Origin of the sequence: Shinella sumterensis (assembly GCF_004514425.2) — a bacterium.
GTDB lineage: Bacteria > Pseudomonadota > Alphaproteobacteria > Rhizobiales > Rhizobiaceae > Shinella > Shinella sumterensis.
Map to the genome: position 1 here is coordinate 1 of NZ_MYFN02000021.1, position 45,642 is coordinate 45,642.

Here is a 45,642-nt window from a genome sequence, read left to right on the forward strand (position 1 = left end):
TCACGCCGGTCGCCAGTCCCCAGTCGAACGGAATGTCAGAGGCATTCGTCAAAACCCTGAAACGGGATTACGTGCGCATATCAGCTCTGCCAGACGCCGAAACGGCGCTCCGGCTCATCGACGGATGGATCGAAGACTACAACGAAATCCATCCCCATTCCGCACTCAAGATGGCTTCCCCTCGGCAGTTCATCAGGGCTAAATCAAACTAGCCGATCTGTCCGGTGAAATGGGGAGCACTCCAGTCGGCGCTTACCCGTGATACTCACATGCGTAGTGCGCAAAGAAATTGGAATTTAAATATGCCGTCGATTGTAATCCTACTTTGCCTTTCCGTGACGATCACAGCTGCTCAAGTCGTCATGAAGTTCGCGGCGCAAGCTTCCAATGAACTCGGAGGCTTCATGCATTTTCGGGTATTGTCGTTGGTGGCTGTTAGCTTTGTTATGTCGTGTCTTGGGCAACTTGTCTGGCTATACGTGCTCAAGGTCTCCACGCTGGGAAGCAGCTATCTGTTCCTATCCTTGGTTTTCGTCTTGGTACCCTTGTGCAGTATATTTTTTTTCGGAGAGCGTATGACCGTGCTGCAATCCGTCGGGATATCTTTCATCCTCATTGGTATTGCCATTCAGGGATATGCTGGCCAGCGTTGAAGTGAGGCTCGGCGAGGAACGACCGAACATGACCGCAGCAGCCGCCGTTACGAATGAAAATAAACCCGCGCTCACTCTTTTTGGGCTTTTGGCAGCCTGCTTCGGATTGTTTTATGTCCTGAACGTCATCGGGAAAATCGGCGCTCCGTTGTCGCCCCAAAGCCTTGTGCTATTGGTCGCAGTCGCCTTACCCGCCATTCGACTGCGAGCCAGAGACCTCCCGTCGCAATTCGTAGTGATCGCCTATGCGATCAACGGATGCTGTGTCTTTTATCTGATCGGGATGCATCGCACCTATGATCTCGGTTTACCCTCGCTCTTCAACAGTGTCTGGGCGCCTGTTTTCGTCGGGATGCTCGCATTCAGGTGGCCTGCACTTATAGCCTTCCCGGCATTGGCAGCGCGTTGGGCTAAACTTCATACACAGTTCGAAACCGGCCTCGGCGCACCAAACAGCGCTGATTTCGTCATTATTCCGGATCTCGCCCTCTTCCTATCGATCGCCGTAAGCATCTATGCCGTCTACCGAATTTTAGAAGATCGTTTGCCCGTCACGCGTGTTCGAAAGGAGACATTCTTCAATGCCTGCATCATGATGGCATCGGGAATCCATCTCTCCAACTACTTTCATTCTGGTTGGGAAAAGCTGTTCCTGCCAGATAGCACACCACTTACCTGGGTCTTGCAGAATCCGACCTACTTCCTCGCAATTCATTCGACGGATGCAGGCGCCTTGACGATCCTCGATCTCTTTCCCGATCGGGATACACTGGTACCTTTTCTCACCTGGCTTAACGTTCCCTTGAATGCGTGGGTTCTCGTTATCCAGCTATACGCTCTATTCAGTCTGCTTTCGCTTCGTGGTAGCGCATGGCTTACGTTCCTTTATGACGTGATGCATTTCGGAATATTTGTCCTAACCGGAATTTTCTTCTGGAAGTGGATTGTTCTCAATGTAGCGTTCATCCTGGCATTCCGGAAAATGCAAAAGGGTGAGCGGCCAAGTGTGGCTATTCGAAGCCTGGGATGTGTTATCGTCCTTGTGGCTCCACTTTTATCGTTCCATATCGTCAAGTTGGCCTGGTTCGATACTGGAGGCGTAAACGACGCATATTTCGAGGTTGCCAATCAGAAGGGCGAGATTCTGCGGGTTCCGTCGAACTTTTTCCTCAATAAGTCCATTAATGTCGCGCAACAACGAATTGCGCGGCCGACAAATGGCTTCTTGCCGACCGGCACCTGGGGTACCACCAGCCGGGCTTCTATCATGTTTGCCTTGCGGGACCATTGCTCTGCTGAAGCTCGGGATTGGGCGCTTTCAGACGAACAGAAAACACAGCTCGGCAAAATGGTTCGTGCGCATCAAGCGCTCGTGGTCCGCCTCGCCGATGAAAGCGGACGGGTCGCCTATGATCTCTATCCGCATCATATCTGGTCCGCTCCTTGGCTATTTGATGATTTCGCGAAGCTTGATGTTCGTCAGATACGTTCCTATTTCTTCGTTGTCGAAAGCCGTTGTGTATCTATCGGGACGGACGGCCAAGTCATCCGCGAGCCAGTTAGGCGAGAAAGATATGAATTCAAACTTTGACTTGGGGGCACATCCTGAATGGGAAGGCAAATCGGTCGTGATCTATGACGGTGAATGCCCATTTTGTTCAAACTATGTGAAATTTCAACGACTTCGCGAGACTTTGGGCAATGTGTTACTGCTTGATGCACGAGCGGTCCCGGGTCTCGTTCGCGAGTTTGAGGCTGCAGGAAAGCCGCTTGATGACGGCATGGCGCTGATCATGGGCGGGCGGATTTATTACGGCGCTGATTGCGTGAATCGTCTGGCTCTGTTGAGTTCGCGCCGAGGCTGGTTCAACAAGCTGAACGCGCTGATCTTCCGTTCGCCGACGGTAGCGAACGTTCTTTATCCGTTCATGAAGTTTGGCCGCGCGATAGTACTTCGCGTGCTCGGTCGCAAGAAACTTACGGCCGCAGAAGGCGTGTCGGCTGATAGCAACCACACGGCATAGCGGTTACTTGGTGCCTATTACCGTCCAACTGTAGCCGTGGCGGTGATAAAGGCGCACATCAACAAAACCAGCCTTCTCGAGCAGGGCTCTCGCTTCGACTTCAGTGTAATACTTCGCCCAACGGGGATTCAACTGGTCAACGATGACGAGTCGAATTGCCTTTCCACCGATCGGTTTTAGAACGTTGCGCATGTAATGACGCATTGGGAGTGGAAGAAACCGGCAAAGTGCTATGTATGCCGCCAAGGGTGGATACATGATAGCTGCCAGCGCTGAATTCATCCATACGGGCAACTTGCGCGTCACCCAACGCAATGGTTCGACGACAGCCAAATAAGCGAAATTGCCTTCGCGTCCGTAGAGCCAGACGATTGCTTTGCCGCCGGGTTTGAGCGCGCCATGCATTTTCTCAACGGTGGACGCAGGGTCTGGAATATGGTGCAGCACGCCAATAGAAAAAATGTAGTCTATATCTTTTATCTCGAACGTATGACCTGCCTCGGCCAGAATTGTTACCCGCTCTTGGAATGAGGCTAGATTCCGTTCCAAAACCGTTTTGGCCTTTGAGGGTTCAATTGCGGTGACATGACCTGCGCCCGCACTGAGCAGCATCGCACTAATCCGGCCAGTGCCCGCTCCTACTTCGGCGCAACGCTTTCCCTGCAAGTCGTTCGCGTCCAATAGAGGCCCGAGAATATCAAGCAGCATGCCTTGGCTGGCGTAATACCCCTCATTTTCGGTGTAAGTCGTCCACTGGTTTCCAAAATCGGCGATCGTTTGCTGTGTCGCCTGCTGAAAATCTTTCGTCATCGGCTAGCGCTCCAAATGCCGACGCCACTGTGCGAAGGTCATGAGTGTCCAGAGAAGGTAAGCGCGGTTCGTTTTCCCGCTCAGATGCTCCGATACCAGCCTGCGAACGGCATTCGGGTTCAAGTACGGCGATACGTAGTCTTCGCGGACGAGCAGGTCGGTGATAACCGACCTGTAGTCCGTGCGGAGGCGATGGGCCAGAGGTACGTTGAAACCAGTTTTTTGCCGCTCTGTAATCGCGGCGGGCAAGGCATAGGAGACGGCCAGATCGCGCAGCACCGGTTTCGTCCGCTTGCCATTTGGCAATCGGAGGCTGCCTGCAATGTGGCTCGTGTATTTTATGAACTCGATATCCAGGAAGGGTACGCGTACTTCAAGGCCATGTGCCATGCTCATCCTGTCGACTTTCATCAACATGTCACCAGGAAGGTAGTAGCTCAGGTCAGCATCCTGGCCCCAACTGGCAGGATCAGCGCTCGAACTCCTGCCCCGTCCGGTATCGATTGCCGCATAGTACGCGCGCGCTCCGTCGTCGATCACATCACGCATCTCTGACGACGCGATATCCCGGAGATCCCAAGGCATCCCATACCGTCGCCATTCCGCGTGAGCATGGGGACCCAAGGGAAGCCCTTGCAGAAAGCGGCCCGCCAATTCCATTGCGGGGTAACGCATGCTGGCAGTATTGTTCTTCGCCAGTAGCTGTCGCGCCATCCATTGCGAAGGCGCCTGTGGAGTAAAAGCAGCGAGGCGGGATGCCAGGCGGGTCGCTCCATAGGTTGCGTAACCTCCGAAAAGTTCATCTGCTCCGTCGCCGGACAAAACCACGGTAGCGTGGGGCTTCGTTGCTGCAGAGAGCTTTTTGACGGCCAAGGCGGAACTGTCTGCCAGTTCCCCGTCCATATGCCAAACGACGGAGGAGAATGTTTCAGCCGGTTCCTCGTCGTCGTGAAAAGACGCGACGACCGCTTCCGACTTGAGATGAGTGGCGACCAGACTTGCGTCGCTGCTTTCATCGAAGTCCCCGACGTCACTAGCAAAAATCAGCGAACGGGGACGAGGAGTCGAGCAGGCAGCATTCACCAGGCTGGAATCAATGCCGCCGGATTGCCAGACTGCCAGCGGCACGTCGGAGACGCGCTGGCGCATCACCGCGGCTTCGAATTGTGCTTTTAACTCATCCGGATCAAACGCGTGGATACTGTCGCTGAACCAGCGTGGGGCGAGGTTTCCAATATTCGATATCTGGCCTGCAGGAGATATGCGTAAAACTTGGCCGGGGGCCAGGCTCGTCACGTCCTGCATCAGTGACCGATTGGGGCCGACATATCCCTGGGTGAGAAACGTGGAAAGAGATACGGTGTCGATTGCCCTGCCGAAGGCCGGAATCCCCAAGAACGCTTTGACCTCGGAGGCAAAGGCGATCGCTGAGCCTGATTGAGATTTCCAGATATAGAGGGGCTTGATACCGATCGGATCACGAGCGAGAATTGTCTCGCCGGTCTCGCGATCGTAAAGAGCAAAAGCAAAAATGCCGTTGAAGCGATCGATGTATGACGGACCGAATTGCTCCACTGCCGCTAGGAGCACTTCCGAGTCGCAACGAGACCGCATCTGAAAGTCGGATGCTTTCTGAAGATCGTGGATCAGCGCCGTCTCGTTGTACAGTTCGCCGTTGTAGACGAGCATCGAACGACCGGAATGGCTCGCCAGCGGTTGTCTGCCATTTTCCGAAAGGTCGCGAATAGAAAGGCGACGATGAGCAAGACCCACCGTATGCCCGTGTCCTTCCGTGCTCCAGATGCTCGCCTGATCTGGTCCACGGTGCGCAATGAGCTCTGACATTGCCGCAAGTTCGGACGCAATCGGTCCTCCATCAAATCGGATGATGCCTGCGATACCGCACATGAGATCAGAGCTTTTCCGCGACAAACAGGTTATTCAACCCGTAGCCGAAGCGCTTGTGCAGGGTAAGCTTGAGGCCCGCGCGCTCGAACAGGCCGACAACATCATTGGTATCCATGCCCATGAGCTCATCGGGATGCATCTCGCGTTCCTTGTCCTCACTGTACCACCACAAGGCGTGGCCGATCTTGCCGACGAACGAGCCTATCATGGTGGCTACAACACGCCCACCGGGTCTCAGCAAGCGCGCGGCCTCTTGAATGGCCTCGACACGTTCGGGGATGTGATTGAGGCAGGCAATATAAGAGACGGTGTCGAAGCTGGCGTCATCAAAGCTGAAGTGCGCAGCGTTCTCGATCAGCATGACGTCATCGGACCAAGCGGTGACATCCGCACCAACGCTTTCGGTTGCAGCACTGCTACGATTCTTTTCCCGGTAAAGGCGGAGCAGCATGTTGTCACCGCAACCGACGTCGAGAACACGACCGCGAAGCTCCGGAAGCACCATTCGCAGGCGTTCTGCGCGAAGCGAGGTGAAGCCGAATCGTTCGGATTGGTAGTCCGGCAGGACGACCATTCTGAGCGGTGCTCCGATCAGATCCCACAGCATCTGCGGGGGTGATTTCCGGTGTCGCAACGCCCATTCCGGCGGCGGATTTGAGTGAAAGGCATGAGCTATCTTGGCGTTCCCCGTCATGGCTCAGTTTCCCTTCTTCCAGTTGGCCAAGTAGTTCAGGCCGAACGCGGCGCAATGCTGAAGCCGCAACAGGCCGATTTGGTCTGCAATGATCGCGACGGTCATGATCAATAGAGAAGAGATCAGCAGGAGCGCGCCAAGCACCGGCAGTCCCTGCCCGTTATAAAGGATAACCAGCGCACTGTAGGCAAGACCGGCGGCAAAAAGGGCTCCGGCGAGACTGCCGAACAATCTCAGCGGTTGCAGGAGACTTGCAATCCGCAGAACGGTGACCAAAGTTCGGAAACCGTCAAACAGCTTGACCTTGCTTTGCCCGACCCTTGTTCGCAGCTCGATCTGTTCGAAGGCGAAAGGTATCCGTGATTTGATGAGAAGGAAGGTACTGGTGGTGCTCGCACTGTATCCCGTAGGCAAAAGCAAAAAGAAGCGGAAATACGCTTCTCGCCGGAACACGCGCAGACCACAATTGAAATCCTTGACATAGCCAAGCCCAAGGAGGAGCGCGAACAGGCGGATGAGCATCTTTCCAATTCCTCGGGTACTGGAAACCGAGCCTCCCCGTTGTCCGAGCACGGCTCCCAGGCGCTCGTCTTCCAGACGATCCACCATCCGCGCCAAATCCTCGGCCCGGTGTTCGTTGTCCCCGTCGAACCAGGCGATGAGTTCCCGCGTTGCTGCCAAGGTTCCCTGGCGAAGGGCACCGCCGTAACCTTGGTTGTAGGAGAGTTGCAAAAGCTCCGTATCCGGATAAGCCATCACAACCTCAGGCGTGCTATCTTTGCTGCAATCATCGACGACAAGGATTTGACAGCCGGGCACATGCTGGTGCAAGTCTTCAATCACGGAAGCGATGGCATCCTGCTCATTATGTGCCGGAATCAAAACCGATAGATTGGCATAGTCTCGTTTCAAGCTTCGATCCCTTGTGCTTGCAAAAGAGGATGATCTCGCCGCTTCGCTTGCCGGCACCGAAACGACCGGCGGGCCGACGAGCTGCAGGTCTGCGAATTCGGAGAACCTTTAGTGGCTTTGATGGTCTGCTGCAATACGACCAGTATCGTCACAGTTCTCGTCAAGGCCTTTATCGCCGCCGTCACCCAAGACCGATCAGCCAGACTGTCGGACGCGCGTTTCTTGTCCATTTGCAACGATTTTTTCTCATGAACGGCGAGCGGTGAATCGCGAGGGGCAAATTTATCACGTCTCGGCGTTTGGAGTGGCCCGCGCAGATAAAGTAAAGGTCGTGTCCGCACTCCTATGGAGATAAAACGGCAGTCGCATTCCCTCGGTGTTGCATCAGAATTTCGGCGATCGCCTTAGAGAATTCCGCTCTGCCTTTCTCGGTTAGATGCGACCGAGTGGCAAAGTAACTATCGGGATACTCGCTTGGTGTGTTCAATACATGCGAAGCATCGATTTTAAGGAGACGAGCTATCGCTTTCTTTGCCCTTATAAAGCCGCCATCCGATTGTCCGAGAGGAACTGGAGGAATGAGCAGATACACTTTGGATCGATCTATGCCGTCGAGTGCACGGAGTAGCGGCTGCTGTAGCTCCTGAAACGAGTCTGGCATATTTTGATCTATCACTGCCTTGGTGAGAGCTTTCTGGCTGGGATCGACCAGCGACCCACTTGCCGCAATCTCTCGCACAAGTGCTCTAGCGGTCGGATATCGTGCCGTGAAGGCCCCTTTCAGCCTGCCGAAATCTATCGACTCAGGGGCGATGGAGTAGCCGCACAGCCGATCGCTGGAGCACGCCTGAACCAAGTCCTTCCACCGCTTCGGAATTGCCGCTCTGGAAAGTTGCAGGGGGTGGATTACGAGTATGATTTTATCAGGGAGCTTACCACGTTCTCTGAGCAAGCTGATCGCTGCTGCATCCCCCACGGCGCCTACCGATCCAAACATGCAGTATGACGCGATTCGATCTCCGGTTATCTCCGAAATCGTCGGCGGATGGATGCCCGTAAGGCACGAACTGTCGCCGAAAAAGGCCACATCGGTTTGCTCTCCCTGCGCTGCCCGTTTCAGTTGCTCTCTTACGATGTACGTTTCCGATGTCCACTCTCTTGGGATGGAACTTGCCATCCATGTAGTCGCGCCACCTGCAAACAGGAGGAAGCTTCCCAGAACGATGGCCGGCTTGAATATTCCTTGTGGCCGCCATTCGCGCACCGGATTCTCTATGAAATGCCAAGTCGCTGCGGCTAGCACCATCGTGATTGCCAGCAGTAAGAGCGCAGCCAGAATGCCCAGGCTACTTTCAGCGAAATAGAACTTCGTAATGACGTACAATGGCCAGTGCCAGAGATACGCTGAATAGGAAATAAGTCCGACAAACCTGAGAGGAAACCACTTAAGCCCTCGGCTAACGAAACTCGTGGCTTCATGGGCAGGCCAAATGATAAGCGCTGCGCCTAGACAGGGGATGATCGCCCAAAAGCCAGGATACGGATATGCAGAGGTGAAAGTCAGCACCGAAATGGCGATCAGGATGATGCCGGCGGCTCTCATTAAGGCCGACATCTTGCGCGTCGCTATGGTGGGGGCAAGCACCAGGGCTGCTCCAAGTGAAAACTCCCACGCCCTTCCGAAGATCAGATAGAATGCCCCTCGTGGGTCAGATTGCATCTGCAATTGGCCGTATATGAAGCTGATCAGGCCAATGAAGGCAATGAGTGAGAGCAGTACGGCCGGACGCCTGCGGGATACGAGCGAAATTGCGACGAGCAGTGCTGGCCAGAGGATGTAGAACTGTTCCTCAACTGCCAAGCTCCAGAAGTGCAAAAATGGCTGCGCTTCCGTGTCAGCGGCGAAGTAGTCGGAACCGGCGTTGTAATAGAGGTTAGCAAGAAACGTTGCTGCGAAGAATGCGCTTTCCCGGAATTCCACGAAGTCCTGTGGCGGGTATACGCAATATCCGGTGATCAGCGTTGCTCCTACAACGACAAACATCGCGGGCAAAATCCGTTTTGCCCGCCGGGTATAGAAATCGATAAAGGAAAATCTGCCGGCACTGATAGATTCCAGAATTATGCGGGAAATCAGGAACCCGGAGATGACAAAGAAAACATCAACACCGATGAAACCTCCCGTTAGGAAGGGCACCTCGAAGTGATATAGAATAACGGACAGGACGGCGACGGCCCGCAGACCGTCGATCTCATCGAAATAAGTGCTGCTGCTTCCTAAACCCCGCCGCAAAAGCATCTTCCCCACCGCGCCTCGTTGCAGCCGCATCCGATATAGAAAAATGGATATCAAATCTACAGGGCAGGTACGAGGTCGTCATCAGTTTTAGCGGACAAAAGAGAAAAACGGCATGTGCTACAGACTTTACATGTTGATAATCTTCAGCCAGCCACATCGATTTCGTTGGAGGCGTGGCCTGAGCAACAAGTTTTTACCTGCAATACACGTAACCAGATAGGTTTGGGGAATAAGGGGGAGGTGTTTGATTTCAATTAAGCCACCGGTGTTGGTATATGTTCGAAATTGCCCGGGAAGTCGAGAAAACCTTGGGCGGAGGGTTGAACTAGGACGATGAATCACAGACCTGCTTATCTGGCGTGGTTAGAGCAGTCCCTTTCTCGCCGGAGGCTCGTATGGTCATCAACGTAACAGTCGCAGGCATCGGTTATGTCGGTCTCTCAAATGCCGTGCTGCTTGCCCAGCATAATGATGTGATCGCATACGATATCGACGCTCAGCGTGTTGCGATGCTGAACGAGCGCATTTCGCCGATCGCCGATACGGAGATCGAGAATTACCTGCGAACAAGGCCGCTGCATCTGCGGGCAACGACGGACAAGGTAGAAGCCTTTGCCACGGCCAACTTCGTTGTCATCGCGACTCCCACTAACTACGACCCCGACCATAATTACTTCGATACAACGACCGTCGAGGCCGTTGTCGAAGATGTCCGGCAGGTCAACCGGGATGCCACTATCGTCATAAAGTCCACTATCCCGGTGGGTTATACCGCGTGGCTGCGCGCGGCCCGTGGCGACGAAAAAATCCTGTTTTCACCGGAATTCCTGCGCGAAGGCAAGGCGCTTTATGACAACCTCCATCCTTCGCGCATCGTCATGGGAGCGGACACTCCGGAGGCTCGCCAATTCGCCGGTCTGTTACAGCAAGGCGCGGTGAAGGCGGACGTTCCAGTGCTCTTCACCGGTGCCGGCGAGGCGGAGGCGATCAAGCTCTTCGCCAACACCTATCTTGCCATGCGCGTCGCCTATTTCAACGAACTCGACTCCTATGCCATGACCCATGGCATCGACACGCGCCAGATCATCGAGGGCGTCGGCCTCGATCCGCGTATCGGCCAGCACTACAACAACCCCTCCTTCGGCTATGGGGGGTATTGCCTTCCGAAGGACACGAAACAGTTGTTATCGAACTTCAGCGACGTGCCGCAGAACCTCATCCGCGCCATCGTCGACGCGAACACAACACGAAAGGAGTTCCTGGCCGCAGATATCGTGGCGCGTGATCCGGGTGTTGTTGGTGTCTATCGCCTGGCGATGAAGAAGGGATCGGACAATTTCCGCGAGTCCTCTATCCAGGGCATTATGAAGCGTATCAAAGCAAAGGGAATCCCGGTCATTATCTACGAGCCGGATTTCGAAGGGGACACGTTTTTCCGCTCGGAGATCGTGCGCAACCTTGACGACTTCAAGCGCCGCGCCGACGTCATCATCGCCAACCGCCGTTCCGAGGACCTCGACGACGTCTGGGATAAAGTCTACACGCGTGACGTTTTTTTAAGGGATTGATGACGCGTTAAGCGAGTAGTTCTGCGTTGAGTGCGGTCTTGTGAAGTGCGGCAACCATTGAAAGTTAAGCGCGCCGAATTTGGCTGAGGTCGCTTGCTGTCATATCCGGTTCATAAACAGCAAAGAGCGCCCGATCTCACGTGGGGCAAGTCTTCCTCAACCACGAACTTTCGAGCCATGACACAACTCCATCGCCTCGGCGATGGAAAATGGCGGTCGCCATCCCAGCAAATGGCAGGTAGGTGCCGCATCGACTTGAAGATTCTCCGTCAGGCGCGCGACAGCCTCTTGGTGCCTCGTAAGCATCCCGATACCACGCAGGAAGGCAGGAGGAACCGGAATGCTCCTTGGCCGGTGCCCCGCTGCCAAGGTCAATTGTGAAAGCAGTTTATGCGTCGAAAGGTCATGCCCGTCGCTTGCCAAGAACACTTGGTTCGCTGCGTTGGGATGGTCGAGCATTGTGATCAGGAGATCGCAAAGGTTTCCGACATGAATGAAGGAGCGCTTATTCCTGACGGCCGAGAAGATCGAGGGTATGCCGAGGGCTGCCCATTTCATCAGACTGCGGAAATTGCCACCAACCCCCGCGCCGTAAACGAGCGGAGGACGGACGATCACAATTTCCAGGCCGGTTTGCCGGCCCAAAGCTGTAAGCGCTGCTTCTGCTTCGGCTTTTGATATACCATAAGGGTCTTGTGGATCCAGTGGGTCGACGGCGGTGAACGGTTTTCCGGGTTCGGTCCGCTCACCGTTTGCCTTGATCGAACTGACGAAGACGAATCGACGTACTCCCGCCTTGGCGGCTTGACGGGCAAGATTTGTTGTCGCGGTAACATTGGCTTCGCGAAACACAGCAAGCGGGTCTGCGGTCGTCTCGCGCATGACATGAACGCGCGCCGCGAGATGCACCACGGTATCGACGCCTATCAGATAGTCGCGCCAATCCATTTCGGGCCCGTAGGAGGGCACCGTTACCAGGCCCGGCAGCGTTTGTCGGCTGATACCCCGGGCGGGCAAGCCGCGACGCGCCATCTCGGCCATTAAGTGGGATCCGACAAATCCCGAGGCCCCTGTGATCAGTGTTGTTCCCATGGGAAATCTGTCTCAGCCGTGCGCGATCGCCTGTTCCGGCGGATCCTCGGCGGTAATCAGGGCAAATAGAAGTTTCTTGGCCTGCATTTCGTCTCCGGCAAGTATCGCCTGTTCGATATCCCGAAGCCAGGCTGCTATGTCATAGCGAGCGATCCCAGTCGAATCCGCCCGCATGATTTTCGGATGGCGTGTCGGCCGAGCGTTGTTGCGGTCGTAAAACAGTTCCTCGAAGAGTTTTTCTCCCGGTCGTTTACCGATCACCTCGATGGCAATGCCGTTGTCGGGGTTCTTGCTGTCGCGGACATGGAAGCCGGCCAGCCGGATCATGTTCTCGGCAAGGTCCCCGATACGCACGGGTTCGCCCATGTCCAGCAGGAAGACATCCCCTCCGACAGACAGAGCGCCTGCCTGGACGATCAGTTCTGCGGCTTCCGGGATCGCCATGAAGTAACGGGTCATGTCCGGATCGGTGACCGTTACGGGGCCGCCCTTGGCGATCTGCTGTTTGAAGAGTGGCACGACCGAGCCGTTCGAGCCGATTACATTGCCAAAACGAACGGCACAGAAGACTTGCTTCTCCGATTTTGAATGCGCCTCGATCGCCATCTGCCGAACGATGAGTTCAGCCCAGCGTTTCGTTGCCCCCATCACATTCGTAGGCCGAACCGCCTTGTCGGATGAGATCAGCACGAAGCTTTCGATTTTCTGCTCCAACGCAATAGTCGCCACGGTCAAAGTGCCGAAAACGTTGTTCCGGATTCCTTCAAGCACATTCGCCTCAACGAGCGGGACGTGTTTGTGTGCCGCGGCGTGATAGAGAACCTGGACGCCATGGGTCCGGATGGCTCGTTCCACCGTCTTGGGGTCTGTCACTGAGCCAAGAACCGGGACGATCGGATAGTCTCCTGCCGCCAGTTCCTGCTCGATCCGGTAAAGCGAGTATTCGCTCGCTTCGAACAGAACGAGCTTCTTCGGTTTCCGGCGGACGATAAGACGACACAGCTCCGAGCCGATGGAGCCACCGGCGCCGGTGACCATGACGGTCTTGCCGGTAAGCGCTTGGTCGAGCAGTTCGTTGTCGGCCGGCACAAAAGATCTTCCGAGCAGTTCATCAATCTCGATTTCGCGAATTTGGCTGACGATGTAGCGCCCGTCCACGAGGTCCGAAATATCCGGCAGGCTACGAATCTTGATGCCGAGGCCCGTCACGCGGCTAAGCACGGCCTGTCGTCTAGTCACTGGGATGGACGACATGCTGAGCACTATTTCCTTGATTCCATATCGATCGATGAGTGACGACAGGTCATTGGAAGAAAAGACGCGGTAACCGCCGAGGTCGCGGCCATGATTGGCAGGATCGTCGTCGATCAGCCCCATGACGTAGCGATTGCCATGGCCTTTAAGGGCACGTGCCAGTTGGGCGGCAGCTGGCCCTGCACCGTAGATGAAAATCGGTTCTTCGCCGCGACGCAAGCCTGTACCTGAAACGAGGATACACTTGGCAGCAAAGCGCATACCGCCGATCAGGAGTGTTCCCAGGATGAAATAAAGGAAAGGTACGGATCGGGGGACGATGCCCTGGCCTGCCATTTCCATTAGAAAGATGATAATGACCCAGCTCATCGTGGCGATGAGCATCGCCTTGATTATGGTCCAGATTGCCGCCTCCGGCAGGTAGCGAATCACGGACCGGTATAAGCCCAGCCGAATGAACACGGGAATCGCGACCACAGGAGCTAGCGCTGCAAGAAGCAAGCGCTGGCTTGTTATCGCCGGCGTCCAAATGGACAGGCGGATGGCATAGCTTGCCCAGAGCGCGAACATCAGAGCCATGATGTCGAAAATGATCATCAAAACCCGCTTCCAGAAGCGGGGCGTTCGGATGATTCTTTCCCTAAGGCGCCTGACCAGAGGTCGGTCGATCCATTCCGAGGTCAACATGATCCTGCCACTAAACTCGCTAATGTTGAATGCCGGTTGCGCCGACCACTTTTATGACGGTCATGGCCAGAATGCGCAAATCGAAAAGAAAGCTTTGTCGCCTAAGGTACTCGGTATCCAATGCGACCTTGTCTTCAATCGCCAGCTCGTCCCGACCATTTACCTGTGCCCAGCCTGTGAGCCCAGGCAAAAGCAAATGTACATCCCTTGATGTGCGTGCGGCTATTAGATCTTCCTGATTGAAAAGAGCAGGGCGGGGCCCCACGAAGCTCATCTCCCCCTTAAGGATGCACCAGAGTTGCGGAAGTTCATCCAGACTTGTCTTGCGCAGGAAGCTGCCGAGAGGGGTCAGGTGTCTTGCAGGATCCCCAAGCAGATGGGTGGCGACGACGGGCGTATCGATCTGCATCGTACGAAATTTGGGCATCCAAAACAGATGATTGCCACGGCCGACGCGCTGCGACCAGTAGAGAATCGGCCCTTTTGATGTGGTGCGGACTGCAACTGCAAGGACAGCCATAGGTAGAGCGAGAGCGGCAAGCGCAGCGAAGGCCAGGGCGATATCGCATGCACGCTTCATAACCATCGTTAATCGCCTCGAACTGGGTTTACGGATAGACAATCCGCGCGTGAATAGGACAAATTGCTTCCAATCACCAGCGTCATGAAGCGCAGACTAAGAGCCATCGGAACAGGAGCAAGGCGATGTGATATAATGCTGCCGCTTCAGCAGGTGACCGGGGGCATCACAGCCACGTCCTTCGCTGCGCCACGATGCATGATAATCGCGTTGGCTAGAGCAGCCGAAGACGCGGTCCATAGCAGTGTAGGTCGCTACGAAACGCTGTGTTATCAAGATTGGATGAGCGTTCTATCATAAGCCACTTGCAGACATGCGGCGGAGAGTGTTACGCGCAAACCGCGAGACGGCGAGGCTCGTTTGCGATCGTATCAGTGACGATCTGTGTATCAGGAAAATGGTTTGGGGATGAGCATTCGTATCTACGCGATCAATCTTGACCGTTCGGTCGATCGCTGGAGGAGTCTATCTCTAAGTGCAGACGCTTTTGGCTTTGATCTAGTTCGAATTTCGGGAGTTGATGGTGCAGAAACGCCGCCCGAAGAGCGCATCGACTGTGATTCAAAAAAATTCAAACGTAACAATGGCCGTGGCATGCTGCCTGGCGAATACGGCTGTTATCGAAGCCATTTGGGAGCACTTGCCACATTCTACGCGACGGGTGAACTCACAGCTGTCATTGTGGAAGATGATATTAAGCTGTCTGTGGATCTTGTTGTGCGTGCCGACGCAGCTATCAAAGCCATTCCGGATGCAGACGTCGTGAAGCTATGCAACCACCGCGTTGTCGGTTTCAAGCATGTCACGACTTCGGAAGCGGGCGATGAGATCGGCCGTGCGGTGCATGGTCCGCAAGGATCCGCTGCGTGTTATGTCGTTACGCGGAAAGGCGCCAAGCGTTTGCTCGAAGGCCTGAACATCATGGAATATCCGTGGGATGTCGCCTTGGAGCGTGGCTGGGCTTATGATGCGCAAATCTACACGACGCGTTATGACGTGGCCGCCCCAGGGCGTGATAGCACGACGATTGCCACAAGTTCTGTATACCGTTCCACCAAGTTTCCCTGGTGGAAGCGGTTCAGGACATACGCTATCCGAATCCGGGAGACTATTTGCAGGATCGGATATGCGCGAAATGGCTGAGCAACCTTCGGTATCGCGCACTCGTGTGAACGCCGTGCTGTTTTCTGTTTTATGGGCGCTCATGGCATCCGCTATGCTGGTGGAGAGCGATACCTATCGCTATATCTCCATCGCGTTGGTCGTATTCGCCGTTGTCTGGCAGAAGGATGACGTTCGACGTGTTTCCCGGGACTGGTTGACGACTGCCTGCTACGTTTGGGCTCTTTACGCGGCTGGCCGCTTTCTCTTTGGCGTGTTTGTCGCCGGAGAGAAGGGTACATCGGAATGGCTCTACATCTTCCCAGCCGTGTTTCCGATTGTTGGTGTGGCCCTCTACGCCACCAGAGCCTATGTGTTCGCGGCCGCCACGTTGATTGTTTTCGTTGGTTTTGTGGCGCTCCTGACCACGCTGAGTCCTACCACGATCCTGGCAGGTGCGAGGGCGGCGCCGCTATTTCACAACAATCCCATTCATGCGGGGATTGGCAGTTGCATGCTTTTCTTGACCTCAGTCTTCTGGTCGCTCTACGCGGCGGAGACCGGGCGTTTGAGAGGCCGTTTCAAGTTGCCAATGTTGGGGTTGGGTGTACTCACGGCCATTCTCAGTCTTTTCGGCGCTCTTGGCGCGCAATCGAAAGGCGCTTGGTTGGCGCTCGTCTTCGTCATGGTTCTGATGGCTACTCTCACGTTGCTCCATCATGCGGGCAGATGGCGGTTGCATCTCTTGAGCGGCCTCTTCTTGACTGCGGTGGCGATGGTTTTGATTTCAACCTCCTATGTCGAGAAGGTTGCAGGCCCCACGATCGAAGCCGCGGCGAAACTGACGGATGACACCGTTACGACGGAGGGGCCGATTGCATCCATGCAAAGGGCGATCGCTGACCCGTCGACACCGTCACCCATGCGCGAACGTCTGAAATTGTGGTCGAATGCCATTGAGTTGATCCAGGCCGCTCCGCTCTTTGGTTGGGGCAATGAATGGCTGCGTGAGTGGCGCAAAACGACCTATGCGGACGTCGACTTCACGTTGATCCACAATGGTTATCTCGAAATCATGGTTCGCCACGGCATTCTCGGAATAGCCCTCCTGCTTGTTTTCGTGGTGATCTCCGTCGGCCGCATCCATGCTGCGCACCGCAGTGGTGTCATCTCCTCCAGCCTTACAGCCTATTTGTACAGTCTCGGCTTCTTCTTCTTCTGCACGATAACGACGAACTCCAACAACCGTCTTGCTCTGGGTGAATCCTTCTTCATTCTGGGAGCTGCGGCCGTGTTTGCGATCAGTCTCGCGCAGGAAGATTGGATGCGACGTGAGGACCGCGAGCGTTTGTCCGTCAAGATTTAACCCGCGTCTCGGCAAGCCCACCGGATTACGGCTCCCTGCGCGAGCCGGAGAAGCGGCCCACCTAATCGACCTACTCGATTAATTCCCCTCTCTCCGGCATCTTGCCGGCTGTCCGGCACCCCGGAATACTTGGCGTCAAATTGTCATTGAGGGTCATGTGCGGGATGAGTGCTCTTGAAGCTGTAATCGATGGTGTTGGCGATCGCATCGATGATCTCGTGGCGGGGCATCGGGCGGGGCATGGGCTGGCGCGGGCGTTTTATCAGGATGCCGAGATTTACCGGCGCGACATGGAGCGGGTGTTCCGCCGGCACTGGCATTGTATCGCGCATGAGAGCGTGATCCCCAACGCCAACGATTTCGAGGTCTTCCGCATCGATACGGAGCAGGTGATCGTCACGCGTGCCGCGGATGGCAGCATCCATGCGGTGCTGAACGTCTGTCGCCATCGCGGGGCTGAGGTCTGCACGAAACAGAAGGGCAATGCGCGCGTTTTCGTCTGTCCCTACCACGCCTGGACCTACGGCAACGACGGCAGCCTCAAGGCCGCGCGGCTGATGCCGAAGGATTTCAGGCGTGAGGATCATGGCCTGAAGACGCTCAACGTCCGCGTGGTCGAAGGGCTGGTCTTCATTTCCTTCGCCGAACAGCCGCTCGATTTTTCCGAAGTCGAGAACCTGCTGCATGCCACCTGCGGGCAATATGGCTGGGCGAGCGCGAAGGTGGCGCATCGCGAGACCTATCCGGTGGCGGCGAACTGGAAGCTCGCCGTCGAAAACTATGTCGAATGTTATCATTGCGGCCCGGCGCATCCGGAATATTCGCAGACCCATGCGCTCGAACAGCCGCTGCATATGATCGAGGCGCTGAACGAGGCGATGGAGGCGCGCACCTGCGCGCTCGGCATCGAGGTCGGATCGGGCAATCACTGGCAGACGTCGCGCGAGGGCCGCGAGGCGATCCACGCCTTCCGTTATGCGCTCTATGACGGCGTTCAGAGCGGCAGCGAGGACGGCAAGGCGGTCGCGCCGCTGATGGGCCGCTTCACCGATTTCGATGGCGGTGTCACCTCCATCCATCTCGGCGGCACCACGTTCCTCGTCTGCTATCCCGATCACGGCATGATCTACCGCTTCATTCCGAAAACGGCTGAAAGCTGCGAGATGGAGCTGATCTGGCTGGTCGACGGCAAGGCGGAGGAGGGCAGGGATTACGACCTCGCCAAGCTCACCTGGCTGTGGAAGGTCACGACGGAAGAGGACAAGGCGATCATCGAGCACACCGCACGCGGCGTGCAGTCGCACTACTTCGTGCCCGGGCCGATCGCGCCGATGGAGCAGAACGAGCTGCGCTACATCGAGTGGTACCTGGACGAGATCAGCCGCCCGTAATTGTTCTCATGGCTCGGAATATCCGGGCCATCGCTCCCTTCGCGGGATGGCCGGCATCGTAACGGCGATCGTCGCGCTGCCGGCGCGCGGCGCCGGTTATGCAGGTCGCGCGTGACGATTTCCGATCGCGGACACCATTTCAGGCGCGCCGCCGCTCGAGGAAATATTGGATAACCGATCATAGCTGTTGACGCATTTTTTACCTCGTCTACTATATCTTGTGTTCGAGGTTCCTTCGATTCGAAAGTGTCGAGGGCTAAGATGGGAACCCGGGGCGGCCATGATGGCCGCATTGTCCGGGGCTGCCCCCGCAACTGTAAGCGGTGAGCGTTCATCCGATGATGTCACTGAGGCGCCAATGCCTTGGGAAGACGGATGACCGTGTCGACCCGTGAGCCAGGAGACCTGCCTCGCGCATGAACGTCCACGGGCGGGGTGTCCGGATGGCGAGCGACGGGTCGCGAATGATCTCGCCCCCGCGTCTCCCTGTGCACCCTGCTGAAACTGTCTCTCGGGGTGAAGCCATGTCGATCTTGTTTACAGTCTCTCCGCGCGTTTAGGCGGACGCCCCTGACCGGTCGTCCCGCGGGCGGTCGCTTATGTCTCTGCAATATTTCGAACGGTCATCGGCGGATGGCCGATCGCTTCCCCATGCCTGATCGAAAACGAGGAAAACCATGTCCATAACAGTCTATTCCAAGCCCGCCTGCGTCCAGTGCACCGCGACCACCCGCGCGCTCGATCGCCAGGGCGTCGATTACAGCGTCGTCGACGTCTCCGAGGATGCCGATGCCTTCGCGCTCGTGCAGGGTCTCGGCTATCGTCAGGTTCCCGTCGTCATCGCGGGCGAGCGGCATTGGGCCGGTTTCCGCCCGGACATGATCAGCGCGCTCGCCTGAGCGGGCCGATGGGCGGGCTCGTCTATTTTTCAAGCCGGTCGGAGAACACCCGCCGCTTCGTCGAGAAACTCGGCGTCGCGGCCGTGCGCCTGCCGGTCGATGCGACGGACGAGCCGCCGAGGGCGCAGGCGCCCTTCGTGCTGGTCTCGCCGACCTATGGCGGCGGCGGGGAAAAGGGAGCGGTGCCGAAGCCGGTGATCCGCTTTCTGAACGATCCGCACAATCGAAGCCTGATCCGCGGTGTCATCGCGGCCGGGAACACCAATTTCGGCACCGGATACGCGCGTGCAGGCAACATCGTCTCCGCGAAATGCGCCGTGCCGTACCTCTATCGTTTCGAACTGCTCGGAACGGATGAGGATGTCGACAACGTCAGACAAGGGCTGGAACGATTTTGGACACGATGACGATAGACAAGCCGGCAAAGGTGCCGGAAATCACGGCGCAGGACTATCACGCGCTCAACGCCATGCTGAACCTCTACGACGAGGAGGGCAAGATCCAGCTCGACAAGGACCGGCAGGCGGCCAAGCAATATTTCCTCCAGCACGTCAACCAGAACACGGTGTTCTTCCATAACCTGCGGGAGAAGCTCGATTATCTGGTGACAGAGGGCTATTACGAGCAGGAGGTGCTGGACCAGTATTCCTTCAATTACGTGCGCGACCTCTTCGACCACGCCTATGACAAGAAGTTCCGCTTCCCGACCTTCCTCGGTGCGTTCAAATATTACACATCCTACACGCTGAAGACCTTCGACGGGAAACGCTACCTGGAACGCTACGAGGACCGCGTCTGCATGGTGGCACTGGCGCTGGCGCGGGGCAACGAGGCGCTTGCCCGCGACCTCGTCGACGAGATCATTTCCGGCCGTTTCCAGCCGGCAACGCCGACCTTCCTCAATGCCGGCAAGAAACAGCGCGGCGAACTCGTCTCGTGCTTCCTGCTGCGCATCGAGGACAACATGGAAAGCATCGGCCGCGCGATCAATTCGGCGCTCCAGCTTTCCAAGCGCGGCGGCGGGGTGGCGCTGTCGCTCACCAACCTCCGCGAGATGGGCGCACCGATCAAGCAGATCGAGAACCAGTCCTCCGGCGTCATCCCGGTGATGAAGCTGCTGGAGGATAGTTTCTCCTACGCCAACCAGCTCGGTGCGCGGCAGGGGGCCGGCGCCGTCTATCTCAACGCCCACCACCCCGATATCATGCGCTTCCTCGATACCAAGCGCGAGAATGCGGATGAGAAGATCCGCATCAAGACGCTGTCGCTCGGCGTCGTCATCCCCGACATCACCTTCGAACTGGCGAAGAACAACGAGGATATGTATCTCTTCTCGCCGCATGACGTGGAACGCGTCTACGGCGTCGCCTTCTCTGAGATCTCGGTCACCGAAAAATACCGCGAGATGGTCGAGGACAGCCGCATCAAGAAGAAGAAGATCAAGGCGCGAGATTTCTTCCAGATCATCGCCGAGATCCAGTTCGAGAGCGGCTATCCCTACATCATGTTCGAGGACACGGTGAACCGGGCGAACCCGATCGCGGGCCGCATCTCGATGAGCAATCTCTGCTCGGAAATCCTGCAGGTGAGCGAGCCGAGCGCGTTCAACGCCGATCTCTCCTATGCGAAGATGGGCAAGGATATCTCCTGCAATCTCGGCTCGCTCAACATCGCGGCCGCGATGGATTCACCGGATTTCGGACGGACCATCGAGACCTCGATCCGGGCGCTCACGGCCGTCTCCGAGATGAGCCACATCTCGTCCGTTCCCTCCGTGGAAAAGGGCAACGACGACAGCCACGCCATCGGGCTCGGCCAGATGAACCTGCACGGCTATCTCGCCCGCGAGCGCATCTTCTACGGCTCGGAGGAAGGCGTCGATTTCACCAATATCTACTTCTACACGGTGACCTACCACGCCCTCCGCGCCTCCAACCGGCTGGCCGTCGAGAAGGGCATGAGCTTCAAGGGTTTCGAGAACTCGAAATATGCCTCGGGCGAATATTTCGACAAATATACCGGGCAGGAATGGCTGCCGGCGACGGAGAAGGTGCGCGGCATCTTCGAAGAGGCCGGCATCCATATCCCCACGCAGCAGGACTGGCTGGAGCTGAAGGCGGCCGTCATGGACGGCGGGCTCTACAACCAGAACCTCCAGGCCGTGCCGCCGACCGGCTCGATCTCCTACATCAACCACTCGACCTCCTCGATCCACCCGATCGTCTCGAAGATCGAGATCCGCAAGGAAGGCAAGATCGGCCGCGTCTACTACCCCGCCGCCTTCATGACCAACGACAACCTGGACTATTACCAGGACGCCTACGAGATCGGCCCGGAAAAGATCATCGACACCTATGCGGCGGCCACCCAGCATGTCGACCAGGGCCTGTCGCTGACGCTGTTCTTCCGCGACACGGCAACGACGCGCGATATCAACCGGGCGCAGATCTACGCCTGGAAGAAGGGCATCAAGACCATCTACTACATCCGCCTTCGCCAGATGGCGCTGTCCGGCACGGAAGTGCAGGGCTGTGTCTCGTGCGCGCTGTGATTTCGGGGAAGACCATGAATATCCAAGTGAAGACCAAGGCCCCGAAGGCCGCCGCCGCCGTGCGCGCCATCAACTGGAACCGCATCGAGGACGACAAGGACCTGGAGGTCTGGAACCGCCTGACCGGCAATTTCTGGCTGCCGGAGAAAGTGCCGCTGTCCAACGACATTCCCTCCTGGGCGACGCTGAAGCCGGAGGAGCAGAAGCTCACCATCCGCGTCTTCACGGGGCTCACCCTGCTCGACACGATCCAGAACGGCGTCGGCTCCGTCAGGCTGATGGAGGATGCGGCCACGCCGCATGAAGAGGCGGTTCTTTCCAACATCTCCTTCATGGAGGCCGTGCACGCGCGCTCCTATTCCTCGATCTTCTCGACGCTCTGCCTGACGCCCGATGTGGATGATGCCTATCGCTGGTCGGAGGAAAACGAGTTCCTGCAACGGAAATCGGCGCTCATCATGGAGCAGTACGCCTCCGCCGATCCCTTGAAGAAGAAGGTCGCTTCCGTCTTCCTCGAAAGCTTCCTGTTCTATTCCGGCTTCTATCTGCCGATGTACTGGTCGAGCCGTGCCAAGCTCACCAACACCGCCGACATGATCCGCCTCATCATCCGTGACGAGGCCGTGCACGGCTATTACATCGGCTACAAGTTCCAGCGCGCCACCGAGCGCCTGAGCGCTGAGAAGCAGCAGGAAATCAAGGACTTTGCCTTCGATCTGCTGCTGGAGCTCTACGACAACGAGGCCCGCTATACCGAGGAGCTCTATGACGGCGTCGGCCTCAGCGAGGACGTCAAGAAGTTCCTGCACTACAATGCCAACAAGGCGCTGATGAACCTCGGCTACGAGGCGCTGTTCCCGCCCGAGGCCTGCAAGGTCAATCCGGCGATCCTCTCGGCGCTGTCGCCGAACGCCGACGAGAACCACGACTTCTTCTCCGGCTCCGGCTCGTCCTATGTCATCGGCAAGGCGGTCGCGACCGAGGATGACGACTGGGATTTCTGAGCCCCGGGATGTCCTTCGGCGGCGTGTCGCTCGGGGCGCCGTCGATGTCGTATTCCCGAGGGTCCTTTGGCCTGCCAGATGATTTGCTGGGTGCGTACAGGGTGCCGTCCCGGCCATGCCGGGATGGATAATTGGGAAGCCGGTCGAATACCGGCGCTGCCCCCGCAACGGTAGCGGAACGAAAGCTCCGGCAGAGACCACTGGCTATCAGGCCGGGAAGGTGCCGGCAGCGTCCGAAAGGACAGTTCCGAAGCCCGGAAACCAGCCCTGGAACGATGACTCGGCCGATTGCGGTGGGCGATCGAGAGGTGAACGGCGTCCTCTCGATAGGCCCGTTTCCTTCTCCTCTCCATCCTTCGTCGAGCGACGTTCCGCGCTCCGCCGCTTGGCGTGCGCGGTCGTTCCGAGAGGATCCGGCGCGCGCCAGGCGGGCCGGACGAGGCAAAACCCAGGAGGAGACAGAACATGAGCAGGAACAGAGGCGTCGTCTATATGCGACCCGGCAAGGTCGAGGTCCGCGACATCGACGATCCGAAGCTGGAGGCCCCCGATGGCCGCCGTATCGAACACGGCGTGATCCTCAAGGTGATCTCGACGAATATCTGCGGCTCCGACCAGCACATGGTGCGCGGCCGCACGACGGCCATGCCCGGCCTCGTCCTCGGCCACGAGATCACCGGCGAGGTCATCGAGAAGGGCATCGACGTCGAGATGCTCCAAATCGGCGACATCGTCTCGGTGCCGTTCAACGTGGCCTGCGGGCGCTGCCGTTGCTGCAAGTCGCAGGACACCGGCGTGTGCCTCACCGTCAATCCCTCGCGTGCCGGCGGCGCATACGGTTATGTCGACATGGGCGGCTGGATCGGCGGCCAGGCCCGCTACGTCACCATTCCCTATGCCGATTTCAACCTGTTGAAGTTCCCGGACCGCGACAAGGCCATGTCGAAGATCCGCGACCTCACCATGCTCTCCGATATCCTGCCGACGGGCTTCCACGGGGCGGTCAAGGCGGGTGTCGGCGTCGGCTCGACGGTCTATGTGGCCGGTGCCGGCCCGGTCGGGCTTGCGGCGGCCGCATCCGCCCGCATTCTCGGCGCGGCGGTCGTGATGATCGGTGACTTCAACAAGGACCGTCTGGCCCATGCCGCCCGGGTGGGCTTCGAGCCGATCGACCTCTCCAAGAGCGATCGCCTCGGTGACATGATCGCCGAGGTCGTCGGCACGAACGAGGTGGACAGCGCCATCGACGCCGTCGGCTTCGAGGCGCGCGGCCATGCGGGCGGCGAACAGCCGGCCATCGTGCTGAACCAGATGATGGAGATCACCCGCGCCGCCGGCTCGATCGGCATTCCCGGGCTCTATGTCACGGAAGATCCGGGCGCCGTCGACAGCGCGGCCAAGCAGGGCAGCCTGTCGCTGCGCTTCGGCCTCGGCTGGGCGAAGGCGCAGTCCTTCCACACCGGCCAGACGCCTGTTCTCAAGTACAACCGGCAACTCATGCAGGCCATCCTGCACGATCGCCTGCCCATCGCCGATATCGTCAACGCGAAGATCATCGCGCTCGACGATGCAGTCCAGGGCTACGAGAGCTTCGACCAGGGCGCGGCGACCAAGTTCGTGCTCGACCCGCACGGCGACCTGCTGAAGGCCGCCTGACCAACCGGCCGCGCCGGCTGTAAAAGGCCGGCGCGGTCCACGCCGCCGATGCAACGCCGCGGCGTTCAATCGAGACGGAGGAAACCATGGCGGATATCAGGGATGTCCTGATCGATCATCTCATCGACCGGCGGGCCGGGTGGAGCATGGGGTCTTACGGCGCCGTCGCGGAATTTCACCAGGACCCGGGCGAATATCTGCAGGCCGATGCGCCGACGCTCTTCGTGCGCGCCACGCCGCGTGGCGCCATCCGGCTCGATGCCGATACGGTCGGGCAGATCGTGCCCGTCGCCTATGAGGCGCTGAGCTGCCGCCCGCAGCGCTGGAGCCATGGCGTGGCGCTCTGCCTGCCGCAGCGCGACGCGGCGATGAACGGCCGTAAGGCGCTGACCGAACTCGGCCCCGACACGGAGGCCGTGCGCGTGACGGACCGGGCCGCCATCCTCTTCGATCTCGGCCTTGCCCTGCCGCAATGCGATTTCTGCATCCGCACCGACGATCCGGCCCTTCTCGCCACCCTGCGCGCCGAGATCGGCCGCAGCCTGTTCGATCCGCACAATCCGGCGACGGCGGCCATCCAGAAGGCACACCCGCATCGTGTCGCGCTGACCCGCCTCGGCCGCATCGAGGTCTTCCAGAAGATCGGCGGCCCGGATACCGGCGGTGTCTCGCCGCCGGGACCGCACACCCATCTCCTGCCGCACCTCATCCGCTCGCGGCGCACCCATTCGGCCAACACGCCGATCCCGAAATACCATGCGCCGCTCGGCTATCTGCATCCCGCCAACCCCGTCATGGACAGCCTCGGGCGCGATCTCGATTTCGACATCGACGACCATGCGCGCTTCCAGGACCTCTTTTCGCAGTTCGCGCGCCCGGACCTGCCCATCCTGCGCAAGGCAGTGCTGGATGGGCTGGCGCGGCGCGTGGAACCGGAATCCTTCCTGTCCCACACGGATCGGTTCAGCCGTGCGACGGTGCGCATCACGCTGCGCCAGCAGGACAGGATGGCGCGGCGCTTCGGTGGCGGCTCCTATCTGGCGCTGGTCTCGCAATGGCGCGCCGTCCTCGACAAAGGCGCGGAGGGTATCGCGGCGGACGAGGACGCGCCGGGCCACGAGGCGACGGGCGCCATCGTGCCGTTCCTGCCGCTCGCCGCAACGGGCTGAGGCGTCACGCGCCGCCGTCTTGACCAGCCGGGGGCGGCGCCGTGCCGAAACCGCGCAGCGCCCAGCGGCGCCCGTCGCTCGACAGGTCGAGAAAGCCGAGCGGCTCGACATCGATGCGCCAGACCGCCGTCAGCGGCGCGCCCACCACATGCGCGAAAACCAGCTTGAGCAGCATGGCGTGCGTCACGGCAAGGATACGCCCGCCCGTGCCGTGCAACCCGTCGAGCCAGCCCGTGGCACGACCGGCTGCGACCTCGAAGCTTTCCCCGCCATGCGGGGCCGCGGCCGGATCGGCCATCCAGTGCCGCAGCGCCTCTGGAAAGCGTCCCGCGATCTCGTCCACCGTCTGTCCGCTCCACGCACCATAGTCGAGATCGCGCAGTGTGGGGCAGGGGGTTGGTGCGGCGGAGAAGGCCGCCGCCGTTTCGGCCGCACAGGCCTCCGGCGCGCAGAACACCCGGTCGGAGGGCCGCAAACGCTCGGCAAGCGCCGCCGCGCGCGCCGGCTCCTTCGGCAGGAGGCTGCCCTCGGCGGAGAACCGCGCCTGCCGGTTGGCAGCGGTGGCGCCGCGGCACAGCAGGGTGACGCGGGTCGCCCGGCGCGGGCGCGCTGCGGGCGCGTCTTCTGGCATAGTCACGATCTGTCATGCTCCTGACGGGGGCGCTCGGATTTTCGATTGATAGTCGCATCGGCGCCGGTGGCCAAGCGGCTTCGAAAATCGCATTTGCCGTGTCCGGCGACGGAAGGTGCTTCGCGCGCGGGGGCGGAAGGTGCTATCAACGGTTCTCATTCGAAGACGGGAGACAGGCATGAGCGAGAACAAGGTAGCGGTGATCACCGCCGGCGGCAGCGGCATGGGCGCGGCCTCGGCGCGGCGGCTGGCGGCAGATGGCTTCAAGGTGGCCATCCTGTCGTCGTCCGGCAAGGGCGAGGCGCTGGCCGCCGAGCTGGGCGGCATCGGCGTCACCGGGTCCAACCAGTCCAACGACGATCTCAAGCGGCTCGTCGACCTCGCCGTCTCGACCTTCGGCCGCATCGACGTGCTGGTCAACAGCGCCGGCCACGGCCCGCGCGCCGAGATCACCGCCATCACGGACGAGGATTGGCACAAGGGCATGGACGTCTATCTGCTGAACGTCGTCAGGCCCGTGCGGCTGGTCGCGCCGATCATGAAGGCGCAGAAGTCCGGGTCGATCGTCAACATCTCCACCGCCTGGGCCTTCGAGCCCTCGTCGATGTTCCCGACCTCGGCCGTGTTCCGCGCCGGGCTTGCCGCTTATACCAAGATCTTCGCCGACACCTATGCGGCCGACAACATCCGCATCAACAATGTCCTGCCGGGCTGGATCGACAGCCTGCCGGGCACCGAGGAGCGGCGCGACAGCGTGCCGATGAAGCGCTACGGCACCAGCGAGGAGATCGCCGCGACCGTCGCCTTCCTCGCCTCGGAGGGTGCGGGCTACATCACGGGCCAGAACATCCGCGTCGATGGCGGCCTGATGCGCTCCGTCTGAGGGAACGCCTGGGGGCGTCAGGCGAGCGTGCCGAGCGGGATGAGCTCGCGCGCGCCGGGCGCCCAGGCCTTGCCCTGCCAGTCGCCGTACCAGCGCTCGACCCGCAGGCCGGCGTCGGCAATCAGCGCCTCCAGCTCTTCCCTGGTGGGAAAGGCGATGCGCGAGGCGGCCGACAGGCGCTGGCCGGTCTGCTCTATCTCGTAATGCGTCTCATAGGTCACGATGCCGGTGCCGGCGTCGAAGGCCGCATCGTTCCAGGCCTGCACGGCGCCGAACCGGGGATGCTCGAGGCGGCGTCGCGATTCCTCCGGCCCCCATTCCTCCCATTCGCGGCAGGCCGGCTCGCGGCTGTCGAAGATGAAGCGGCCGCCGGGCGCCAGATGCGCGGCGATGGTGGCGAGCGCGGCACGCCGGTCCTCGCGCGTGAGGAACACCTGGAAGGCGTGCCCCGTCAGCATGACGAGCGCAAAGCGCCGGCCAAGCCGCAGCGTGCGCGCATCTCCCTCGATGAAGTCGACACGCGCCGCACCCGGCTTGGCGCGTGCGATCTCCAGCATGGCGGGCGCCGGATCGACGCCGACGACCATCCTGTCGCCGGACAGCGCGACGGCAAGTTCCCCCGTGCCGCAGCCAAGGTCGAGCACGCTGTCGGCATCGGCGGCGAGCGTCCGGCAGAAGGTGAAGTCCTCGGACCGGTCCCAGCCGTTTTCGAGATCGTAGAAATCGGCAAGGGCGGGGTCGTGGTAGAGGCGGTCTTCCATGTGTTCCTCCATGAAAAAAGGCCATGCGTCGCCGCATGGCCCTTGTCAGATCTGCGGGGTCAGCCGCCCGTCACGCCTTCGCGGCGTCGAGCACGGTCTCGCAATGGCTCGGGCCGCCCTTCGGGTCGACGCGGTCGCCGATCGCGCGGATATTGGTGATGCGGTAGGCATCGTTCACGGTCAGCTCGACGGAGCAGGAACGGCCCTTCGAGAAACCGCCGCGCCACTTGTAGAGCGTCGTGCCGCCCGCGCTCGTGTCGGAAATCGGCGGGCCGTAGGCGGCAAAGAAGCTGCCGGCGGTCTTGCCGTTCCAGCGCGCCTGCAGCGGGTTCGTGGGAACGCTCACGGTGGTGCATGCGGTAAGGGCAAGCGCCAGGCCTGCCAGGATTGCGATGCGGGAGTTCATATGTGCCATTTCCTTGGACTTCGTTCAGCCGTTCCCGGTGACTCGGGACGGGCCCCTGATTTCGCCATAGCGCAGTGCTCGCAAAAGGGGAATCATCTCCACGCCAAGTTTGTGGTCATCCCCGGACATGGGGCGGGAAACGTGCGGATTTGCAACAGTGGGCTGCAACCGCCAATCTGGCGCCAAGCGGCGTCATGGCCCGAACCGACGTCTCAGAAATCGATGAAGTCCGGGGCAATCACTTTCAGCATGGGGCCAGTCCATTTACGATGAGGGAATTGAGTGCGGTGCGACCGTTACCGCCGGGCAAAAAGATGGCTCACGACCACCAGCCCGATGACCGCCAGCAGCGCCAGGCTCGACGGGAAGAGACCGATCACGAAGGCGAGCAGGGCAAACCCGATACCGGCAGCCGAAACGCAAAGCAGCGCGGTCGCTATCGTCTGACGCGTCATCCAAGCTCCCGATTCGGGCGTTTGCGGAACGATAACAACACGCACGAACACCGGCAACCGCCGCAGCCATCGTCGAAATTCTGAAAGGGTTCGGGAAACATTCAACCGCGCGATCTTCCGGCGGTTTCAGCTGGTCGGAGTGGAGTGATTCGAACACTCGACCCCCACGTCCCGAACAACGAGAATGAGCCCCGAAGGCCTGAAAATCCGGCATTTCTTGCGATCGTTCGTGGCGCGAAAACGCGCCTGAAAACGTCCATTCGTTGCCAATCATTGCCGTAGATACGAACCGGCGACCCCTACGTTAAAAATGCAACAACCGCCCCACCAGCGGAAGGAGGACCCATGACCGAAATTCAGACCGCCGCCCTGATCATCCACACCATCGACGGCCCTGGGGGGGGCACGACGCCGCGCAGTATGCTCGATACCGCGGCTAGAATCCTCACCGAGTCCGTTGATCTTGACTTGGACGTCAACGACATGACGGCTGATCAGCAGCGCAATACCGCCGATGCGCTCAAAGCGATCGCTGGAATGTTAAGCGCCTATGCCCGCGACTTCGGCGAGGCAGCGAAGCACAGCGCGTATTGAGCAGTACCGACATAACCACCCTGCCGGCCTCGAGCCGGCGGGCGCGCGCTTGTGCGCAAAATCTCTCCAGGAGGATCGAGATGAACTATAGTTCGCTAGACGAAGTGCCAGAATCGCGGATCCAAGCCGCGCTGGATTTCATGGGCGCAGTCGTACGACTGACTCCCACCAGAACCGCCACATGTATCGCGCAATTAATCGCCGACGAATGCCTGTTGAAGGGGGAGTCTGCGCTCACGCATAAGGAGTTCGAGCGCAGAACCGGCACCTGCCGCCGCACCGTTCAGTTTGCAATACGGAGGCTTCTGGATCGGCGCGTGATCCAGCGTGTTCGCCGGACGGACGAGGGAAATTCAATCTACGTATGCCTATGGGAGCGCGGCGCTGAGTTGCGCGCTCTAAGGGAGGAGCGCTCGCATGGCAGCCGCTGATCGCCACGACGGCCCCGTGGCGCAGCTAAATCTCCTGCGCTCTATTATCCTGACGGACTGGTCGACGAGCCTCGACCACAAGGTCTCTGCAATCATCATCGACAGATATTACCCGAAGTACGGCGGTGCTCGCGCTAGTCTCCGCTTTCTAGAAGAGGGCACTGGGTCCACCCGTCCCAACATCATCGCGTCTGTTCGGCGGTTAGTGGCTCATGGTGCGTTCAGTGTTAAAGTCGAAGGCAGGGGCACCCGTCCCACCGAATACTCACTCAATTTCGGCTTTGCTTCTAGCGGTATCGCGGACGATACCTCTGCTAGCGGTACTGCTGGCAATACCTCATGCGGTATCGCGGACGATACCTCTAGTCCTGATAGTGGTATCGCGGACGATACCGAAACCTACCTACCTGTACCGGCATACAATGCCGGTTTACAGGAAGGTAGGAATTTCGAAGCCGCGCCGTTGGCGCCGCCCGCGGATGGCCTGTCGGCCACCGCAGCGGAAACGGCTTCGGGAGACGGGTTCGCAGAGTTCTGGGCTGCATGGCCGCGGAAGCATGGCCTGAAGAAGGCCCGTGCCGAGTGGGCACACATCCAGAGCGACGTGGACATCGTTATAGACGCCGCAAAGGACCGGGCCGCTCACTACTTAAAACACGGCACGGACAAAAAATGGATACCCGAACCAGCGAACTGGCTTAAGGGCGAGCGGTGGAATGAAGACCTGCCGCTGATCCACATTGACGCGAAGGGGGCTGCCATAGCCAAGGCTAAAGCGAATGCCACGCCCAAGCCGGCAGCCACCAGCGAGCCGCCCGAACCGGCGAACGATGACGCTCCCCTCTGGATGCGCGGCTCCCCTGAGTCGTGGCCCATTGGCCGACATGAAGGTGTTTTCATCGACGGCGAGGTGGACCAATCGGGCGGTGACACTTCAGTCTTCCTCACCTTCAAGACGACAGAGGGCGAGACCATGCATCACTACTTCTATACCGAGGCGTGCATCAAATCCTACCAGGAAGAAGGGCGGGCCATCATCAGAAACATCATGAATGCCCTAAACATGAGCAATTGCGAAGACACCGATGAACTTCTCTACAAACCTCTAGCCGTGGTGGCGGATGGCAAGGCGTTGACGTACCGCCGTATCAGCGAGGCCGCATAATGGATTACGAAGATATGCGGACCGCAATGTTCGACGCACTGGAAGGGCATGCCAAGCAACAGGAGGAGCGCGCTCCGACCGTTGCTGCGGGTATGATTCGAATTGATCCGTTCGATGCCGAAAACATCGACGGCGAACCGTGTCGCGCTATCGGAGTAGTGACAAATCCAGGCTCCGACTACATCGAGTTTGTTGTCCTGAAGACGGTCGACGGTGGGGAAATGTTCCCGACGACCGAGGGGAGCCTGTGGCGCCGCAAGGCGGCGTGACTGTCACCCCGCGCAACACAGCCGACCGGGGTGAGGGCACGTCTCACCGCGATTCTTTCTCTCTATCACGACGTTCAATAGCCTCAATTTTTTCAGGAGGTAGGGTTGCGTAGACCTCATCAACAAGCTTGGGCTCGGAGATCATCTTCTCAACAATGAGATTGAAAAGCTTGAAAAGGTTCTCCGCCGTGTCTGGGTCGTCTTTGAGGTCTATTGTTCCAGGATGAACGGCCTCGTTGCCAACCACCCTAAGAACGTCGAGTGCACGCTGAATTCGCGGATCGAGACCTTTGCTAACCAAGGCCGCAATATCGTCGTTGATATTGCGGCCGGGCTCACCCAGGTGGGCACAGAGCTTCTGGATTGCGAGCCGCAAAAGTGCTGCAGCGCCTCGTGGCGATTTTTGTGCGATCAATCTGGCCTCATCATAATCGCGAGCAATATCTGGCGGTGTATCCTTGTTCGAGGCCGGGGTACTTATAGGTTCAGGATAGGACATGACTCCGCCCACCCATACCGCGACTTCCTGGCAGTTGAAGCATTTAGATAGCCAGAGATTTTCTACGCGCATGTCAGCGTGGTAAGACGATGCATGAATCAACGGACGCCGGCTCAGCATTCTCTCTAATCTAGAAACTGTTTTCACATCCGGCTGCTTACTCGATTTTTGGTAATCCTCTATGTCACTTGGTTCCACCAGTGTTGGTACGCGACCGTTGCTTAAAAGATCAGCTTGTACGATGTACCAATGCTGGTGCGCTAGCACGCCACAGTGAGGGCAGTTGAACGCGGTCTCAGTGATAGAGGGTGTAACGGTTCTCAAGGTTTGGATGCTCCAGTGCTTCCAGCAAATACAATCTCACAAGGCTTTTCGGCACAATCATACATAGTTTTATTGTCAAAGCTCTTTTTTCCGTCCAAGCCGCAGCGACGCCTCATCCTGACATCGGAAGATTTCGGGCCGCATAAGGCGACAGCTTAGACTTCCACCCCACAATAACCCCCTGCAGGGGTGGAATTCCACTCCCTGACTTGAATCATCTGTGCTCGTGAGTTTACATCGCATTTCACGCAATGCAGGGTTGGACATGGCCGAAAAGAAGTATCAGGTTTTCGTCTCGTCGACGTTCCGGGATCTCGTTGAGGAGCGGCAAGATACAATCAGGAACATTCTCGACCTAAACCATATCCCCGCGGGAATGGAGCTGTTTCCGGCAGCTGACGTCGAGCAACTTACGTACATCAAGAAAGTTATCGATGAATGTGACTATTACTTGCTTATCGTGGGTGGAAGATATGGCTCACTCGATGCCGAGGGCATCAGCTTTACGGAAAGAGAATACGACTACGCAGTCGAAACGGGCAAGTTTGTCATCGCGTTTGTGCATGGCGAACCTGGTGCGATTTCGGTCCAGAATAGTGATGTGAAGCCCAAGCTCGCCGCTTCCTTGAACGCCTTCAGGGATAAGGTGATGGGCGGACGGCTAGTTCGTCAGTGGACCAACCGACAGGATTTGCAGCTCGCCGTACTCAAATCCCTCATGCATTCGTTCACCGCATATCCGCAAACTGGCTGGATCCGTGGTAATGCCGCAGCCAATCAAGAAACTCTGGAGCAGGCGAATGCCGCTCTCCAAGAGAACGTCGGTCTCCGAGCTGAGCTGGCAAGAATGAAAGCAGAACCGGCAGAAAGGTTTCCTGACATAGCGGACTTAGATGATGAGGTGGTGATCAGATATTCTTACAAATATAGGATCTCTTCAGGAATTCGGTATCCTGATACTGATGCCAAGTTTACTTGGAGAGAATTGTTTTTGGGTCTCGCCAGTAATCTCTCGACGCCGCGCACTGAAGCAATCATACTTAACGCTTTGACGATGGCGGCAGAACAAAAAGGGGAGCGTACCCCGTATCGAATGAATTCAACAGATAGGTCGACTATCAAGGTCCAATTCATTGCGCTGGGCTTAATCTCCACGCGAGTCTCAAAGACCACAGACGGCAAGATGGCAGAATTTCTCACGCTGACGGAACGAGGTCAGCAGGTTTACATATCCAACAAAGTAGTCCGAAAAGATAAAGCCTAGCTCCGGTCTTTGAGCTGCGGGATGGCGGCTGGACCTCCTCGCCTGCCCCCGCATCACCCACCTACCTTATGCTTGACTTCGCCAGCCTCCGACCATGTCTAAAGCTTGTCGCGCTCACTCCCTCGGCGCGCAGCAATGTCAGGGGTAACTTCTGCGATTGCTGGATCCGTTTGAGCGACATCCGCTTCCGAATGAAGCCAGACCTCGGTGCCATCCCCCCGCGGTGAGCCGGTCGTCTGTGAAAGTTCGTAGGTGTGTCGTCGAATGCGTTCCTCTTGATACGTCATGGGATCATCTCCGCCAACCAGAAACACCGCAGTCCCGCTCCGGTTTCCTTACGGGAAACGGGCGCGGCCCTTATCACAGGTAACGCCGAAACACAATAGCCATCTTGACAAATTTGTAAATATGTACTACCGTCAACAATAGCAACCGGCCAGCCCAGGCTGAGCCTTCGCGGAAGACCAGAACGGCGCCGCTCATCTGACATCGGGGAATACATGATATTCGACCGCAAGGACGCGATGCCGAAAGGCCATCGTCTGTACACTTCTGCCGCAACCATCAGCGAATGGGGGAGACACGGTCCCCGCTCATCCATAAACGAAAGTTACGACTCCCGTGGTTGGCTCGTTCCGCCCACGCCCGCTCGAATCGAGTGGAAGGACTACGCCCCGCAGCGTATTCGTCCGTTCCGCTCGCCGCCCCGCACGGGTTCGAAGGAATGGATTGGTTCTCGCGTCACGGCACGCCTACCTGGCGTGACCGTCCGACTTCTCAATGATGGGCCTTCTTGTGCCTGGCTGGCTGAACGCAATGCGGCTGGGACAGCCGACAAGCACGGCCAGCACGCGACCCGCATTGAGCGTTGGATGGTTGAAAACAAGTCGCCGCTCATCGTCCCTCTTCGGCTGGTGAAGGAACTCATGCGCCCGCCAGTGACGGTCGTGAATGACAATCGGCCTGCCGGTGGCGAAAAAGCAGACGTCGGCATGGGCGCGGAACGTGTTCATAATCAGGGCGCCTTCATGCCGTCGATACCAGAATTCCTAAACGCTCTCGGCGCGGCATATCGCCCACACGTAGTGATCAAGAAGTGCCGCTTCGGACATTTTCAGAACGTTGTACTCCGGCACGATGGCAGCGGCTTCACGTTCATCGAAGGTAATGTGCTACTCGGCTCGACAAACTGGCGTGGCAAGCTGACCGGCCTCATTTTTCGCGATGGGGAACTCATCGCTTACGGTGACCACAAGGGAAAGAAGCGCCGCCCCGCCTATACCGCAGACCCTCTTGGGCTCGTCTACGACGAGAAGTCGGAAACCGCAAAACACGTTGCAGCACAGCCGGCAGAGGACAAGTCTTACACGCGGTTGCAGTCGGCCAGCACCTATGTCTCGGCGCAGTCCCCCAACGCTCCCCGGTCTCTCGCGCCGTCACCAAGGACAGTACGCGCCGCAGCGAATGACAACGTCCTCGCAACGGCCATTGCCAACACGAAGTGCATGCCGCCCGTCAAGCGACTGCCAGATGGCGTGGCCGCGGACTACGGCCGATTGGCCGGAATTTCCGACGCGAAGGGCGTTGGCGGTTCGTCTATCGCCATGCATGAGGCGCTGACAGAAATGGAACGCACCGAGAACATGGCTGCCGCCGGCATCGACGACCTGGACATGGAGGTGATTGACGCCATTCTCGACGACGCCAGTTTCCGGTCCATCGGCATGCGTTTCGAGCATCCGGAGTCATCCGCATCGCATGAGGGTAGGAAGATGGTGGAGCGGACGCTGAAAAAAATTTCAGAAAAAATCGCCGCATAATACCAACTTGGCCGATTTCTGGACCCCTTAGATATAGGGCGTTCCCCGACGTCTCCCTTGGCCCCGCCCTTTGCGCGGGGCTTTTTCTATTCCAGCATCGCGCCGTCTCCTTGCGGACGCGGTCTCCCGGCTGGCGCGCTTCGGCTGCGACACCGGGCCAGTTTCCGAAAACCGCGGTTCGTCAGACAGGCCGCGCACCTGGCCGCTCCTTTGCAGGAGCGGTCCTTTTTTGCCGTCTATTCCCCACCACCGAAAAAATCAGGAGAAGCACATGCGTCTCACCGCCTGCGTGCAGATGCTCGCACGTCATCTTTACCTGCGACCTGGGCGAACCCAGGCCGTCGCAAGCCGACTGCAAGATGCTGGCATTATCTCCAAAACGGAGGGCTCACGCCGATATCCCGACAACGCGAGCCAAGACGAAATCGTCGCACTATTCATCGCTTCGATCACGGATTCCGGTCTCGGCGGCGCTGCGGAAACGGCGCATGCCTTCGCCGCTCTCACCGACCATGAGGGTACGTCGTTCCGGAAAGCCGTTGCTGACATGCTGTTCAGTGAGGATATCCCGTGCGGGGACGTCGCCATTTATTTCAATCCACCGGCCGCAACCATCGCCTTTGACGGAGATGTTGTGGTCTTCGGCCGCGCCGAACCTGCAGCCGGAGCGGTATCCGCGCGTCTTATCGGAGCGCCCACCGTTCAGGCCCTCAGGGCCGATCTCCAGAAGGAATCCTGATGTCAAAACTCCTGTCAAAACTCATCGGTAAGCAGTCCTCCATGGATCTGGCCGCCGCCATCGAGAAGGCTCAAGCCGAGCTCGCCCAGGCAGAGGCCGCCGTCGCCACAACCGAGGCGGAGTACGATGCCGGGCTGCTGACCGCCGACAAGAAGTCGTTGCGCGTTCTGGTAGACGCCAAGGCCGACGCGCAGATTGATGCGGACACCGCTCGATCCCGCATCCGCCGCTTGGAGCAAGATCACGAAGCCGCCCTCGAGGCTGAAGCCGCTGATCAGCGCCAGCGCCGTTACGACGAGGCCAAAGCCGCAAGCGAAGCTGCCGAGAAGCGCATGCGGAAGGAATACCCGCGCGCCGCCATGGCCATCCGGGAGTTGCTCGCCGAGCTCGCTGCGGCGTCGATCGCCGTTCGTGCTGCTAATGCGGATCGTCCGGAAGGGGCGCCGGCATTGTTTGATCCCGAGCATGCGCGGTCGCAACCTGTCCTGTATCGCGAAGAGCTCAGTGAGGAGATTCTGGATCTCTGGACAACAATCGACGGCACAGCGCCCATTCAAGACGATCTCCAGCACCATGTCCATCAGCACCAGAAGCACCGCCGCGGAATGCTCACCGACCGCTCTGACAGCGTAGAGCGGCCGCTGACGTACGGTCTGGTTCAGACCGTACACGGCCCTCTTGAGGTCGTTCGCAAGCGCTTCCGCCGGACCAAATACATGCCGGATCAGGGCGGCTACCGCATCGCCCCGCTTGCCACGGAGATCGTGCTCCCCGCCCTGGATGCCGCAGCGGACCCCTATTGGAAGCCCGCATATGATCAGCATGACGCCGCACAGCAGGCCGCGGAACAACTGAAGCCCGCACCGACACGTCCCGAGCGTGTAGCCGAATTCTCGTACGAGTTGGTGAAACAATGAATGACGTCTTGATCAAGGAGGCCGCCCGCCGCCGGGCTGAGAAAGCCGATGCAGAAGCGGCCGCGACAAAGGCATCATGGGCGCGTGTGGCTTCTGGCACTCGCAGCTCAGGCAATCCAACCGGGCCGTGGGCAAAGGTCGTCGCGTCGGTCAACGCGCGCAACGGTCATCGCACTGAAGCCACTGCGCCCGGCTGGGCGAAGGTGTTGGCCGCGGCCAACAAAGGCCGGCGCCAGGGGTAGCCCCCTGGTCAGGGACCGTGTGTTGCAAATATAGCACAGCGGGCGCGAACGCCCGAGCTCCGACAGATTGCGCAGTTTGAAAAGGTGTCCGCGGGCAATCCGATTGCCCGGAAATCGGCACTTTCGAGTGTCCGCGGTGCCGTCAGTGCGGACAGCTTTGCGGACACCACCACCCACCAACATCATCACGCAGCCCGGCCGTCGCGCCGGGCTTCTCAATTCTAAGGACTCCACAAGATGGTGACTGAGAACACGACCCCGAACCGCGGCTATCAAGAGCCCGCGGTCGGGAATACGCTCAAGGTAGACATTGACCGCCTTGTCTCCGCCCTGCGGGCCATCGACGTGGACGTAGCAAACGCTCTGGCGGCTATTGTGTCGAAGGCGGGGCTTAATAGTCCCGCCTTCACGGGAACGCCGACGGCCCCGACAGCAGCGCCTGGAACGGACAGCGGACAGTTGGCCACGACGGCCTTCGTGAAAGCGGCGTTCAACGCGCTGGTGGATAGCGCCCCTGGCGCGTTGGACACGCTCAACGAGCTCGCCGCGGCCATTGGTGACGATCCGAACTTTGCGGCCACCATGGCTGCGCTCATCGGGACGAAGGCTGATGCGGCCGCTACGACGGCCGCTTTGGCGTTGAAGGCGGATGCGAGCGCGCTTGCCGCAAAGCTGGATAAATCTGGCGGCGTGATGACCGGCTCGATCCAGGATGCCGTTCTGGCACCATCTGCCGCCCCGACAAAAAGGCTCGGCTTTAATCTGACTGGCATCACTGCCGGGCAGAAGCGCGATATCATCATGCCTGATCGGAACGTTGATCTTGGTTCGATTGGCGCGGTTGCCATCCTCGCTGATCAGAAGGCCGCTGGAACCAGCCCGGGCACGATTGCATCGGGGTCTTGGGTGACGCGCGAGTTGAACACGGAAGTGAGCGACCCACTCGGCATCGTGCCCGCGCCGTCCGGCAACACATTCACTCCGGCCTATGATTGTATCTGTGAATGGACCGTCCCATCACACCGCACCGATGCTTTCCAGAGCCGACTGTTCAACGTCACCGACAACGTTGTAGCGGGGGTGGGGATGAGCAGCTACGCGTCAAACAGCGGCCTTACCTCCAATACCAGTTACGGCATCGCACCCGTTGTCGCGGGCAAAACGTACCGAGTTGAACACCGCTGCGCTACGAGCGGAGCCGGAGGCTTTGCCGACGGCTATGGTACGGAGCAGTACGCCACCGTGAAGCTTACGAGGGTTTGACGCATGAAGTGGGGCATTATCGAAAATGGCGTTGTTACGACGATCTCCTATGCACCAGATCGCGACGAGGCCGGCGAGCTTCTTCCCATCTGGCAACAAGTTCCGGACGATGTTTTCGCAGGTTTCGTCCAGCTGGAAGGTGGCGAGTTTATCCCGCCTAGCGACGGAGGGCAGCCCGATTCAGTGACGATCGTCTATCCGGTCGATCTGTGGTCGCGCATGACTGATGACGAGGCACATGCCGTCGAGGCTGCGATGGCCACACAGCCAGTGCGTATCCAGAACATTTTCCGGGCTGCCTCATCATATCGAGGCGATCACGAGCTGTGGCCGCTTCTCGAAACCATGGCGGTCGGCCTTTTCGGCGCCGGGCGTGCCGCGGAAATCCTTGCCGCTTCTTAACTAGCCACCCACCACCAAAACCCAACCACATCCTAAAGGAGGCCGCATTGGCTGACCTATCGCAACCGCCTGGCTGGAACGGCAGCTGGGCGGCCGACCGAACATGGGGCGACGACGCTCCCGCTCAGATCCCCCAAAAACTAGGAAACACAATGACGACGATTACACTTACCCGACCGGTTGCCAACGGCCCGGAGATGATCACCACGCTTACGCTGCGCCCACCGCGGCTCGGCGACTCTCCGTTGCTCATGCGAGGCGCAGACGCGTTCCTCGCCGGCAATGTCAGCCTGCTAGCCGACAATCTTCTAGACGTTCTCGCCGCCGTTTCCGGCCATCCGCGCTCTGTCATCGACCAGATCGAACCGGCGGACCTGGACGCTGTTCTGGATGGCCTGACGAAATTCATCGGGGCGTATTCAAAGCGATAATCGGAGGCGCGCAGCATGGCCGTCTTGAAATCAAGCCTTATCCTCTCGCTCGTCGACAATGTGTCGAAAAGAGCGCGCGGGATCAGCACCACCTTAAACGGCCTGCAGGCGAAAAGCTCGTCGCTCGTTGGTCTGACAGCCCGGCTTGCGGCATTCGGCGGCGCGTATGTTGGTGTGCGAGAGGGCGTGAGCGGCACTCTCGGTGCCGCGATGGAATTCGAGTCTGCGTTTGCTGATGTCCGCAAGGTCGTCGAAGCATCGGACGAGCAGTTCCAGAACATGAGCCGCACCATCAAGGCTATGTCCCGCGAACTGCCGATGACGTCGGTGGAGATCGCACAACTGTTTGCTGCAGCCGGCGAATCCGGTGTTGCGACCACGGATCTCAAGGCTTTCGCCGAGATGGCTTCCCGTGTCGGTATCGCCTTCGATATGTCGGCAGAAAATGCTGGTGAAAGCCTTGCAAAGCTCAAGACGCAGTTCGGTCTGACCGTTGCGGAAACTGGCGATCTTGCCGACGCAATCAACCACCTGTCGAACAACATGGCGAGCAAGGCCAGCGCAATCACGGATTATCTTCTGCGCGTCGGATCGCTCGCCGAGATGGGCGGGTTCGCCAAGGAGGAAATCGCGGGCATCGGTAGCGCCATGATCGCGGCCGGCGCCCAGGCTGAGACAGCGGGCACGGCAATGCAGAATGTCGTCAAGGCGCTAACCCGTGGCTCGTCTGCGAAGAAGAGCCAGCGCGACGCGGCCAAGGCGCTCGGCCTGGATCTGCCGTTGCTCGCCAAGCAGATGCAGAAGGACGCGCCCAAGGCTCTCAAATCGGTGCTGACGGCCATCTCGAAACAGTCGAAGGATCGCCACCTTTCGCTCCTGTCCGATTTCTTCGGCGATGAGGCAAAAGCTTTTGCCCCGCTTGTCGGAAACATCGGTCTGCTCGACCAGGCGCTCGATAGCGTGGCCGACAAAACGAAATATTCAGGATCTGCGTTCCGCGAGTATGTAGCTCGGGCGAACACGACGTCCAATGCCCTGCAGATCCTGCGGAACAAAATCGCATATGTTTTCGAAGACATGGGCGAAGACTGGCTCCCGACCATCAAGGAAGGTGCCGGCGCGATTGGCGAGGTGCTCGACACCCTGGGGCAACGCGCGAGCATCTTTGATAAAGCCGGCGCGTCGCTTCGCGGTTTTGCGCAGGGGCTGGGTTACAACGGTGGCGTCGGCGAAGTCATCAGGGACCTCGGGGATCTTCTATTCGGCAAGGCCGATGGCAACGGCGCCGCCGACACGCTCGGCCGGCTGTTCGCCAAGTTCGAGGGCTACGGAAAAGCCATCCGGGAGTTCAAGGATTCGCTTAAGGACAATCCGATCGCCCAGTTCTTCGGCGAGCTCGCTGGCAAGGGGCTGAAGCTTGCGCTTGCGGCGGGTGCTATCTCCATGGTCGCTGGTGCCATCACGACGCTAGCAACGGCGCTCGCGCGGATCACGGGCATTACGACGGCAATCGGCATCATGCGCGCCGTCGGCAAGATTGGTGGCATCCTCAAAGATGTGCCGATTCCGCAGGTGCCGGGCGGCGACAGCAATCCTACCAGCAACAACAAGCCGTCGAGCGGATGGCCGGTTGCGCTTAAGGGCGTCCTCGCGGCCTTCCAAATGTTCGATGCCTATGCCGGAATGCCATCGACGAAGGAAGGTATCGAGGAGCTCTACAAGAAGAACCGCGAGGGCGCTGGCGGCCTTAATCGTTGGCTAGATAGCGTGATCACCACTCCATCCGAGTGGTTCCGCCGGAATGACAATTCCAGCCATCCCTACCGCGATGGCGACGACGGCGGGCGCGCATCTTCTTTGGATGCTTATCTCGCTGGCCCGAATGGCGGGAAGCCAGTCACGATCGATGCCTCGAGCATCGCGGCCATGAACCAGCCTTCCGGCGTTCAGCAGGTTGCGGTGACGAACCGCGAGCGGCCAAACATCACGGTCCACGCGCCGGTCACGATCAGCAACATCGCTTCGCCTCAGGACGCCGTCGAAGCGGCAGCCTCGCGACTCGGCCAAGCGGCGAAGGCGTCGCTGGAATCCACCTTCAGCGGCGGCGGTGGCTTTTAAGTTGAGAAGGGCCTTTCGTTGGCCGCGCCGCACTAGGCCGGCGTGGTGCCGGCGTGTGCCTGCGCTCTCATTTCGTCCGCAAGCTTGCGCAACCGGGCGATGATTTCGGTGAGCGTAAGTTTGTCTAGTTCCATATACGATGCCCCCATTGCGCGCTCGGAACGCGGATGGGGGCGAAAGGTTCCGGGTGATGGTTGCCAGATCTACCAACTTCGCAACCATGCCACTCGCTACTCAACTATTCATGAGCGTTTCACATGAAAGCGCCAGCTGACGGCCATACTGATCTGAAGCGTTCCTGACGCTGTCCTCCGTCACTAAAAAAAGGAAAACCAGCGCGTGTATAGCTGCAATTAGCAATATTGCTCCGTGTCTCGAGACGTCTTCCCATCCGCCTGAATGAAACTGGATTATGCTTATGATCACAACAAGGGCATTCAAGAGAAGACCGGCCGGTTTAAGTCCCAGTAGATTTCGCCTCGCGCCGTAAGTGATGTTTTCATTGAAAAGCACGTTAAATCTCTCGTGGTCCCGAGTGTTTTCACGCAGCCAATTGCCACACTCGATATAGAAGCCATCTGCATCTTTTGGCGCACTGGCTTCTGATAAGGCTGTGGGTGCGGCCGTCCCAAGTTTGGTAGCCAGAAAGGTGTGGTAACGCAGCTTCGAGCGCGTATCCAATGTTTCGTCACGATGGCGTAGCACCGTCGGGAAGGGTCGTCCGCCAGAGCCGGCAAACATCCTGCGCTCAACCCTCAACCCCGAACGCCTGGAAAAGTCCGCTAGATAGAAAAAGAGTACTGCCACGGTAATCGTTATGATTACCTCTGGGAGGCCGAAATCAGACAACTTCCCGCCCACCTGAACGAGGGCGAATGCCAAGGCAGGCGCAGCAGCCAGGATCGCCGGAAACAGTCTAGCCTTTACGGTGTATGCGTCCAGCCAGTCCAACATCTATTCCTCATAGGCGCTGCTGAAGGGCATTGGAGTGAGCGGCTTCATGTTTTCTCTGGGTATGTCGTAATAGTGCCTAATCCAACCCGTGCCGCTCCTGTGAACGTTGTATCCGCGACGAATAAAGGCGTTGGAAACGCGCTTTCTAGGGTATTCTGGTTTGTTCACTCCGACTGAGCAAAAGGCTGTTCCTCGCACGGTCTTACTGCCCTCTGGAAGAGGCGGACCCAACCAAATATTGAGGACCGAAGGTGTCACGTTTCTTCTGCTGCCGTGATGAGGAATTTGCACAAACGTGGGAGCAGAAAGGCGTCCAAGGTAAGCTGCGACCTGGGCCGCTTCCTTAAGAGCAGACGGTCCGGCGTCGGCAGTGAGCAACGCGGTTCTTCCATCAAAATCCGCGAGCTGAACAATGCACGATTCGTTTGAAGCTGAGGTTGGAGAGGGATTTTCCTGCAAGGCTTCGCTCGTCCAAGTTTCAAGGAAGCGAACAACAGTCTTGGCGGCTTCAACTAACCGATCCATGAAGCCTTTTTCTGCAGCGTCGTATGATGTGGGCGTTCGATTGAAATCTGGTATCAGTTCAAGATAGCGGTCGCGCGTCGGGGCGAGCACGGTGAACGCCCCAATCTGAGTGCCAGCGAACGCCTCATAGATAGGCACCCCTTTGGCTATTGCAATCTCTTCTAGCTGAGCGACGAGAGGATAAGCGGCACGAATTGTCTTGAAGAGCCCTTCTGCCGTATAGTTTCCATGGAACGATCCGACGATCTCAGCCGCGTAAAGCCACGGTCGGTTCATCCAAAGAGCTCCCACTTCAAAGTAACGAACCACGTCGAGCAAACCTGAAACATGGTCATTGTCAGCGTGTGTTAATACGACGTGGTCGATACGCTTCGGAGCTCCGTAGTACTTGTTAATGTGATCAATGATGGTTTGGCCGGTTGGAGCATACCCTCCGTCCACTACGTGAATGACAAAACCTGAGAGTGGATTTCCGTACCGAACGCAAATTGCGTCACCGTTACTGTCGCCGACCGATAAGAATTCGATCTCGTAACTCATTTCCAATACTCCCAGCTGTTATGCTGGAATACAACAGATCGCCTTATGGTTGTCGATAGTAACAGTCGAATACCGCGCGCATAAAGTGTTGGTATCCACATAAATCCCGCCATCGTTTAAAGATGGGATTGAGCTTCTTAATCCTACGGCCGCCACCCTCGCGTAAACCCGCGGCCCATTGCCAGGACCGCAATCCGCAGGCGTTCCTCGATCGCATCCCGCTCCGCCAGGACCGTGCGAATGGCCTCGAGCGCATCCCACTCATGAAGGGCCAACACCTGGAAGGCCTCGTCCTTATCGTTCCGGAGTTCGGGTTTCACTGCAGGCGGAGCTCCAGCTGGCGCTTCGATTTCAGGACGTAGATTGGCTTCGCCGATGCGGCAGCCTTCCGCTGGAGTTCGGCGCGATTAGCCAGCTGGCGCTCGCGCAGCGCGCGGCTAGCAGCAATGGTTTCGAGAGCTTTCTGGATGGGATCTGCCTGCATGACAACCTCCGTTTCGTTCTCGTTATGTTCTCATCATTGGAGGAGATGTCAAGCGCATGAGACGAGATTGTATGTGTGGAGAAATCAACTCAAAGACGTTCAGAAATGCTATTGTTCCGCCAGACCCGGTCCATGAGGATAGCGAACATGAAGTTAGAACTGGACCTGTTGCGCGAAATACTCCTGTACGTCGAGGAGCACGGAACGCGCCCCTACAACGATCTTGAGAACATTAGGATCGATGGATGGAGCGATGACGAAATCACCTATCATGTCGTTATCGCCGATGAGGACGGCTTGCTAAAGGCGACCGTCGAAGGACTTCCGGATGACGAAGATCCTTCGATTCTGCATCTGGTGTATTCCGTGCATAGGCTGACTTCGCGAGGGCACGAACTAATTGGTACGATCCGCGAACCCAAGACATGGAACGTCGTAAAGACGGGTCTTGGAAAGGTCGGCTCTGTAACAGTTAATGCCGTGTTCGGCGTGGCGGAGGCCTATTTAAAGCAGAAAATCGTCGAATATAGCGGGATGGATCTGTCCTAGCCCCCCCCCCCACGAGCGCTCCAGGCCCATTCAATAAAAAGTTGGAAAATCCACTTTCGGTTTTGCCTTACAGGCAAACGTGTCGCACTATGGCCGCGTGGGAAAGATGAGAGCGTTGCTGCGCTCTCATCTCCCGCGGGCATAGCGCCAGTAGTCGGGGGAGCGGGAGATGCTGCGGTGTCAACGCACCCGCCTCCTCCGAACTACACAAACACTATGGCGCATGCCGAGGCTTGATGCCGACCCGCTAAGGCGTAATCCACAGATCGATGGTTTTTGTTCTTGAGGTACGTGCAGGGGCGAGGGGCGTCAAGCTGGAGATCGAGTGATGTTCGAACCACGTAATCAGGTCGTTGCCGATCTCATGCGGAATCGGATCGAAAACGGCCCGTGCGCAGGCCACCAGGCGAACCGCCTCTATGCTAGAGAAATCAGTGAAGTCGAAGAGCGCGGCTTCAGAGTCTTGGACTACTATCTTGCTCGGCTGGCGGAGGATGGTTTCGATGCGGCCCCCGACTGCCGACCGCTGTATGTGCGCGTCACTCGCGGAAAGGCGACCCACAGCTTGAAGGTCCGAGAGCGGCTGAGCAACGAAGTAGACGAGAACGGCAAACGTAGCCTTGCCCGCACTGGGAATTTATGTGTCGAGATTGACCGTATTGTTTCGGTAAAGGAACCCGATAACGACTTGATACAGTCGTATCCACGGGTGTTGCAGGCCGTCAAACGGGAACCAGTTGACCAGGATCTCCTGCGAGATATGTACCTGGAACGTGCTGCCAAGCGTAAATTTGAATCGCTTCTGGCGCCTGGGCCGCGATCCTATGAAGAGCGTGTCCGCGACACCATTAAGCAGTTCCAGAAAATGGCTCTGAATTACGATGAGACGCGCCGTGTGAGGGAGCTCCTGCAGCTGCTCAAGTCTACCGCGACCGAACCGGATGCAGCGACGATTGAAATATTGAACGAGTACATGCGGATTATAGACCCCCTAGCTCATGGCGGCGATGTGGCTTTGCGGACTCTGACCTACGTGCTGCACGGCCCGCCCGAAGACGAGCCAAGCAGGTTAGACAGGCCTTAGAAATGACATTGACCGGCGGGTGCTCAGTGAACTGCCCCCACTTTCGACCGGACAGTCGGCATAAGCAGAAAGGCTCAAGCACAGGCTTGAGGACAGGCTTATGTCTAACGCATATCGACACGTTGAATTGCTGACCGGTGATGTCCGCCGCAGGCGGTGGACAACCGAGCAAAAGCTGACGATCATTGAGCAGAGTTTCGAACCAGGCGAGACGGTATCTTCGACCGCTCGCCGCCATGGCGTCGCGCCCAATCTGCTTTATCGGTGGCGCAGG

46 protein-coding genes and 2 riboswitches are annotated in these 45,642 nt (G+C 58.6%); of the genes, 30 read left to right on the forward strand and 16 right to left on the reverse strand.

The window, feature by feature from the left end; genetic code table 11:
* The 4 genes from B5M41_RS24475 to B5M41_RS24490 all read left to right on the forward strand — a co-directional run.
* A partial coding sequence (locus B5M41_RS24475; RefSeq protein WP_230640336.1) for an integrase core domain-containing protein occupies positions 1 to 212 on the forward strand: 212 nt, incomplete at its 5' end.
* Positions 213 to 269: 57 nt separating this feature from the next.
* Positions 270 to 653, forward strand: a complete 384-nt coding sequence (locus B5M41_RS24480) for a DMT family transporter (RefSeq protein ID WP_134651694.1) — start codon at positions 270 to 272, stop codon at positions 651 to 653.
* A 28-nt stretch (positions 654 to 681) separates the two neighbouring features.
* Positions 682 to 2,244, forward strand: a complete 1,563-nt coding sequence (locus B5M41_RS24485; RefSeq protein WP_134651692.1) for a hypothetical protein — start codon at positions 682 to 684, stop codon at positions 2,242 to 2,244.
* The gene (locus B5M41_RS24490; protein WP_134651690.1) at positions 2,228 to 2,677 is read left to right on the forward strand and encodes a thiol-disulfide oxidoreductase DCC family protein; all 450 of its coding nucleotides are present in this window, start codon (positions 2,228 to 2,230) and stop codon (positions 2,675 to 2,677) included. Before B5M41_RS24485 ends, B5M41_RS24490 begins: the two co-directional genes overlap by 17 nt.
* Before the next feature lie 3 nt (positions 2,678 to 2,680).
* Here B5M41_RS24490 and B5M41_RS24495 read toward each other — a convergent pair whose 3' ends face one another.
* From B5M41_RS24495 to B5M41_RS24515, 5 genes are all read right to left on the reverse strand, one after another.
* On the reverse strand, positions 2,681 to 3,487 hold the full coding sequence (locus B5M41_RS24495; protein ID WP_134651688.1) for a class I SAM-dependent methyltransferase: 807 nt from the start codon (positions 3,485 to 3,487) through the stop codon (positions 2,681 to 2,683).
* Positions 3,488 to 3,490: 3 nt separating this feature from the next.
* The gene (asnB, locus tag B5M41_RS24500; RefSeq protein ID WP_134651686.1) at positions 3,491 to 5,395 is read right to left on the reverse strand and encodes an asparagine synthase (glutamine-hydrolyzing); all 1,905 of its coding nucleotides are present in this window, start codon (positions 5,393 to 5,395) and stop codon (positions 3,491 to 3,493) included.
* Between the two features lie 4 nt (positions 5,396 to 5,399).
* The gene (locus B5M41_RS24505) at positions 5,400 to 6,089 is read right to left on the reverse strand and encodes a class I SAM-dependent methyltransferase (protein WP_134651684.1); all 690 of its coding nucleotides are present in this window, start codon (positions 6,087 to 6,089) and stop codon (positions 5,400 to 5,402) included.
* A 3-nt stretch (positions 6,090 to 6,092) separates the two neighbouring features.
* Positions 6,093 to 7,001, reverse strand: a complete 909-nt coding sequence (locus tag B5M41_RS24510) for a glycosyltransferase family 2 protein (protein ID WP_160870799.1) — start codon at positions 6,999 to 7,001, stop codon at positions 6,093 to 6,095.
* Between the two features lie 343 nt (positions 7,002 to 7,344).
* Complete coding sequence (locus B5M41_RS24515; RefSeq protein ID WP_230640340.1) at positions 7,345 to 9,300, reverse strand: acyltransferase family protein; 1,956 nt, start codon at positions 9,298 to 9,300, stop codon at positions 7,345 to 7,347.
* A 395-nt stretch (positions 9,301 to 9,695) separates the two neighbouring features.
* Here B5M41_RS24515 and B5M41_RS24520 point away from each other — a divergent pair, with 395 nt between their 5' ends.
* A complete protein-coding gene (locus B5M41_RS24520) occupies positions 9,696 to 10,868 on the forward strand; it encodes a nucleotide sugar dehydrogenase (RefSeq protein WP_202402208.1) in 1,173 nt (390 codons plus the stop codon).
* Positions 10,869 to 11,024: 156 nt separating this feature from the next.
* On the opposite strand, the gene B5M41_RS24525 is transcribed toward B5M41_RS24520, so the two are convergent.
* The 3 genes from B5M41_RS24525 to B5M41_RS24535 all read right to left on the reverse strand — a co-directional run bounded on the left by B5M41_RS24525 (position 11,025) and on the right by B5M41_RS24535 (position 14,487).
* Positions 11,025 to 11,960: an NAD-dependent epimerase/dehydratase family protein gene (locus B5M41_RS24525; RefSeq protein WP_134651678.1), complete on the reverse strand. Its 936-nt coding sequence runs from the start codon at positions 11,958 to 11,960 to the stop codon at positions 11,025 to 11,027.
* A gap of 12 nt (positions 11,961 to 11,972) precedes the next feature.
* Positions 11,973 to 13,811 carry a polysaccharide biosynthesis protein gene (locus tag B5M41_RS24530; protein WP_230640338.1) on the reverse strand — a complete coding sequence of 613 codons (1,839 nt, stop codon included), beginning with the start codon at positions 13,809 to 13,811 and terminating at the stop codon, positions 11,973 to 11,975.
* A 109-nt stretch (positions 13,812 to 13,920) separates the two neighbouring features.
* Positions 13,921 to 14,487: a sugar transferase gene (locus B5M41_RS24535; RefSeq protein WP_209020899.1), complete on the reverse strand. Its 567-nt coding sequence runs from the start codon at positions 14,485 to 14,487 to the stop codon at positions 13,921 to 13,923.
* A gap of 402 nt (positions 14,488 to 14,889) precedes the next feature.
* On the opposite strand from B5M41_RS24535, the gene B5M41_RS24540 reads away from it, so the two are divergent.
* The 9 genes from B5M41_RS24540 to B5M41_RS24580 all read left to right on the forward strand — a co-directional run bounded on the left by B5M41_RS24540 (position 14,890) and on the right by B5M41_RS24580 (position 25,618).
* Positions 14,890 to 15,624: a glycosyltransferase family 25 protein gene (locus B5M41_RS24540; protein ID WP_134651676.1), complete on the forward strand. Its 735-nt coding sequence runs from the start codon at positions 14,890 to 14,892 to the stop codon at positions 15,622 to 15,624.
* A complete protein-coding gene (locus tag B5M41_RS24545; protein ID WP_134651675.1) occupies positions 15,608 to 16,948 on the forward strand; it encodes an O-antigen ligase family protein in 1,341 nt (446 codons plus the stop codon). The genes B5M41_RS24540 and B5M41_RS24545 overlap by 17 nt, the downstream gene beginning before the upstream one ends.
* Positions 16,949 to 17,112: 164 nt before the next feature.
* Positions 17,113 to 18,339 carry an aromatic ring-hydroxylating oxygenase subunit alpha gene (locus tag B5M41_RS24550; RefSeq protein WP_134651674.1) on the forward strand — a complete coding sequence of 409 codons (1,227 nt, stop codon included), beginning with the start codon at positions 17,113 to 17,115 and terminating at the stop codon, positions 18,337 to 18,339.
* A 210-nt stretch (positions 18,340 to 18,549) separates the two neighbouring features.
* Positions 18,550 to 18,766: riboswitch (cobalamin riboswitch) on the forward strand.
* A 250-nt stretch (positions 18,767 to 19,016) separates the two neighbouring features.
* Entirely contained in the window at positions 19,017 to 19,238 is a 222-nt protein-coding gene (gene nrdH, locus B5M41_RS24555; RefSeq protein WP_134651672.1) for a glutaredoxin-like protein NrdH, read from the forward strand.
* 8 nt (positions 19,239 to 19,246) lie between these two features.
* Complete coding sequence (gene nrdI / locus B5M41_RS24560; protein ID WP_134651670.1) at positions 19,247 to 19,645, forward strand: class Ib ribonucleoside-diphosphate reductase assembly flavoprotein NrdI; 399 nt, start codon at positions 19,247 to 19,249, stop codon at positions 19,643 to 19,645.
* Complete coding sequence (nrdE, locus tag B5M41_RS24565; protein WP_230640339.1) at positions 19,642 to 21,789, forward strand: class 1b ribonucleoside-diphosphate reductase subunit alpha; 2,148 nt, start codon at positions 19,642 to 19,644, stop codon at positions 21,787 to 21,789. Before nrdI ends, nrdE begins: the two co-directional genes overlap by 4 nt.
* 14 nt (positions 21,790 to 21,803) lie before the next feature.
* On the forward strand, positions 21,804 to 22,793 hold the full coding sequence (nrdF, locus tag B5M41_RS24570) for a class 1b ribonucleoside-diphosphate reductase subunit beta (RefSeq protein WP_134651666.1): 990 nt from the start codon (positions 21,804 to 21,806) through the stop codon (positions 22,791 to 22,793).
* Between the two features lie 82 nt (positions 22,794 to 22,875).
* Positions 22,876 to 23,077, forward strand: a riboswitch (cobalamin riboswitch).
* Between the two features lie 181 nt (positions 23,078 to 23,258).
* Positions 23,259 to 24,449, forward strand: coding sequence for a formaldehyde dehydrogenase, glutathione-independent (gene fdhA / locus B5M41_RS24575; RefSeq protein ID WP_134651664.1), 1,191 nt, complete (start codon positions 23,259 to 23,261; stop codon positions 24,447 to 24,449).
* A gap of 86 nt (positions 24,450 to 24,535) precedes the next feature.
* Positions 24,536 to 25,618 carry a DUF6925 family protein gene (locus B5M41_RS24580; protein WP_134651662.1) on the forward strand — a complete coding sequence of 361 codons (1,083 nt, stop codon included), beginning with the start codon at positions 24,536 to 24,538 and terminating at the stop codon, positions 25,616 to 25,618.
* A gap of 4 nt (positions 25,619 to 25,622) precedes the next feature.
* Here the strand turns inward: B5M41_RS24580 and B5M41_RS24585 are convergent, their stop codons facing one another.
* On the reverse strand, positions 25,623 to 26,249 hold the full coding sequence (locus B5M41_RS24585) for a histidine phosphatase family protein (RefSeq protein WP_230640341.1): 627 nt from the start codon (positions 26,247 to 26,249) through the stop codon (positions 25,623 to 25,625).
* Positions 26,250 to 26,427: 178 nt separating this feature from the next.
* On the opposite strand from B5M41_RS24585, the gene B5M41_RS24590 reads away from it, so the two are divergent.
* Positions 26,428 to 27,132, forward strand: a complete 705-nt coding sequence (locus tag B5M41_RS24590) for an SDR family oxidoreductase (protein ID WP_134651658.1) — start codon at positions 26,428 to 26,430, stop codon at positions 27,130 to 27,132.
* A 17-nt stretch (positions 27,133 to 27,149) separates the two neighbouring features.
* On the opposite strand, the gene B5M41_RS24595 is transcribed toward B5M41_RS24590, so the two are convergent.
* The 3 genes from B5M41_RS24595 to B5M41_RS24605 all read right to left on the reverse strand — a co-directional run bounded on the left by B5M41_RS24595 (position 27,150) and on the right by B5M41_RS24605 (position 28,754).
* Positions 27,150 to 27,893 (reverse strand): class I SAM-dependent methyltransferase, encoded by a 744-nt coding sequence (locus tag B5M41_RS24595; protein WP_134651656.1) that lies wholly within the window; start codon positions 27,891 to 27,893, stop codon positions 27,150 to 27,152.
* Positions 27,894 to 27,963: 70 nt separating this feature from the next.
* Positions 27,964 to 28,299 (reverse strand): hypothetical protein, encoded by a 336-nt coding sequence (locus tag B5M41_RS24600; RefSeq protein ID WP_134651654.1) that lies wholly within the window; start codon positions 28,297 to 28,299, stop codon positions 27,964 to 27,966.
* A gap of 296 nt (positions 28,300 to 28,595) precedes the next feature.
* The gene (locus B5M41_RS24605; RefSeq protein WP_160870810.1) at positions 28,596 to 28,754 is read right to left on the reverse strand and encodes a hypothetical protein; all 159 of its coding nucleotides are present in this window, start codon (positions 28,752 to 28,754) and stop codon (positions 28,596 to 28,598) included.
* A gap of 345 nt (positions 28,755 to 29,099) precedes the next feature.
* Between B5M41_RS24605 and B5M41_RS24610 the strand changes: the two genes are divergently transcribed.
* The 4 genes from B5M41_RS24610 to B5M41_RS24625 all read left to right on the forward strand — a co-directional run bounded on the left by B5M41_RS24610 (position 29,100) and on the right by B5M41_RS24625 (position 31,213).
* Complete coding sequence (locus B5M41_RS24610; protein WP_134651652.1) at positions 29,100 to 29,348, forward strand: hypothetical protein; 249 nt, start codon at positions 29,100 to 29,102, stop codon at positions 29,346 to 29,348.
* An 80-nt stretch (positions 29,349 to 29,428) separates the two neighbouring features.
* A complete protein-coding gene (locus B5M41_RS24615) occupies positions 29,429 to 29,779 on the forward strand; it encodes a hypothetical protein (protein ID WP_167722530.1) in 351 nt (116 codons plus the stop codon).
* Positions 29,766 to 30,944: a hypothetical protein gene (locus tag B5M41_RS24620; protein ID WP_134651650.1), complete on the forward strand. Its 1,179-nt coding sequence runs from the start codon at positions 29,766 to 29,768 to the stop codon at positions 30,942 to 30,944. Before B5M41_RS24615 ends, B5M41_RS24620 begins: the two co-directional genes overlap by 14 nt.
* Complete coding sequence (locus tag B5M41_RS24625; protein ID WP_134651648.1) at positions 30,944 to 31,213, forward strand: hypothetical protein; 270 nt, start codon at positions 30,944 to 30,946, stop codon at positions 31,211 to 31,213. Before B5M41_RS24620 ends, B5M41_RS24625 begins: the two co-directional genes overlap by 1 nt.
* A gap of 43 nt (positions 31,214 to 31,256) precedes the next feature.
* On the opposite strand, the gene B5M41_RS24630 is transcribed toward B5M41_RS24625, so the two are convergent.
* On the reverse strand, positions 31,257 to 31,712 hold the full coding sequence (locus B5M41_RS24630; RefSeq protein WP_134651646.1) for a DUF4145 domain-containing protein: 456 nt from the start codon (positions 31,710 to 31,712) through the stop codon (positions 31,257 to 31,259).
* A 589-nt stretch (positions 31,713 to 32,301) separates the two neighbouring features.
* Here B5M41_RS24630 and B5M41_RS24635 point away from each other — a divergent pair.
* From B5M41_RS24635 to B5M41_RS24670, 8 genes are all read left to right on the forward strand, one after another.
* Complete coding sequence (locus B5M41_RS24635) at positions 32,302 to 33,300, forward strand: DUF4062 domain-containing protein (RefSeq protein ID WP_134651644.1); 999 nt, start codon at positions 32,302 to 32,304, stop codon at positions 33,298 to 33,300.
* 500 nt (positions 33,301 to 33,800) lie between these two features.
* Positions 33,801 to 35,120: a hypothetical protein gene (locus B5M41_RS24640; RefSeq protein WP_134651642.1), complete on the forward strand. Its 1,320-nt coding sequence runs from the start codon at positions 33,801 to 33,803 to the stop codon at positions 35,118 to 35,120.
* A gap of 271 nt (positions 35,121 to 35,391) precedes the next feature.
* Complete coding sequence (locus B5M41_RS24645; RefSeq protein WP_134651640.1) at positions 35,392 to 35,859, forward strand: hypothetical protein; 468 nt, start codon at positions 35,392 to 35,394, stop codon at positions 35,857 to 35,859.
* Positions 35,859 to 36,776 (forward strand): hypothetical protein, encoded by a 918-nt coding sequence (locus B5M41_RS24650; RefSeq protein ID WP_134651638.1) that lies wholly within the window; start codon positions 35,859 to 35,861, stop codon positions 36,774 to 36,776. The genes B5M41_RS24645 and B5M41_RS24650 overlap by 1 nt, the downstream gene beginning before the upstream one ends.
* A gap of 479 nt (positions 36,777 to 37,255) precedes the next feature.
* Entirely contained in the window at positions 37,256 to 38,281 is a 1,026-nt protein-coding gene (locus B5M41_RS24655; RefSeq protein ID WP_209020898.1) for a hypothetical protein, read from the forward strand.
* Between the two features lie 3 nt (positions 38,282 to 38,284).
* On the forward strand, positions 38,285 to 38,683 hold the full coding sequence (locus B5M41_RS24660) for a hypothetical protein (RefSeq protein WP_134651636.1): 399 nt from the start codon (positions 38,285 to 38,287) through the stop codon (positions 38,681 to 38,683).
* Between the two features lie 152 nt (positions 38,684 to 38,835).
* Entirely contained in the window at positions 38,836 to 39,114 is a 279-nt protein-coding gene (locus B5M41_RS24665) for a phage tail assembly protein (RefSeq protein ID WP_134651634.1), read from the forward strand.
* A 15-nt stretch (positions 39,115 to 39,129) separates the two neighbouring features.
* Complete coding sequence (locus B5M41_RS24670) at positions 39,130 to 41,232, forward strand: phage tail tape measure protein (RefSeq protein ID WP_134651632.1); 2,103 nt, start codon at positions 39,130 to 39,132, stop codon at positions 41,230 to 41,232.
* A 234-nt stretch (positions 41,233 to 41,466) separates the two neighbouring features.
* Here the strand turns inward: B5M41_RS24670 and B5M41_RS24675 are convergent, their stop codons facing one another.
* From B5M41_RS24675 to B5M41_RS24685, 3 genes are all read right to left on the reverse strand, one after another.
* Entirely contained in the window at positions 41,467 to 42,186 is a 720-nt protein-coding gene (locus B5M41_RS24675) for a hypothetical protein (RefSeq protein WP_134651630.1), read from the reverse strand.
* Positions 42,187 to 43,251, reverse strand: coding sequence for a ComEC/Rec2 family competence protein (locus tag B5M41_RS24680; protein WP_134651628.1), 1,065 nt, complete (start codon positions 43,249 to 43,251; stop codon positions 42,187 to 42,189).
* Positions 43,252 to 43,567: 316 nt separating this feature from the next.
* Positions 43,568 to 43,735: a hypothetical protein gene (locus tag B5M41_RS24685; protein ID WP_167719399.1), complete on the reverse strand. Its 168-nt coding sequence runs from the start codon at positions 43,733 to 43,735 to the stop codon at positions 43,568 to 43,570.
* A gap of 147 nt (positions 43,736 to 43,882) precedes the next feature.
* Here B5M41_RS24685 and B5M41_RS24690 point away from each other — a divergent pair, with 147 nt between their 5' ends.
* From B5M41_RS24690 to B5M41_RS24700, 3 genes are all read left to right on the forward strand, one after another.
* Entirely contained in the window at positions 43,883 to 44,284 is a 402-nt protein-coding gene (locus B5M41_RS24690) for a DUF2513 domain-containing protein (protein ID WP_167719396.1), read from the forward strand.
* A 328-nt stretch (positions 44,285 to 44,612) separates the two neighbouring features.
* Positions 44,613 to 45,368 (forward strand): hypothetical protein, encoded by a 756-nt coding sequence (locus B5M41_RS24695; protein WP_134651623.1) that lies wholly within the window; start codon positions 44,613 to 44,615, stop codon positions 45,366 to 45,368.
* Between the two features lie 100 nt (positions 45,369 to 45,468).
* A partial coding sequence (locus tag B5M41_RS24700) for a transposase (RefSeq protein ID WP_230640248.1) occupies positions 45,469 to 45,642 on the forward strand: 174 nt, incomplete at its 3' end.

Excerpts from the sequence above, each read along its gene's own strand:
- nrdI (WP_134651670.1), top strand. The coding sequence starts at position 19,247 with ATGGGCGGGCTCGTCTATTTTTCAAGCCGGTCGGAGAACACCCGCCGC.
- B5M41_RS24520 (WP_202402208.1), top strand. The coding sequence starts at position 9,696 with ATGGTCATCAACGTAACAGTCGCAGGCATCGGTTATGTCGGTCTCTCA.
- B5M41_RS24690 (WP_167719396.1), top strand. The coding sequence starts at position 43,883 with ATGAAGTTAGAACTGGACCTGTTGCGCGAAATACTCCTGTACGTCGAG.
- B5M41_RS24515 (WP_230640340.1), bottom strand. The coding sequence starts at position 9,300 with ATGCTTTTGCGGCGGGGTTTAGGAAGCAGCAGCACTTATTTCGATGAG.
- B5M41_RS24615 (WP_167722530.1), top strand. The coding sequence starts at position 29,429 with ATGAACTATAGTTCGCTAGACGAAGTGCCAGAATCGCGGATCCAAGCC.
- B5M41_RS24480 (WP_134651694.1), top strand. The coding sequence starts at position 270 with ATGCGTAGTGCGCAAAGAAATTGGAATTTAAATATGCCGTCGATTGTA.
- B5M41_RS24525 (WP_134651678.1), bottom strand. The coding sequence starts at position 11,960 with ATGGGAACAACACTGATCACAGGGGCCTCGGGATTTGTCGGATCCCAC.
- B5M41_RS24635 (WP_134651644.1), top strand. The coding sequence starts at position 32,302 with ATGGCCGAAAAGAAGTATCAGGTTTTCGTCTCGTCGACGTTCCGGGAT.
- B5M41_RS24605 (WP_160870810.1), bottom strand. The coding sequence starts at position 28,754 with ATGACGCGTCAGACGATAGCGACCGCGCTGCTTTGCGTTTCGGCTGCC.
- asnB (WP_134651686.1), bottom strand. The coding sequence starts at position 5,395 with ATGTGCGGTATCGCAGGCATCATCCGATTTGATGGAGGACCGATTGCG.
- B5M41_RS24595 (WP_134651656.1), bottom strand. The coding sequence starts at position 27,893 with ATGGAAGACCGCCTCTACCACGACCCCGCCCTTGCCGATTTCTACGAT.
- nrdE (WP_230640339.1), top strand. The coding sequence starts at position 19,642 with ATGACGATAGACAAGCCGGCAAAGGTGCCGGAAATCACGGCGCAGGAC.
- B5M41_RS24535 (WP_209020899.1), bottom strand. The coding sequence starts at position 14,487 with ATGGTTATGAAGCGTGCATGCGATATCGCCCTGGCCTTCGCTGCGCTT.
- B5M41_RS24485 (WP_134651692.1), top strand. The coding sequence starts at position 682 with ATGACCGCAGCAGCCGCCGTTACGAATGAAAATAAACCCGCGCTCACT.
- B5M41_RS24610 (WP_134651652.1), top strand. The coding sequence starts at position 29,100 with ATGACCGAAATTCAGACCGCCGCCCTGATCATCCACACCATCGACGGC.
- B5M41_RS24675 (WP_134651630.1), bottom strand. The coding sequence starts at position 42,186 with ATGTTGGACTGGCTGGACGCATACACCGTAAAGGCTAGACTGTTTCCG.
- fdhA (WP_134651664.1), top strand. The coding sequence starts at position 23,259 with ATGAGCAGGAACAGAGGCGTCGTCTATATGCGACCCGGCAAGGTCGAG.
- B5M41_RS24695 (WP_134651623.1), top strand. The coding sequence starts at position 44,613 with ATGTTCGAACCACGTAATCAGGTCGTTGCCGATCTCATGCGGAATCGG.
- B5M41_RS24650 (WP_134651638.1), top strand. The coding sequence starts at position 35,859 with ATGTCAAAACTCCTGTCAAAACTCATCGGTAAGCAGTCCTCCATGGAT.
- B5M41_RS24665 (WP_134651634.1), top strand. The coding sequence starts at position 38,836 with ATGACGACGATTACACTTACCCGACCGGTTGCCAACGGCCCGGAGATG.
- B5M41_RS24530 (WP_230640338.1), bottom strand. The coding sequence starts at position 13,811 with ATGATCATTTTCGACATCATGGCTCTGATGTTCGCGCTCTGGGCAAGC.
- B5M41_RS24495 (WP_134651688.1), bottom strand. The coding sequence starts at position 3,487 with ATGACGAAAGATTTTCAGCAGGCGACACAGCAAACGATCGCCGATTTT.
- B5M41_RS24655 (WP_209020898.1), top strand. The coding sequence starts at position 37,256 with ATGGTGACTGAGAACACGACCCCGAACCGCGGCTATCAAGAGCCCGCG.
- B5M41_RS24680 (WP_134651628.1), bottom strand. The coding sequence starts at position 43,251 with ATGAGTTACGAGATCGAATTCTTATCGGTCGGCGACAGTAACGGTGAC.
- B5M41_RS24670 (WP_134651632.1), top strand. The coding sequence starts at position 39,130 with ATGGCCGTCTTGAAATCAAGCCTTATCCTCTCGCTCGTCGACAATGTG.
- B5M41_RS24620 (WP_134651650.1), top strand. The coding sequence starts at position 29,766 with ATGGCAGCCGCTGATCGCCACGACGGCCCCGTGGCGCAGCTAAATCTC.
- B5M41_RS24585 (WP_230640341.1), bottom strand. The coding sequence starts at position 26,249 with ATGCCAGAAGACGCGCCCGCAGCGCGCCCGCGCCGGGCGACCCGCGTC.
- B5M41_RS24540 (WP_134651676.1), top strand. The coding sequence starts at position 14,890 with ATGAGCATTCGTATCTACGCGATCAATCTTGACCGTTCGGTCGATCGC.
- B5M41_RS24625 (WP_134651648.1), top strand. The coding sequence starts at position 30,944 with ATGGATTACGAAGATATGCGGACCGCAATGTTCGACGCACTGGAAGGG.
- nrdH (WP_134651672.1), top strand. The coding sequence starts at position 19,017 with ATGTCCATAACAGTCTATTCCAAGCCCGCCTGCGTCCAGTGCACCGCG.
- B5M41_RS24645 (WP_134651640.1), top strand. The coding sequence starts at position 35,392 with ATGCGTCTCACCGCCTGCGTGCAGATGCTCGCACGTCATCTTTACCTG.
- B5M41_RS24660 (WP_134651636.1), top strand. The coding sequence starts at position 38,285 with ATGAAGTGGGGCATTATCGAAAATGGCGTTGTTACGACGATCTCCTAT.
- B5M41_RS24590 (WP_134651658.1), top strand. The coding sequence starts at position 26,428 with ATGAGCGAGAACAAGGTAGCGGTGATCACCGCCGGCGGCAGCGGCATG.
- B5M41_RS24685 (WP_167719399.1), bottom strand. The coding sequence starts at position 43,735 with ATGCAGGCAGATCCCATCCAGAAAGCTCTCGAAACCATTGCTGCTAGC.
- B5M41_RS24550 (WP_134651674.1), top strand. The coding sequence starts at position 17,113 with ATGAGTGCTCTTGAAGCTGTAATCGATGGTGTTGGCGATCGCATCGAT.
- B5M41_RS24630 (WP_134651646.1), bottom strand. The coding sequence starts at position 31,712 with ATGTCCTATCCTGAACCTATAAGTACCCCGGCCTCGAACAAGGATACA.
- B5M41_RS24545 (WP_134651675.1), top strand. The coding sequence starts at position 15,608 with ATGCGCGAAATGGCTGAGCAACCTTCGGTATCGCGCACTCGTGTGAAC.
- B5M41_RS24490 (WP_134651690.1), top strand. The coding sequence starts at position 2,228 with ATGAATTCAAACTTTGACTTGGGGGCACATCCTGAATGGGAAGGCAAA.
- B5M41_RS24640 (WP_134651642.1), top strand. The coding sequence starts at position 33,801 with ATGATATTCGACCGCAAGGACGCGATGCCGAAAGGCCATCGTCTGTAC.
- B5M41_RS24580 (WP_134651662.1), top strand. The coding sequence starts at position 24,536 with ATGGCGGATATCAGGGATGTCCTGATCGATCATCTCATCGACCGGCGG.
- B5M41_RS24505 (WP_134651684.1), bottom strand. The coding sequence starts at position 6,089 with ATGACGGGGAACGCCAAGATAGCTCATGCCTTTCACTCAAATCCGCCG.
- nrdF (WP_134651666.1), top strand. The coding sequence starts at position 21,804 with ATGAATATCCAAGTGAAGACCAAGGCCCCGAAGGCCGCCGCCGCCGTG.
- B5M41_RS24600 (WP_134651654.1), bottom strand. The coding sequence starts at position 28,299 with ATGAACTCCCGCATCGCAATCCTGGCAGGCCTGGCGCTTGCCCTTACC.